At 46.9% G+C, this 57,671-nt stretch carries 39 protein-coding genes (2 of these 39 only partly in view); 26 read left to right on the plus strand and 13 right to left on the minus strand.

Annotation, left to right across the window (positions count from 1 at the left end; translation table 11 throughout):
- Positions 1-2, minus strand: a 2-nt sliver of a protein-coding gene (locus AC2D6U_RS08075) for an IPExxxVDY family protein (protein WP_484720445.1). The gene continues 427 nt to the left of window position 1, outside the view; just 2 of its 429 coding nucleotides fall inside the window; its start codon straddles the left edge of the window (only 2 of its three bases are visible, at positions 1-2); its stop codon lies beyond the left edge, outside the window.
- A 121-nt stretch (positions 3-123) separates the two neighbouring features.
- On the opposite strand from AC2D6U_RS08075, the gene AC2D6U_RS08080 reads away from it, so the two are divergent.
- The 13 genes from AC2D6U_RS08080 to AC2D6U_RS08140 all read left to right on the plus strand — a co-directional run bounded on the left by AC2D6U_RS08080 (position 124) and on the right by AC2D6U_RS08140 (position 15,876).
- Positions 124-360: an acyl carrier protein gene (locus tag AC2D6U_RS08080; protein WP_484720446.1), complete on the plus strand. Its 237-nt coding sequence runs from the start codon at positions 124-126 to the stop codon at positions 358-360.
- 24 nt (positions 361-384) lie between these two features.
- Positions 385-1,635 (plus strand): beta-ketoacyl-ACP synthase II, encoded by a 1,251-nt coding sequence (gene fabF / locus AC2D6U_RS08085; RefSeq protein WP_484720447.1) that lies wholly within the window; start codon positions 385-387, stop codon positions 1,633-1,635.
- A gap of 2 nt (positions 1,636-1,637) precedes the next feature.
- Positions 1,638-2,381, plus strand: coding sequence for a ribonuclease III (gene rnc, locus AC2D6U_RS08090; RefSeq protein ID WP_484720448.1), 744 nt, complete (start codon positions 1,638-1,640; stop codon positions 2,379-2,381).
- Positions 2,381-4,213, plus strand: a complete 1,833-nt coding sequence (nadE, locus tag AC2D6U_RS08095; protein WP_484720449.1) for an NAD(+) synthase — start codon at positions 2,381-2,383, stop codon at positions 4,211-4,213. Before rnc ends, nadE begins: the two co-directional genes overlap by 1 nt.
- Before the next feature lie 57 nt (positions 4,214-4,270).
- Complete coding sequence (locus tag AC2D6U_RS08100; protein ID WP_484720450.1) at positions 4,271-5,392, plus strand: prolipoprotein diacylglyceryl transferase; 1,122 nt, start codon at positions 4,271-4,273, stop codon at positions 5,390-5,392.
- A gap of 13 nt (positions 5,393-5,405) precedes the next feature.
- A complete protein-coding gene (locus tag AC2D6U_RS08105) occupies positions 5,406-6,824 on the plus strand; it encodes a BamA/TamA family outer membrane protein (RefSeq protein ID WP_484720451.1) in 1,419 nt (472 codons plus the stop codon).
- 38 nt (positions 6,825-6,862) lie between these two features.
- The gene (locus tag AC2D6U_RS08110) at positions 6,863-7,675 is read left to right on the plus strand and encodes a PorV/PorQ family protein (RefSeq protein ID WP_484720452.1); all 813 of its coding nucleotides are present in this window, start codon (positions 6,863-6,865) and stop codon (positions 7,673-7,675) included.
- Positions 7,672-9,714 carry a ComEA family DNA-binding protein gene (locus tag AC2D6U_RS08115; protein WP_484720453.1) on the plus strand — a complete coding sequence of 681 codons (2,043 nt, stop codon included), beginning with the start codon at positions 7,672-7,674 and terminating at the stop codon, positions 9,712-9,714. Before AC2D6U_RS08110 ends, AC2D6U_RS08115 begins: the two co-directional genes overlap by 4 nt.
- Before the next feature lie 76 nt (positions 9,715-9,790).
- Entirely contained in the window at positions 9,791-11,680 is a 1,890-nt protein-coding gene (locus tag AC2D6U_RS08120; RefSeq protein ID WP_484720454.1) for a M1 family metallopeptidase, read from the plus strand.
- Between the two features lie 121 nt (positions 11,681-11,801).
- Positions 11,802-12,275 carry a (2Fe-2S)-binding protein gene (locus AC2D6U_RS08125; RefSeq protein ID WP_484720455.1) on the plus strand — a complete coding sequence of 158 codons (474 nt, stop codon included), beginning with the start codon at positions 11,802-11,804 and terminating at the stop codon, positions 12,273-12,275.
- On the plus strand, positions 12,262-14,430 hold the full coding sequence (locus AC2D6U_RS08130) for a xanthine dehydrogenase family protein molybdopterin-binding subunit (protein WP_484720456.1): 2,169 nt from the start codon (positions 12,262-12,264) through the stop codon (positions 14,428-14,430). Before AC2D6U_RS08125 ends, AC2D6U_RS08130 begins: the two co-directional genes overlap by 14 nt.
- A gap of 70 nt (positions 14,431-14,500) precedes the next feature.
- A complete protein-coding gene (locus tag AC2D6U_RS08135) occupies positions 14,501-15,529 on the plus strand; it encodes a thioredoxin-like domain-containing protein (RefSeq protein ID WP_484720457.1) in 1,029 nt (342 codons plus the stop codon).
- Positions 15,529-15,876, plus strand: coding sequence for a DoxX family protein (locus tag AC2D6U_RS08140; RefSeq protein ID WP_484720458.1), 348 nt, complete (start codon positions 15,529-15,531; stop codon positions 15,874-15,876). Before AC2D6U_RS08135 ends, AC2D6U_RS08140 begins: the two co-directional genes overlap by 1 nt.
- 57 nt (positions 15,877-15,933) lie before the next feature.
- On the opposite strand, the gene AC2D6U_RS08145 is transcribed toward AC2D6U_RS08140, so the two are convergent.
- From AC2D6U_RS08145 to AC2D6U_RS08180, 8 genes are all read right to left on the minus strand, one after another.
- Positions 15,934-16,401 (minus strand): outer membrane insertion C- signal, encoded by a 468-nt coding sequence (locus AC2D6U_RS08145; RefSeq protein ID WP_484720459.1) that lies wholly within the window; start codon positions 16,399-16,401, stop codon positions 15,934-15,936.
- Between the two features lie 151 nt (positions 16,402-16,552).
- Positions 16,553-23,062 (minus strand): Calx-beta domain-containing protein, encoded by a 6,510-nt coding sequence (locus AC2D6U_RS08150; protein ID WP_484720460.1) that lies wholly within the window; start codon positions 23,060-23,062, stop codon positions 16,553-16,555.
- Between the two features lie 297 nt (positions 23,063-23,359).
- Complete coding sequence (locus AC2D6U_RS08155) at positions 23,360-26,620, minus strand: S41 family peptidase (RefSeq protein ID WP_484720461.1); 3,261 nt, start codon at positions 26,618-26,620, stop codon at positions 23,360-23,362.
- Positions 26,621-26,711: 91 nt separating this feature from the next.
- On the minus strand, positions 26,712-27,953 hold the full coding sequence (locus tag AC2D6U_RS08160) for a metallophosphoesterase (protein WP_484720462.1): 1,242 nt from the start codon (positions 27,951-27,953) through the stop codon (positions 26,712-26,714).
- Between the two features lie 151 nt (positions 27,954-28,104).
- Positions 28,105-31,581, minus strand: a complete 3,477-nt coding sequence (locus AC2D6U_RS08165; protein ID WP_484720463.1) for an efflux RND transporter permease subunit — start codon at positions 31,579-31,581, stop codon at positions 28,105-28,107.
- Between the two features lie 12 nt (positions 31,582-31,593).
- Positions 31,594-32,727, minus strand: a complete 1,134-nt coding sequence (locus tag AC2D6U_RS08170; protein WP_484720464.1) for an efflux RND transporter periplasmic adaptor subunit — start codon at positions 32,725-32,727, stop codon at positions 31,594-31,596.
- Between the two features lie 30 nt (positions 32,728-32,757).
- Positions 32,758-34,104, minus strand: coding sequence for a TolC family protein (locus AC2D6U_RS08175; RefSeq protein WP_484720465.1), 1,347 nt, complete (start codon positions 34,102-34,104; stop codon positions 32,758-32,760).
- Positions 34,088-34,717 (minus strand): TetR/AcrR family transcriptional regulator, encoded by a 630-nt coding sequence (locus AC2D6U_RS08180; protein ID WP_484720466.1) that lies wholly within the window; start codon positions 34,715-34,717, stop codon positions 34,088-34,090. The genes AC2D6U_RS08175 and AC2D6U_RS08180 overlap by 17 nt, the downstream gene beginning before the upstream one ends.
- A 304-nt stretch (positions 34,718-35,021) precedes the next feature.
- Here AC2D6U_RS08180 and AC2D6U_RS08185 point away from each other — a divergent pair, with 304 nt between their 5' ends.
- Positions 35,022-36,212 (plus strand): tetratricopeptide repeat protein, encoded by a 1,191-nt coding sequence (locus AC2D6U_RS08185; RefSeq protein ID WP_484720467.1) that lies wholly within the window; start codon positions 35,022-35,024, stop codon positions 36,210-36,212.
- On the opposite strand, the gene AC2D6U_RS08190 is transcribed toward AC2D6U_RS08185, so the two are convergent.
- Entirely contained in the window at positions 36,209-37,786 is a 1,578-nt protein-coding gene (locus AC2D6U_RS08190) for a glycerol-3-phosphate dehydrogenase/oxidase (protein ID WP_484720468.1), read from the minus strand. The two genes, AC2D6U_RS08185 and AC2D6U_RS08190, sit on opposite strands and share 4 nt — an antisense overlap.
- Positions 37,787-37,794: 8 nt before the next feature.
- A complete protein-coding gene (gene glpK, locus AC2D6U_RS08195; protein WP_484720469.1) occupies positions 37,795-39,285 on the minus strand; it encodes a glycerol kinase GlpK in 1,491 nt (496 codons plus the stop codon).
- 48 nt (positions 39,286-39,333) lie between these two features.
- Between glpK and AC2D6U_RS08200 the strand changes: the two genes are divergently transcribed.
- Positions 39,334-39,795 (plus strand): RidA family protein, encoded by a 462-nt coding sequence (locus AC2D6U_RS08200; RefSeq protein ID WP_484720470.1) that lies wholly within the window; start codon positions 39,334-39,336, stop codon positions 39,793-39,795.
- Here AC2D6U_RS08200 and AC2D6U_RS08205 read toward each other — a convergent pair whose 3' ends face one another.
- On the minus strand, positions 39,796-40,953 hold the full coding sequence (locus AC2D6U_RS08205; RefSeq protein WP_484720471.1) for an MFS transporter: 1,158 nt from the start codon (positions 40,951-40,953) through the stop codon (positions 39,796-39,798).
- 47 nt (positions 40,954-41,000) lie between these two features.
- Between AC2D6U_RS08205 and AC2D6U_RS08210 the strand changes: the two genes are divergently transcribed.
- Together AC2D6U_RS08210 and AC2D6U_RS08215 are read left to right on the plus strand one after the other, a co-directional pair.
- Positions 41,001-42,026, plus strand: coding sequence for a ligase-associated DNA damage response exonuclease (locus AC2D6U_RS08210; RefSeq protein ID WP_484720472.1), 1,026 nt, complete (start codon positions 41,001-41,003; stop codon positions 42,024-42,026).
- On the plus strand, positions 42,023-43,612 hold the full coding sequence (locus AC2D6U_RS08215; RefSeq protein ID WP_484720473.1) for an ATP-dependent DNA ligase: 1,590 nt from the start codon (positions 42,023-42,025) through the stop codon (positions 43,610-43,612). The genes AC2D6U_RS08210 and AC2D6U_RS08215 overlap by 4 nt, the downstream gene beginning before the upstream one ends.
- Here the strand turns inward: AC2D6U_RS08215 and AC2D6U_RS08220 are convergent.
- Entirely contained in the window at positions 43,609-44,475 is an 867-nt protein-coding gene (locus AC2D6U_RS08220; RefSeq protein WP_484720474.1) for a LysR family transcriptional regulator, read from the minus strand. The two genes, AC2D6U_RS08215 and AC2D6U_RS08220, sit on opposite strands and share 4 nt — an antisense overlap.
- Before the next feature lie 89 nt (positions 44,476-44,564).
- On the opposite strand from AC2D6U_RS08220, the gene hutH reads away from it, so the two are divergent.
- The 9 genes from hutH to AC2D6U_RS08265 form a co-directional block, all read left to right on the plus strand.
- On the plus strand, positions 44,565-46,118 hold the full coding sequence (gene hutH / locus AC2D6U_RS08225; protein ID WP_484720475.1) for a histidine ammonia-lyase: 1,554 nt from the start codon (positions 44,565-44,567) through the stop codon (positions 46,116-46,118).
- 2 nt (positions 46,119-46,120) lie between these two features.
- A complete protein-coding gene (locus AC2D6U_RS08230; protein WP_484720476.1) occupies positions 46,121-48,118 on the plus strand; it encodes a urocanate hydratase in 1,998 nt (665 codons plus the stop codon).
- 8 nt (positions 48,119-48,126) lie between these two features.
- The gene (gene hutI, locus AC2D6U_RS08235) at positions 48,127-49,359 is read left to right on the plus strand and encodes an imidazolonepropionase (protein WP_484720477.1); all 1,233 of its coding nucleotides are present in this window, start codon (positions 48,127-48,129) and stop codon (positions 49,357-49,359) included.
- Positions 49,360-49,419: 60 nt separating this feature from the next.
- Positions 49,420-50,526, plus strand: coding sequence for an Sb-PDE family phosphodiesterase (locus AC2D6U_RS08240; RefSeq protein ID WP_484720478.1), 1,107 nt, complete (start codon positions 49,420-49,422; stop codon positions 50,524-50,526).
- A gap of 102 nt (positions 50,527-50,628) precedes the next feature.
- On the plus strand, positions 50,629-52,221 hold the full coding sequence (locus tag AC2D6U_RS08245) for an amidohydrolase (RefSeq protein ID WP_484720479.1): 1,593 nt from the start codon (positions 50,629-50,631) through the stop codon (positions 52,219-52,221).
- Complete coding sequence (locus AC2D6U_RS08250; protein ID WP_484720480.1) at positions 52,214-52,567, plus strand: hypothetical protein; 354 nt, start codon at positions 52,214-52,216, stop codon at positions 52,565-52,567. The genes AC2D6U_RS08245 and AC2D6U_RS08250 overlap by 8 nt, the downstream gene beginning before the upstream one ends.
- Positions 52,568-52,817: 250 nt before the next feature.
- Positions 52,818-56,513 (plus strand): phosphoribosylformylglycinamidine synthase, encoded by a 3,696-nt coding sequence (purL, locus tag AC2D6U_RS08255; RefSeq protein WP_484720481.1) that lies wholly within the window; start codon positions 52,818-52,820, stop codon positions 56,511-56,513.
- Between the two features lie 141 nt (positions 56,514-56,654).
- Entirely contained in the window at positions 56,655-56,867 is a 213-nt protein-coding gene (locus AC2D6U_RS08260) for a hypothetical protein (protein ID WP_484720482.1), read from the plus strand.
- Positions 56,868-57,123: 256 nt separating this feature from the next.
- Positions 57,124-57,671, plus strand: partial view of a hypothetical protein gene (locus AC2D6U_RS08265; RefSeq protein WP_484720483.1) — the 5' portion only. It continues 94 nt past the right edge of the window; the window shows 548 of its 642 coding nt (coding positions 1-548); it begins with the start codon at positions 57,124-57,126; its stop codon lies off the right edge, out of view.

Here is a 57,671-nt window from a genome sequence, read left to right on the forward strand (position 1 = left end):
ATATATGCTCAAAATAAGGAAAAAAAAGGCATTTTAGCCCCTTGGACAAGTTTAAAGATTTTGTTTGACATTATTGTTAAATTGCATTTCTTTGCAGCGAGTTTTAACTAAAAATTATCCAAAATGTCAGAAATTGCATCTAAAGTTAAGAGCATCATTATCGATAAACTAGGTGTTGAGGAGTCTGAAGTTGCTCCTGAGGCAAGTTTTACCAACGACCTAGGAGCTGATTCTCTTGACACAGTAGAATTGATCATGGAATTCGAAAAGGAATTCAACATTTCAATTCCGGACGATCAAGCCGAGAACATTGCCACGGTAGGTGATGCAGTCTCATACCTTGAAGCGAACGTACAATAATCTATAGTATACACGACTCCTTACATGCAATTAAAAAGAGTTGTAGTAACCGGACTAGGTGCACTTACACCCATTGGTAAGGATCTCAATGGATTTTGGGATGGCTTAACCAAGGGAGTAAGTGGCGCAGGTCCAATCACACGATTTGATCCTGAGAAATTCAAGACCAAATTTGCCTGCGAAATAAAGGACTACGATCCGAATGATTATTTCGACAGGAAAGAGGCTAGAAAAATGGATCACTTCACGCAGTATGCAATGATTACTGCAGAAGAGGCCATGAAAGATTCAGGCCTCGACTTGGAAACGATCGATAGAAATCGCGCAGGCGTGATCTGGGGCTCGGGTATTGGAGGGTTAAGAACTTTCCAAGAAGAAGTAGCCTCTTTTGCCCAAGGCGATGGAACTCCTCGATTCAATCCATTCTTTATTCCAAAAATGATCGCCGACATTTCTGCCGGAATGATCTCCATAAAATACGGCTTTCACGGTCCCAATTTTGTCACGGTTTCGGCCTGTGCTTCCGCTACCAATGCCATGATCGATGCCATGACCTACATTAAGTTGGGTAAGGCAAATGTGATGATCACGGGTGGTTCTGAAGCCTCTGTCTCTGAAGCCGGCATGGGTGGTTTTAATGCCATGAAAGCGCTTTCAGAGCGTAATGACTCTCCTGAGACCGCTTCCAGACCATTTGATAAAGACCGAGATGGTTTTGTGTTGGGTGAAGGCTCTGGTGCGCTCATTTTAGAAGAGTACGAGCACGCCAAGGCACGCGGTGCTAAGATGTACGCGGAGATCGTAGGTGGTGGAATGTCTGCCGATGCCTATCACATTACAGCCCCTCACCCGGAAGGATTAGGTGCTTATAATGTGATGATCAATGCACTCGAAGATGCTCAAATGAAACCAGAAGATATTGACTACGTCAATGTCCATGGTACATCAACTCCTTTGGGGGATATCAGTGAGGTACTCGCTATAGAAAGAGTATTCGGTGAGCATGCCTACAACTTGAACATTTCTTCGACCAAGTCGATGACTGGTCACTTACTTGGAGCAGCAGGCGCGATTGAAGCGATTGCAAGTATCATGGCCATCAAGCATCAGCTCGTGCCCCCAACGATCAATCATTTTACAGACGATGATCGTTTTGACCCGAAACTGAATTTTACTTTTAACAAGGCGCAGAAGAGAGAAGTCAATGCGGCGTTGAGTAATACCTTTGGTTTTGGCGGACACAATACGTCTGTTGTTTTCAGAAAACTTGATTAAACGTGCGGTTCCGTTTTAACCGTGCATTTCCACTTTCACGTCATTTAAGCAAAGAAGACAAGCAATTAGCCAAGTCCTTACGCATGATTTTGGGATTCAAACCCAAGAACATGAAACCGTACAGAATGGCGGTTCAGCATACGTCAGTGGCCAAATCGGTCAACAAAGGATTCAAAGAATCGAATGAAAGACTGGAATACCTGGGCGATGCCGTTTTAGGCATGGTAGTGGCCGAATACCTATTCAAAAAGTATCCGTTCAAAGACGAAGGGTTTCTCACCGAATTGAGGTCACGGATCGTCAGCCGAGATTCGTTGAATAACGTGGCAAAAAAGATCGGTATTCCGGATGTGGTCAAATTCGACCGAAGACGAAAAACGCCAAACTCACATAAATCTTTGTACGGAAATGCACTCGAAGCCCTTATTGGTGCCATTTACGTCGACAAAGACTACAATGCCTCAAAGCATTTCATTATCAAAAAGTTGTTGACTCCTCATTACGACATCCAGGAGATCATTTCCACAACAAAGAACTACAAAAGCAAGTTGATCGAATGGTGTCAAAAGCAGAATAAATCAGCCATATTCAAACATGCTGAAACGATCGACAAGGGCTATTACAAAGAATTCATCATTGAACTTTGTTTAGATGAAGAACCAATAGCCCGAGGGCATGGTTTAAGCAAGAAGAAGGCAGAGCAAGATGCTTCAAGGGAAGCGTGCACCAGGTTATCAATTGAATAATGCGGAACTACAGAATAGCTTGTGGTACAGTAAATCAAACGCCCTTAGATTGGACGGGTAACTTAACGCGTCTCAAAGAAATCATCCGTGAAGCCAAAAATGAAGGAGTTGATATTTTATGCCTTCCGGAATTGAGCCTCACAGGATATGGATGTGAAGACCTTTTTCTAAGTGATTGGCTACCCAAAAAAGCTGTTCAGCTCGCGGCCGAACTAATCAAAGAAACCGACGGTCTACTTACCGCCATCACCATTCCGATCCCCTTCAAAGGTAAAACCTACAATTGTGCGGTTGTGGTTCAAAACCAACAGGTATTGGGGATTTACGCCAAACAGTACATGGCTCTTGATGGAGTACATTACGAACCCCGATGGTTCGAGCCTTGGCCAATTGGTTTGGTGGAAGAGATCGATCTTTGGGGAGATAAGCACAAAATAGGTGACCTCACCTTTGATTTTGAGGAGTGGACCATTGGTTTTGAAATTTGTGAAGATGCCTGGCGAGGTGCTGATCGACCGGCGTGTCGACTTGTCAAACGAACTGTCAACCTCATTTTAAACCCAAGTGCCAGTCACTTCGCCATGTTGAAAACGCATGACAGGATCAACCTCGTTAAAGCTTCTTCAAAAGACTTCAACTGTACATACGTTTATGCCAACCTGCTCGGAAATGAGGCAGGACGAATGATCTATGACGGAGAACTTCTTATCGCTCAGCAAGGAGAACTCGTATTGAGAAATGATTTACTCTCTTTTCAGCCCAGCCAGTTGGCTTACTTAGACATCCGGCCCGATGCAATTCTTGAAAAGAAGGTAGTAGCACCTGATAAAAAGGAGCTCGAATTTCCGAAAGCAACTGCACTTGCTTTGTATGATTACCTCAGAAAAAGCAAAACGAAGGGTTATACCCTGTCGTTAAGCGGCGGGGCGGACAGCGCTACGTGTGCGATCATGGTGGCAGAAATGGTAAAGAGAGGAATTGATACGCTAGGCAAAAAAGACTTTCTAGCCGGCATCAATCGTGAAGAGCTTCTGAAGTTAGACGAAAAACAAATTGTTGGTGCCCTATTCAATACGGCTTACCAGAGCACGCGGAATTCTACTGAGACCACGCGAACAGCCGCACAGGAGTTGGCTGATTCAATCGGCGCAACATTTTACCAATGGTCAATAGACGAAGCAGTGGCTTCATTTACCTCAGGAATAGAAAAGGCCCTTGGAAGAAGCCTTAGCTGGGAAACCGATGACCTAGCGCTACAAAACATTCAATCAAGATCAAGAAGTCCTATGATCTGGATGCTAACCAACATCACTGGGACTTTACTATTGACCACTTCTAATCGAAGTGAAGGAGATGTGGGTTACGCCACAATGGATGGAGACACAAGCGGCTCCCTAGCGCCAATTTCCAGCGTAGATAAGCAATTCATTCGTGAATGGTTAAGATTTGCCGAGAAAGAAATGGGTTACAGCGGTCTTGCCGGCATCAATAAGCTTCCTCCAACTGCAGAGCTTAGGCCTCATGATCAGCACCAAACGGACGAAGTAGACCTGATGCCATATCACATCATGGTTGAAATTGAAAAGTTAGCCATTGGTAAGCATCAATCACCCAAAGAAGTTTTCGAAGCGTTGCAGCTAAAGGACTTGGCAAATGAAGCTCTCCTGAAAGAGTACATCAAGAAATTCTACCGCTTATGGAGTAGGAACCAATGGAAGCGCGAACGATTAGCCCCCGCCTTTCATTTGGATGAGTTCAACGTCGATCCGCGAACCTGGTGCCGCTTCCCCATTCTTTCTGCCGGATATGCCGAAGAGCTCGAAGAACTTTAGACTTCTCTCTTTGCCTTTTCCCTTTTCCTCTATATTTGTTCCATAGACCTCAGAATTATGCTAGCATACATCGTTTGGGACCCCATGCGGGAAATCATCAAAGGGATTCAACCGCCTGTTTGGTATAGTGTCCTTTTTGCCGCCGGTTTCGTGATCGGCTACCAGATCATGATCCGAATTTTCAAAAAGGAAGGTCATTCACCGCAAGATGTGGATACGCTGACTGTATTTATGGTCGTTTCTACCATTATTGGTGCACGTTTCGGACACTTGGCCTTCTACGAACCTGAACGATTCTTAGCTGATCCTTTGATGTTCTTTAGAACATGGGAAGGTGGTCTCGCAAGTCATGGAGCCGCTTTCGGTATTTTGATCGCGCTTTTTCTTTACAGCAATTACTTTATAAAAATCAGTCTCTTCCCTCCCAGTTTTAAGGCTAGGAAACAAAAAAGAAAAGGGCAAAGCTATTTATGGATCGTAGACCGAGTAGTGATCACCGTGGCCCTCGCTGCGGTATTTATCCGATTTGGCAATTTTGTGAATTCCGAGATCGTCGGAAAACCCACAGAATCAAACTATGGGGTAGTCTTTGGTCGAGTTGCAGAAACACTTTTCGAGCAATCTAACTTTGGCATCGAGTCGGCAGAGGCCTCTAAGGGATCAGGGGAAGCGCTTGCCCCGGGTATCGTACCTGTTGACCTAAGGCTCGTTTTTGAGAATACGCGATTAGAAGAAGCTGACGCAAGAAGGTTGTTGGAAAACAACGTGAGGAGCAGTTTGATCAATAACAGGGCCATTTCGGAACATTATGCCCAGCCCAACGACCCACTGAGGTATGATATCAGCTTCGAAGAGCGTAAACTCGTAGCAACCATACATACTTATGGCATTAATCGGCATCCCACACAATTGTACGAATCACTCACCAGTTTAATTCTTTTCTTCATTCTCTTTGGCCTTTGGATCAAATACAAACAGGATCTTCCAGAAGGTGTTTTACTTGGCATTTTCCTCATTTGGATCTTCGGGCTTCGCTGGTTCCATGAACTGTTCAAAGAGAACCAAGTAGCTTTTGAAGACGACATGGCCTTCAACATGGGTCAATTATTGAGTATTCCGCTAGTGGCATTAGGGGTATTTATCTTGCTAAGAGTCTTCTTAAGGTCTAAAAAGGCTTAAGCCAGAAACACGCTTGCGACAATGTGCCCTACATATCATTTTACTCTATGTACTCGGTACGCATTGTCTTTATGCCCAAAAGCCACAGGACTCGGCAAACGATGCGATTTCCGTCTCTGTAGGCAGCATTTACATTGCTGGTAATGAGCGTACGCGAGAAGAGATCATTACGCGAGAACTCAGCATCAACAAGGGTGATGTTTTTAAAAAAGCTGACTTACTCGAAATCCTGGAGCTTGATCGACAGAAATTAATGAATACTCGCCTGTTCGTTACGGTCGATATCATACCCCTGATGATCTCTGAGCAAGAGGCCGACATCCTGATCAGGTTGCAAGAGCGTTGGTACATTTTTCCTGTGCCTATTTTCCGCCTAGCTGACAGAAATTTCACCGAATGGTGGGTCAATCAAAAAAGGGACTTCTCACGGGTCAACTGGGGTGCTGAGTTATTTCACATGAACCTAACGGGGAGAAATGATCGCCTTTCGGCCAGGTTACAATTTGGCTTCACCCAACAGTATGCTTTAAAATACACCCTGCCCTACATCAACAAAAGTCAAAAACTAGGCATTACCATTGGTGCCAATTATGCAACGAACAAAACCATTGGAATTACGACAGATGGCCATCGACAGGTTTTCCAACAAGACCCCGAAATTCTTCGGCGGGTATTCAATACAGGTTTGGCTTTAGTCTATAGGCCCTCTTTTTACGATGTCCACTCTTTTGACCTCGGTTACAGTCGAGTGAACGTTCAAGATACAGTTGCACAACGTAACCCCAATTACTTAGGAGAGGGCCTTACGCAACAGCAATACTTTCGGTTGAGCTATGTGTTCACGCATGACCGGAGAGATTTTGTTTCCTACCCGCTGAAAGGAACCTATTTACGATTTACTGCCAATCAGTTCGGCTTGGGTATTTTTGACGACATCAACATGCTCAACACCCGCGCCAGCTACGGAAAATATTTTGATTTGGGAAAAGACATCTTTCAAGCCAACCGAATAGAAGTATTCAAAAACTGGGGTGATCAGATTCCATACATTCGAAGAACAGGATATGGCTACAGCCCTGACTTTATTAGAGGATACGAACGCTATGTGATTGAAACGGATTTCCTCATCTCCTATCGTACCGCTTTAAAATGGGAGTTCTTGGAAGGCATCACCAAGCTAAATGAACGGAGCATTATACCTCAATTCAGGACACTACCTTATGCCTTTTATTTGAAGGTATTCATGGATCTCGGTTATGCTGGAAGCCCTTTACTCAATACGGAAAACAACTTTTGGAACAATGATGTGATCGGTAGCCTCGGTGTTGGGCTCGATGTGGTTACTTACTATGATTTCGTGATGCGCATCGAGTACTCCATCAACCGAGAAGGAGATACTGGTTTCTACTTCAACTTTAGAAGAGCGCTTTAATTTTTATAAGCCCCAATTCTGGTTAAATTCCATTTGTGATGAGACTGTTTCACTTTCTGCTATTCTTGGCTTTTCCCCTTGGATTATGCGCACAGCTTGCAGGAACACCACCAGTGGGTCCCATTTCGCTAGGCTTGGGCGGGGTCTCCTCAACCATGAGCAACAGCTGGTCTGTTTTTAACAATCCGGCTGGTTTGGCTTCACACGACAAGTTTGATGCGGTCTTTGGATATCAAACCATTTTTGACTTTGCTCCTTTCAATACCGTTGCCGCAGCGGTGAACTACCCTGCTTCTATTGGCCAAACCAGCATGGGGGTGTACCGCTTTGGTGACGAACTCTTCAATACAACGATGCTGAGCGCAGGATTTGCCAAACGCATCGGCATCATAAGTCTTGGGGCCAAGATCAATTATTTGCAATACAGCATAGATGGATTTGGCAAGCGAGCCCTGGGTTTGGCTGAAATGGGAGCCATTGGTGAATTGACCCCCTCCTTGCGTTTTGGCATGCATATTTATAACTTCACTCAGTCGGTGATCAGTGAAGCTACTGGTGAAAAAGTGCCGGTCATCATTCGATTATCCGCTCACTACACATTAGGCAATCAGGTCAACCTGTACCTGGAAGGTGAAAAAGATGTAGAAGAAGCGGCGGATGTAAAATTCGGTTTAAGCTATCGGGTAATCGATGCATTGGTACTTCGCACAGGGTTTTCTACTGAAACCAACAGAATGACTTTCGGTGCTGGGGTGAATTTCTCCAGATTGACAGTGGATTATGCCCTTAGGGCAAATGAAACGATAAGCGCAACACACAATTTCGGATTGGCTTACAGATTTATGGATTGACACATGCACGATTAGTTCTCCTCGTCATATCATCATTTAGCTTCTTTTGTTCTCATGCACAAGTCCAACGCCTGGATGTTGAAAACGCCATTGAGGCCCTTTTTGCCCTACCAGATTCCGATTTCAACTATGAAGAACACTACGAACGCTACGTGCTGCTCTATGAAAACCCTTTGGACCTGAATACCGCCGATTATTCAGATCTCAAATCCTTGCATGCCTTTTCCGAAGATGAGATCCAATCCATTTTGCACTACCGCGACAGTGTCGGAAAGCTGATGACCATCTATGAACTCGCTTACTTGGAGCCCATAGAACCTTCGAAACTCCAACAGATAAGCGTTTTCTTAACTACCCGAACCAACCAAACCCTTGGACTTGCAACACTTTTCAACTCCATTCTTTCGCAACAAGAGGCTTACCTCATTTCACGCTACGAACGAAGGTTGGAAACCGCCCGTGGTTATCTGGGCCTTAACCCATCCTTTGCAGGAGACCCCAACAAAGTCTATTTCAGGTACCGGAATGCCATGAGCAAAAGCTACAGCCTCGGTATTACAACGGAAAAAGACGCCGGCGAGTCGTTTGTGATCGACCGCTCTCGCTATGCTTATGGAATGGACTTTTGGTCGGCTCACTTGATGGTAGAGAACCGAGGGAGATTGAAGCGTGCGATTATCGGTGACTATCAATTGCAGTTTGGGCAGGGGCTCGTATTCAATTCAGGTTTGGGCATAGGAAAGGGCGCTGAAACCGTCAACGCTGTTGAGCGGGTCTTCAATGGGCTTCGCCCCTACACCTCCGTGGTCGAAGGTGGTTTTTTACGTGGCGCAGCAGCCACTTACGAATTGTCCAAGCAATTATCAACTACCGCTTTTTTTTCTTCTCTTAGACAAGATGCCTCTCTCCGTGCCATCAATGACTCCGCTCTTGTTTTTTCTTCGTTTCAACGCACAGGGCTTCACCGGACAGCGAATGAGATCGCGAGGAAAAGACGAGTCAATGAGGCCTTAGTCGGATTCAACGTGACATACCGCATGAACAACCTGAACCTGGTCGGCTTCACTTTTCAGACCAGTCAATTTTCGGCTGATATAAATAGAGGTACCCACCCCATCAATCGATTTGAATTCACGGGAGATCGAAACACAAACGTCTCATTTTATGGTAATCAACAACTGAAGCAATTTCGGTTTTTTGGTGAGGTTTCCCTGTCTGCCAACCGCTCCCTAGGTGCACTGATGGGCGTATCCGGTAAACTCGACCCGCGCTTGGAAGTTGTTCTATTACTTCGCGATTACGCCAAATCATTTCATAGCCTCCGGGGTGGTGCTTTTGGAGAAAGCAGTCGCAACATCAACGAGTCGGGCATCTATTTTGGACTTCATTACACACTGAATCGTCAGTTCTTTCTTAGCGCCTATTATGACCGTTTTCGTCGGGATTGGCTTTCCTTCCGGACCCAGAGCCCTTCAGCTGGCTATGACTACCTGATTCGGTTGAATTACCGACCTAATCCCATGACCCAATTTTATTTTCAATACCGGCTAAAAGAAAAAGATCGTAACGTTAGCCATCTGAATGAATTGAAAGTACTTCCCGGTCGATCAAAACGTTACATTTTACACCTTGACTTTCAACCCCTCAACAAGTTAAGTCTGCGTTCAAAAGTACAATGGAGTAATTATCGCATCGACGGTATTAAAACAAAGGGCTTGGCTTTTTTTCAAGACCTTAACCTTACTTCAGGTCCTTTCGGTTTCTCTGCACGCTTTTCCGTCTTCCACACTGAAGGTGGCGACAACCGCCAGTTTGCTTACGAGCGAGATGTACTGTACGGCTTTTCCATTCCCGGGTTGAGTGGCCAAGGAATACGGAATTACCTGCTACTGCAATACCGTCCTTTTCCTCGCCTGACGTGCTGGTTAAAGCTGAGCAGGACCACCTACTTTGATCGAGACCGCATCGGCACGGGGGTTGACACCATCGACGGAAATACCTTAACTGACTTAAAATTCCAGACCATGATCAAGTTTTGATCGACCATTTGAAGTGAATGTCTTGTTAGGCTTGTGAGAGTTTAATAATTTCCGCTCTATTAGAAAACCGAAAAACATGAGGAAAGTATTTTTAAGCTTAATGATCATCTCCTGTACCGGCCTTGTCTGGGCACAGGAAAAGGCAAATCGCTCGGATGACGAGAGATGGCAGCAATATGCCAACTACACAATGGAGATTGACATGAACGTGGAAACGAACCAGTTCAGTGGTAAACAAACCCTTGAATATACCAACAACTCTCCCGATGCGCTCGATCAAGTTTTTTACCACTTATACTTCAATGCTTTCCAGCCCGGTAGTATGATGGATGTTCGGTCGAGAACCATTGCCGATCCTGACCGTCGAGTGGGCGATCGGATTTCAAAATTATCAGAGTCAGAAATTGGCTATCAAAAGATCAACAGCCTCACCATGAATGGTCAAGCGGTGGATTATCAAGTAGAAGGCACCGTATTGGAGGTGCGTCTCCCTCAGGCAATTCCTCCTGGCGGAACCGTAACCTTTGAAATGGATTTCGACGGACAAGTACCCGTTCAAATTAGAAGAAGTGGTAGAGACAATGCGGAAGGTGTCCGTTACTCTATGGCCCAATGGTTTCCAAAAATGGCCGAATACGATTACCAAGGATGGCATGCCGATGAATACATCGGCCGTGAGTTCTATGGTGTTTGGGCTGATTTTGACGTAAAGATCTCGATCGATGAGAATTATGTCATTGGCGGAACAGGTTACCTCCAAAACCCTTTAGAAATTGGTCATGGTTACGAAAACGAAGGACAAACCGTCAGGAAAAAAGTACGCAATGGTAAGCTAACCTGGCATTTCATTGCTCCCAATGTGCACGATTTCATGTGGGCAGCCGACCCTGAATACCAACACGACAAACTGACCATGGAAAATGGTACTGTCTTACACTTCTTTCATAAAAAGGGGCAAAATGACGAGAACTGGAAACAATTAATGCCTTTGACCGAGAGAGCTTTCGAGTTTGCGAATGCCACCTTTGGAGAGTACCCATACGAGCAGTTTTCTGTTATACAAGGGGGCGACGGAGGAATGGAATACCCGATGTCTACCTTGATCACCGGCCAACGTAGCAGTTTACGCAGCCTGATCGGAGTAACCGTTCATGAGTTTATGCACGATTGGTACCATGGAGTGCTCGGAAGCAATGAAGCACTACATCCATGGATGGACGAAGGTTTTACCTCCTATGCTTCAGGAAGGATCATGACACACTTATTCAATCCGGAAGCACCGGTCAATTCTGGATTGAACAATTTAGGCACACGAGCGGGTCAAGGAAGCTACTTAAGAATTGCCGAAAGTGGTCGAGAAGAACCCATGAGCACACATTCCGATCATTATGACCTCAATGGAGCCTACAGTTCGGCTGCTTATGGCAAAGGAGCCGTTTGGATGAGTCAACTGGGCTATGTCATCGGCGAAGAGGCTAGGGACCAAGGCCTGCTAGAGTATTTTGAGACCTGGAAATTCAAACACCCAAATCCGAATGACGTACTACGTGTGTTTGAGAAGGTATCAGGACTGGAACTTGACTGGTACAACGAATACTTCGTTTACACCACCAAACAAACCGACTACGGCGTAAAAAAAGTACGAGGTGAAGGAAACGAAACAAAGGTTACCCTCGAAAAAGTAAAGCAAATGCCGATGCCTGTTGACGTTGTGGTGACCTACAAGGATGGTACTAAGGAAGTCCACTACATGGCGCTTCGTATGATGCGAGGCGAAAAACCTGCAGAAACGGATGACCCACGAGTGGTACACCCTGACTGGCCATGGACGCATCCAACTTATGAATTCAACATCGATCGTCCAATTGCAGATGTTGCCTCTATCGAGATCGACCCCTCCGGTAGAATAGCCGATATCAACAGAGAAAATAACAAATGGGAAGCGGAAGCTATTGAGAAAAAATAAAGGATTACACTCCAAGCATAAAAGCCTGTCCTCACATAAGGACGGGCTTTTTTTATTCAAACAATTCGCAAATTCAAAAGGTCTTTAATTTATCTTATCTTGATGTGTTAAATGAAAAACGATGGCATCTTTTCAACTGAAAATCAATAACAAAAAGTACGAGGTTGACGCCGACCCACAAACCCCACTACTCTGGGTTATTAGAGATCAGGTTGGCCTTACCGGAACTAAATATGGATGCGGCATCGCTCAATGTGGTGCTTGTACCGTTCACCTCAACGGAAATGCGGTAAGATCATGCAGCTTACCCATTTCTGCAGTTAGTGATCAAGATATTACAACCATTGAAGGCTTGTCTGAGGACAACTCTCATCCGGTGCAAAAGGCATGGCTAGAGGTGCAGGCACCTCAATGTGGTTATTGCCAGAGCGGACAGATCATGTCGGCAGCGGCCCTATTGAAGCGCAACCCAAAGCCCTCAGAAGATGCCATCGATGGCGCCATGTCGGGCAATATCTGCCGATGTGGCACTTACACCCGAATTCGACAAGCGATTCACTTAGCCTCAAACGAAATGACCAATGGAAACAAATAAACTCAATCGAAGAAATTTCATCCGTGTAACGGGGCTGACTGGTGCATTTCTAGCAGTTGGATTTGACAGCTTCTCTTTAGGGGATACGCCATCCAAACTCAAGCGGCTGATGCCGGAAGATTTTATTGAAGGAACTCCACTGAATCCATTTGTGACCATAGCAGAAGACGGAACCATCACCATGATGGCCCATATTCCTGAATTGGGTCAAGGCATCTTTCAAGGTCTTCCCGCAGTAATTGCGGAAGAGCTGGAAGTAAGCATGAACCAGGTCAAGATCGTGAAATCCAGTGCCTCCCGTAAATATGGTAGACAATCGATCGGAGGAAGTCGCAGCATGCGTACACAGTTTATGCCCATGAGGCAACTAGGTGCCGCTACCAAAGACCTGTTGATAAGAGCTGCCGCAGCACAGTGGCAAGTAGCGCCAGAAGAATGCTATGCCCATGAAGCTCAAGTGATCAATCGAAACACCAAAGAGGCTATCGGATATGGTAATTTAGTAAAGGCTGCTGCACAACTTGAGCTGCGCGACAATGTCCCTTTAAAAAAGAAAGCCGACTTTACCATCATTGGAAAAGCAACCGAACGTCCTGACTTGGGGAATAAAGTGAATGGAAAAGCCGACTACGGAATTGACGCACAAGTGGAGGGATTACTCTATGCGACCGTAGCCCATTGCCCTACCCTACAAGGATCGCTGGTATCTTATGATGCTGAAGCCGCTAAAAAGGTTAATGGTGTAGTTGAGGTCATGGAGATCAAACGAACGGTCTATGGCAAAGAAAATACGGGCATTGCCGTGATTGCGGACTCCTATTTCGCTGCACTAGAAGGAAGAAGTCGACTCAATCCGCAATGGAACAACACTGAATTTAGCAAGGTGTCGACCAAAGTCCTTTTTGATGATATGAAAGCCTTAGCTCAAGAAGAGGGGCTCAAACACTTTGAAAAAGGCGATTTCAATAATTCGGTCTATAACAGTGAAACTGTACTTGAGGCAACCTATGAGTTGCCCTACCTGGCCCACTCGTGTATGGAACCCATGAATTGTACGGTACATGTGAGAGAAGACAACAGTGTTGAAGTTTGGGCCTCTAGTCAAAGTCCACAGTTGCATCGCCAAATTGCCAGAGATTTGGGTATCCCTGACGAGGAAGCAGAAGAGAAGATCAAGATCCATATGCCCTTTATGGGGGGTGGGTTTGGCAGAAGGTCGATGAATGATGCCTTTGAGGAGTGTTATCAGGTCTCTAAAGCCTTGAGAAAACCGGTAAAACTGCTTTGGACCCGTGAAGACGACACCACGCAAGGACCTTTTCGGCAGGGAACGGTGCATAAATTTACAGCCGGCATCGACGGCAATACGCCCAAAGCCATGCAGACCAAAATGGTGAGTCAGGCAATTACTACCCAAGGAAGAGATTCTGGAGGGCGTATCCCTTTTGAAGTGATGGAATCGATCAACACCCATTACGACTTTGAGCACCTTTCGGTGCGATTCAATGAATACAGATCTCAAATACCCATCCACTGGTGGCGCTCCGTATTTGCCTCAACGAATGGTGTGGCATATGAGGCCTTTATCGACGAAATGGCAATTGCTTCAAAAGAAGATCCACTCGCCTTCAGGAAAAAATACCTGGCCAAGGAACCCCGCTTTGTTCAAGTGCTTGATCGGCTTGAACGGGAGGCGAATTGGAATAAACCGCTTGCCTCGAACGAAGGCAAAGGCGTTGCCATAGTTGAAAGCTTTGGCAGCATTGTCGCTCATGCCTTATTCTTGAAGAAAGAGAATGGGAAAGTCAGCATACCTCGGGTGGTCTCGGTGGTCGACTGTGGGATTTATGTGAACCCTGATCAGGTAAAGGCACAGACCGAGGGCAATGTAGTCTTTGGACTAACGGCTGCGCTAAAAGACCCGATCACCTTTAAAGACGGAGTCGCTGAACAAGCCAATTTCGATACCTATCGAATGCTAAGGATGAATGAAGCGCCTCATTCCATAGAGGTACATCTGATCGAGAGTGACGAAGCCCCAGGAGGTGTTGGAGAACCCGGTCTACCTCCCATTGGCGCTGCTTTGTTGAATGCTGTTGCAGACCTCAATGGCCAACGTATTCGCAAATTACCATTCAACTTACAAGAGATTTAATCATATTTTAAAGTCCAATCCTTATATTCAGGTTCAGAAAACCAGCTGAACCTGAATAATTAAATAAATCATGCAAAAACAACACATACTAACGCTTCTGGTTCTGTTCTTCTTTGCCTCTTGTGAAAAAGGACCTTCCTATGAGATCTATGGCACCATTGAAAACTATGATCAATATGTCTTTTTGAGATATGGTGATTTTGTAGACAGCACAAAAGTAAACGAAGGACGTTTCTATTTTGAGGGCAATACGGATCGAGTGGTGCAGGCCACCATAACGAATCAGGCCAATGGCCCCTACACAGCTCCTTTCTATTTGGACAACGACAGCATCAATGTACAGGTGACCTTTCAGGAACCCTTTATCACTTTAGAAAGAGTCTATAGCGCTGCCAATGAACTACCTGATCAGGTCATGGAAGGATTGGGTGCCATTATGGAAGACGAAGAGCAATTGAGAAGTAATGCCATGTTTTTATACATGGACTCCATTACAGCCATTCATCCTCGCAATGATTTTATCCTAGAGTTGATCTCAGAGGTGATCACAAGTGACTTTATCACGATACAGCAAGCCGAGGAGCTTCTGGGTCAGATCGATACCACGTTAATGCATCCCTCTGATTTTCAATCACTCAAAGTAGCCTTAGATAGACAAGAAAGAATCAATCCCGGAGATTCTTTTCCCGATTTCACTTTCATCGGGCTCAATGGGGAGGTCTACACTAAAGAAAGCTTTCCTAACCAGTATCTATTGATAGACGTATGGGCCACATGGTGTACGCCATGTCTTCAAGCATTTGATAAGTTAAAGCCTATATACGAAGAACTAGACGGTCAATTAGAGATTCTCGGGCTCTCCATCGATAAAACCAAAGAGCGACCGATCAATTACTTAGCGCAAAATGAGTTGCCATGGAAACAAGCCTGGACCGAAGATGAATTCGACAATCCTTTTCTTCAAGAACTAGGTGTTGTCTTTCTTCCTTTCTATTATCTCCTGACCCCGGAAGGTGAGATCATTGCCATCAACCCCGCGGTAGAGGACATTCCCGAACTGATCAAAAGAAGAGGTAGCTTGCAGGAGGTGCTGAAGTAATGGAAATAGAACAATACATCATGGGTGGCATGTACGTGTTTGCTGGCGTCATGCACTTTATCAAACCGAAGGTTTACCTTAAGATCATGCCGCCTTTTCTTCCCTACCCGTTGACCTTGGTCTATTTGAGTGGGGTCTTTGAATTGCTTTTTGGTCTGTTGGTGATGTTCCCCGCGACACAGAGCATTGGTGCCTGGGGCCTAATTGCAACGCTTATCGGTGTTTTTCCGGCCAACATCTACATGCTTACCTCTTACAAAGGCCGTAGGAAATGGTACAAGTTCGCCCTTTGGTGTCGCCTACCTGTGCAGTTTTTCTTGATCTACTGGGCCTACCAATTTGTGTAAGGACACAAAAAAACCTCAGCAAGCTGAGGTTTTTTATTCATTTATAAGGTTGGGTGGCTAGTTTCCTCCACCAAACACATAACGAAGGTTTAGCCCGAAGCCTCCTGCGTTGAAATCTGTATCTTCCACTAGTCTAAAGCCCGGACGCCAGTCCAACGAAAGGGATAGCGGAAAGCTGAAATTGTACTGCAAGCCTATTTCACCTGCCACTCCGAGTTGGAAATCATCGCCAAAACCTAAGAAAGGTCCTGCCCCTGCATACCAATTGAAGGCCTCGCCACCAAGGGGACGATAAATGAAGTCCCATAAGGCATCGATACCGAAATCTGTATCGTCGTTTCCTCCAAAGGACACGTTGGCGTGGATACGGCTGAACTCGCCCAATCCCACGATACCATCAACTGAAATGTCGCCACCCGTCGCGGGTCCAAAGCGCACACCCAGTTCACCAACGGATTGTGCATTTGAGGTCATTAGCCCTGCAGTAAAAAAGAAGGCTACGATTACTATTACTCTTTTGATCATAACATTAAGGTTTATTACAAGAATGAAGATAGAAAAATTCGAGGATTAAAAAGCAGTCGATTCATCAAACTCTGCTCGTGCACTTTAGCCCAGAAGCTACTCGTTCCAATTCATGTACCTACCAGACGAATCGAGTTGCGCAAAAGGAGGACTATCGCTTCACCAGGACTCTTCGTTCGATAACTCCGAGTTCATGATGAATGCGAAGAAGGTACCATCCTTTTTTATAGGTCGATAGGTCGATTTGTAAGCTACTCCTGTCTCTGCTAGATTGGGTCAAGAGAAGTTGGCCTGTTAGGTCGTACAATTCAAGTTTAACAGGAAGTGAAATAAGTCGGCTAAGATCAATTATTAAGGAGGCATTGACAGGGTTTGGGTAAACCAAGACCTCACCATCACCAAGTGACTCAGCAATCTCAGTGACTAATACTCCGGTTCCTCGAACGACTTCTGATGCCACTCCTCCTTCATAGCTAAGATTTATTAGTCCATTGTACTCTCCCGCACGGTCCGGCCTAAACGCAGCAGTCACCTGAATACTTTGGCCTATGGGTATCTTTAGCGTATTGGGGGAAATTGAGAATGATGGCGTGGACCGAGCAAACCTGACTTCGACGGGGAGCTCTCCGTTGTTCGTTACTGTCCAAATATTTGTCGAAATAGCGCCTAAAACAACCTCACCAAAATCTCCCTCGCCAGAAATAAAAATAGAAGCCTCTGCCTGATTCAACACATTGATCTTAAAGACCTTTTCTTTGATGCCTCCTTTTCCGTCTTCTACTCTGATTCGCAGGCTATGACTTCTATTGGTTTCGAAATCAAAAGATTCTTGGGCCAGCAGCCTCTGACCTTGGATGCTAAAGCGTTGATTATCTTGTCCTCCTGCCCCATCGACCAAAGAATAAGTATGCTCATCACCTTCGTCAAAGTCAACGGTCGACAGCAGCCCTATTAGCTCCCCTTTTTGGTTGTTTTCCTTTATCTCTGAATTAGACAATTCAATGGCCATCGGTATCCAATTCATGACATATCTCTCTCCGGTTACATCAGCTATCAATCGGTTGGATGCCATATCGGTAATATTTTGGCTCCTCGATAAAGCAATACCAATTATCCCTTGTCCTGAAATTCTATGCAAGTCAACCTGATATGTCGTTTCATCGATTTGAATCACTTCATTCAATTGCCCTGTAGCGGTACCTGTTGTATTCAAACGAAAGTCTAGCAAGTCAACTCCTGTTATTTCCTCAGAAAAGATGATCACAAAGCTTGCTTCTCTGTCAGTAGTGTGCAAAGGATTTGTCTTTAGTCTCTCAATAGCAAGTACTCTCGGGGGCGTTAGATCGATTCGAGTTTGAATTGAATCGACTGAGGCCAGACTACTATTTTCAGCTAAATCATAGACAGCGCCCTCAGGAAGAGAGACCGTGCAATAGCCATCAGCTAAGGGTAGAATGGTGGCAAGCCATTCAAAAGATTCGGTGCGCTTCTCTAATTTTTTGACAACTCCATTTTTAACATCTAGGTCTTCCACGCTTAATCCATGTACAACTTCATCAAAAGCCACTTTTATAGTGAAAGCCGAATTAATGAGTGTATCTACTTCAGATGAAAGTGTGGGTTTCGGTCGTTTGCCATCAATTTTCAACCTGATCGTTTTTGGCTGGCTAGGTAAGGTCAAATTCGCGTCAATCCCGTGTTGGCCTTTGATATGGCCATCATTCAGGGAAATTTGATGGGCTATTTCCCAACCGTCTTCATCATAATCACCTTCTTGAACAACTAGACCGAATTCAGCATGCGGCTGGTTTTTAACCTCCGAAATGAGTCCGGCTGCTCTTTCAGTATCACCGATCTTCACGTTGAAGGTGGGTGACCCTTGGATTGATACTTCCCGATCGAATTCAAGACGAAATTTGAGAATAGCGTCAATCCCAACGATAGAATCCATGGGATGGCTAACGCTTGATACAATTGGTGGAGAAATAATTGTGAAAGCCCACTCTTCTTTCTTCTGAACACCCAAATATTCATTTCCAGCCATGTCCTCAAAAACACCCGACTCAATAAGGGCATAATATGACTCGCCCAGAACGAAAGTATCTTCCGAAGGTGTGATTATCACAACGGAATCTTGAATAGCTACATTCGTACTAGACACGTCCATGACCTCAATAATTTCGTCATTAGATGATTTTTTTAGAAGAATATTCCCTTTGCCTTTGATCACTTTTTCCGGGAACACCATTTGGAGACTTATGCCGGGAAGTAGGCGCGCAGCATGTGGTTGAGGATACAAGACAGGTGTTGAAAGAGCGGTATCTAGCCATACGCTGTATTCAGTAGGCAAACTTGTGTTTCCTGCTTGATCCATGGCGTAAGCCGAAAAGACATTGATCCCGATTTCAAGAGGAGCAGACACTTCATGCCTCCATTGCCCATCCATTGTGAGGTGGATTGAATCAATCAAACGTTCATTAATGCGTAGTCCAACAATACTGTAAGGCTCTGCTGCTCCTGAAACAGTCGGTTTTTTATTGCTAGTCAACCTGTCCGTACTTGATTGCCCCCAATCACTGGCCTCTTCCAATACAATTGTTGGCGGCAAAGGTTGAGAAACATCGATGGTTAGGTTAAAGGCTGGACTTTTTGTGCTGGTGTTACCTGCCTGATCAGTTGCCGCGGCCGTAAAGGAATAAAAACCTTCTTCAAGTGAAGTTTCTGTATAATCAAACGACCATTCCCCCATTGCATTTGACTGCGTACTTCCTAGGGTTCTTTCTTCAAGGAAGACATGAATTTGACAATTAGCTTCTGATGTACCTGTGATCCTCAACGTTTGATCGTTCGTGACTGATCCTGTCTGAAGATTTCCAGAATCAGTAGTCACTGAACTTAACAGAGGGTATGCCGGTTCTTGCGTATCAATTATAATGCGTACACCTCTACTCATTTCGCCTGAATTTCCTGCAGAATCCGTTGCTTTCGCACGCACAACGTATGACCCGTCTGATAACTCACGCTCAGTGTAATCGAATCTGAACTCACCACTGGAGTCTGCAGGCGTGATTCCTATGGAGACATCATCCAAAAACACCTCCACAAGTACCTCTTTTTCCGCTTTTCCCAAAATGACCAATGAAGTGTCGTTGGTCACTTTATCTGTTCCACTCAGTCCGGTATCCGCTGAAACACTAGTGATTGCCGGTGTCGCTGGAGCCATTGTATCTTTTACCGCATTTCTTTCAATCGGTATCCCAACGTTGCCAAGCGAATCCTTGAGCATTACCGATAGAGTGATTTGTCCATCAGGAAGCAATGACAGCCCAGGCAGGGGAACGGTGTCCGTAGCCGTTATGATCTTTCCCGAATAAGAAATCGTCGTTGAGCCACCGGACGAACTAATTGCATACTGATAGGTACTGCCTTCTTCGGCATTTTGAAAGGAAAAAGATGCCTCAATTAGCTCTTCTTTTCCAATCAAAGTATCACTCAATATTACCAAATATCCCGATGGAGGTGTGTTGTCATCATCATCGCGTATCGTGATACTGGCTTCAGCTGACGTTTCAATAGCAAGCGTCGTCTCACTCAGATCGGCGATAAAAAGATTAAATGATTCATGAGGCTCCTCTGACAGATCATCGATGAGCTTAATCGGAAAGGATTGTACTTCACCAGCCACTCCTGTAAAGATTAACGGATACTCCACAATCGGAACAAAATCATCGGTCGCTTTCGCCGTAGAATCTTTACTTGAAACCTTAACCTTGAAGCCACCTTCAACGGCATTGTTCAGAAACACATCAACGATTACTTCTCCCTGATTCTCTTTCGCGTTTTTATTTGAAATCGTTAGTTCGGCTTTATCATCATTTAAAATTGTTACTAGGGCTTGGTCTGTGATATCGAAAGCCTCTTGCTCAGCAAGATTCGGAGCCACTTCAATAATCTCTACAATGAGTGTTTCATCGGTCTCCAGTTTATTGTCAGCCAAAGGAGAAAGACGAAGCGTTTGAATCTCACCAGGAATTCCCTCAAAGCGTATCGGTTGTTTTTCTATGGGTATGTAGTCGGGTTCTTTTAAACTACTTGCTGTACCATTAGCAGTCTTTAGAAAGACGGTAAAACCTCCGTCTACTTTTTTGTCTAGCCTTAACTCTACTTCGATCAACCCTGCATCTTCAACACCACTGCTGTTTTCAATGCTGATCTTAGCTGTATCATTGTTGAGTATCGTGTAGGTAAAGACTGAGTCCTTGTCCAACAGACCATTGGTTGGACCGTACAGCATGACGATGACCGTTTCATTAGCCTCGATCATATTATCATCAATGATTCCATTGACTGAGAAACTCTTCCTTGTTTCACCCGGATAAAATCGCAAAGTACCAGTTCCCTTATCATAATCTGACCCATCAGCAGTTCCAGTCAAGAAGTATTTAACTGATATCTCCTTTTGCGATGCGCTGTTAAGGGTAACAGGAATGCTTACCGAGTTGAGGTCTTCCAAACCACTACTTGCCTTTTGGTCAAAAGAAATTCTAGGAAAAGGGTCATTGTCTTGAATGATAAAAGTGTAAGCAGTTTGCTCCCCGAGAACCGCATGGATCGGGTTTGATAAGGTTACGATAATTGTTTCGTCCTCTTCATCCACCTGGTCATCAATAATGCCAGAAAGGGTGAGCGTCGCTGTCTGCTCACCTGCAGGGATACGGAGCGTACCATTCGTCATGCCATGATCTATACCTTCACCACTCGCTGTTCCGGTAATGATATAATCGACTTGTACTTCTTGATCGGTCGATTGACTCAGTTCTAGTATCAGTTCAATTGTTGGCTCGTTTTCGGACCCACTTCCGGCCGTCTCCCTGAAGAAAAGACTAGGCAGCACCTCGTCATTGTCGGTAATAGAATAAGTGAAGACATTTTGCTGTCCTAGAACGGCATGGATCGGGTTTGTTAAGGTCACGATAATTGTTTCGTCCTCTTCATCCACCTGATCATCAACAATACCGGAAAGAGTGAGTGTCGCTGTCTGCTCACCTGCAGGAATACGAAGTGTGCCGTTCGTCAGGCTATGATCTATACCTTCACCACTCGCTCTTCCGGTAATGATATAATCGACTTGTACTTCTTGATCGGTTGATTGACTCAGTTCTAGTATCAGTTCAATTGCTGACTCCTTTTCAGACCCACTTCCGGCCGTCTTCCTGAAGGACAGACTAGGCAGCACCTCGTCGTTGTCGTTAATGGTATAAGTGAAGACATTTTGCTGTCCTAGAACGGCATGGATCGGATTTGAAAAGGTCACGATAATTGTTTCGTCCTCTTCATACACCTGATCATCAATAATGCCTGAAAGAGTAAGCGTCGCTGTCTGCTCACCTGCAGGAATACGAAATGTGCCATTCGTCAGGCTATGATCTATACCTTCACCATTGGCTGTTCCTGTGATGATATAGTCTACCTTGACTTCTTCTTTAGCTTCTTCAGACAATACTAGTTGAACGGATGCAGAGGCAACACTTTCATCACCAAATCCGCTCGACTTGCCAACTACTAATTCGGGCAGTCCTTGAGTCTGAAAAGTAAGCTTTGTCGGCACCTGTTGAAGATTACTGGCATTATCTTCAGCTACGGCATAAACGTCATAGGTGGTAGACGGATTGAGTCCCTCGATCAACAAATCGTGAGAATAGTCGCCAGAGGCTAATTCTTTGCTGCCAACTTTTATGGGTACCGTATTATTGTTCCTTTTGCCTTCTTTGATCTGAATTGGTGAAGGTTTTGCTTCTTCCGTGTCAGTTACAATAAAATAGACTGTTCCGGCCTCATCCAAGTCTACATGTAAGGTAATCTTTGATTGCCCAACAGTTGAAAGTACAGGGCTCCCATTTTCAAAAGCCGGTTCCTTCAGATCCGGGTTCACTTGAGACAAAGTAGCCGGGCCTTTTACAAAATCTTCGAGGTCATTACCGGAATCACTTCCATTAGGGCTTCTAAAAACGGCTTCATTCGAAGCGTTTGATGCATTACCATCTGGGGCCTCGCCTTCCTTCCCACCCAATTTGACCTCATCAACCACTACACCATTGGCATCCTTCAAAATAATATGAACGTCATTATTCATGGCATTAGCGCCATCTGGGTTAGCCAAGAGCAGAAAGTCTCCAACCGCTGTATTGTTGAATGTACCTCCTTTTACAGAGTTGTAAATGGATCTGTCAAATGCCCCTGAGGAGGTCAGATCTCCAGAAAAATCCGTTCCATCCTTTAGCTCGATCGACCAATTGGATAGATCTAAACCTGCCGATTGGATATATAATTCGACATATTCATCAACATTGGATACCCTGCCTGTACCTGGTATACCATTAAAATCATTCGAGCTCCAATCCTGCTGCGGGTCAGTAACCACCTCATTAATGACGACTTTTTTTTCCTCGATATCACTCGAAGTTGTAAAAGCCTTGTTGGACTTAATCGAGGTGGAATCCTTCTTGTGAGAGATTGTTGATTCTTTGATCCAGGAAGCTTTACGTCTCGTGGTCCTTTCTTCGCTCAATAAGTGCATTGGGGAAGAGAAGGTAAGCGGAACAACCCCTTCCAACAGGGTTATTATAAGCGCATAGCCAAATGGATTGAAAAGAAGGGACATTGCATGTGTGTTTATTGTTGTGCTAAATCCGTTGCTCTATCAATGCATAGATACACTAGCCCAAAGCCATTCTTCTAAAACGAGAAAAGACCAGCCTCAGAGCTGGTCTTTTCTAAAAGTACTGTGTGTGCTTTGAGACTATACTGTAATAATATTCATTATTGCATTTATCTGAAATATTTTTTTCATTTTTTTGATAATAATACCTACTAATAAGTATTTAACAATAAAATAAGTCAAATATCATACAACAATTATTTTGTTGTTTACCCCTAATTAATTGATTTTGACAACCAATTAATCGTTGTTCTCAAGATCATTCAACATTTCTTCTATGGCCCGCTCAAGTTGCTGATCTCTTCCAGAATCGATCAGGCCTGGCATGTTTTTCACTTGAATCGTCGGCTCTGTTTGTAGGTTTTCCATCCAACGGCCGGCCTTGTCTTTCGCACTCACCGGCACCACTCCCCAACGGGCGCCATTGGGTAGGCCTTCCCAGCCGGCAAATGAACAGGTGCCCGGAACCGGCATGCCTACCGTTTTACCAATCGCCAGATCGGTATAGCCTTGAGCAAAGCAATGGCCGTCGCTGTAGTTCGATTCATTGAACATCGCGAGTGTTGGCTTGGTCCAACGTGATGTTGGCTCCCCTCCCACCACTTTTGCCGCCGTGGCATAAGTAATGAAAGGTTCTCCGGTAAAGAACATGGCCAGGTCAGCGACCAGGTCACCGCCACCATTGAAGCGGGTATCCACGATAACGGCCTCCTTTTCAAAGTACTTGCCCATCATCTCTTCATAGATCGAACGGTAAGGCCCATCCGACATGCCTGGAATGTGCACATAACCCAATCTTCCTCCAGACTTCTCTTCTACCTCTTTGGCGTTCATCTTCACAAAGCGGTCGTACAAGAGTCCGCGCAAGGCTCCCAAAGAGATGGGCTGCATGGTGATCATTTGTGCGTTTTGCCCATTGGCATCTGTGATTTCCAACAAGGTGAAATCACCGACCTTTCGGTTGAGGTAAGCAGCCACATCGCGGTCTGGCGTGATCGCTTCTCCGTCGATCGACTGGATGATCATGCCTGCCTCAACACTGAACTTCGCTTTGTCCAATGGTCCGCCTTTGATCACTTCTGTGATCTTAATGCCATTGCCTTCGTGTGCATAGTCGAAGAAGATGCCCAATGAAGCCGTCGCATCCCCATTTTCGATACTGCCGCCGTAACGACCTCCTGCATGGGAAACATTGAGCTCACCCAGCATTTCCGAGATCATTTCAGCAAACTCATAGCCATTGGAGACATGAGGAACATACTTTTGGTATTCAGTACGCATCAAGTCCCAATCAATGCCATGGAAGGTCGGCTCATAAAATATATTCTTGGTTCTGATCCAGACGTGGTCGAACATGTATTGACGTTCTGCCGCTGCGTCGTAATCCATTTCCCCGCGAATGGCGATCGGTTTTCTGTTTCCTGCCTCCGGGTCGATCTTCGCGATCCGCCCCCCACTGAGCAGGTAAAGGTTCTTCATGTCCTTGTCCCACATCAGTGAGCCAAAGCTATTGATCCGAATGGCCAGCTTGGTCTCTTTGGTTCTGAGGTCTGTGGTCCACAGGTTCTGGCCTCCTTCAAAGCTGGCCATGTAATAGAGCTTGCTGCCGTCTTTGCTGAGCACAGCATCGCCTAAGCTCGACGAGTGAATGGTCAACCTCGCCTTGCGCTCTTTCATGCCTTCCCAATCAAAGGTCAGGTCATTGCTTTCTTTTTGCTCTTTTGCCTCTTCGTCGTCCTTTTTCTTCTTTTTGCCTTTGGCTTTTTCTTCTGTGGCCTCTTCGGTATCCTCTTCACCAATTTCGTCCTCGATGGCCTGCATCAACTCGTATTCTTCTTTGTCGAGCTGGTATTCGTCCCAGCCTTCTTGAGTGAAGAACATGGTGTAGACGTCACGTTGTGAACTGCCACTGGTGGCATAGCTCTTGAGGCCATTGCGGTTGCTGAACCAGATCATTTGCTTACCCCCATTCACCCATTTTGGGGATGAATCGTAGTAACCACTTTCCGTAAGATTGATGCGCTGAGAGCCATCGGCTGCCATCATTAACACCTCGGAATTGTTCAGGCTCTTGCTCCAATCAACCAATAACCACTTGGAATCAGGGCTCCACTTGAAATACTTATCCCCGTCTCGCATGTGGAATAGGTCCTCATCGGTCAATAAGTCGATCTCGTTACCGGAATCCAGGTCTCGCACTTTTATGAACCTTCGATTGGCCACGTAGGCAACCTTTTTGCCATCAGGTGAAAACTCTGGCAGGTAATTATCCACTGCATTGCTGATCATCGGCTCTTCCTTGATCAAGGTCGAAGCAAAAAAGAATGGCTCTTGTGCTTCGCGTTCACGTGTCGCTTTAAAAATGCTCCATTTGCCATCACGCTCTGAAGCGTAAACTACTGCTTTACCATCGGCTGTAAACGTCACAAAACGTTCCTGCTCGGCTGTTTCTGTAATTCTTTTGGTCATGGCCCCATCAACAGAGGTCACGAATACTTCGCCTCTGGCAATGAAAGCGATCTCTTTTCCATTAGGTGAAATCGCCATTTCTCTTACTCCCCCATTAATGGTGATGAAGCTGTCGTTATTGTCAATGTCTTGTCGGGTGATGTTGACTGCCACCTTTCGTGGTTGCTGTCCTTCTCTCATCGTGTAGAGTTCCCCATCGTAACCAAAGCACAAGGTGCCATTCCCCATGCTTAAGAATCGGACGGGATGAAGCTCGAAGGAAGTCAACTGCTGGCTTTGAGCAGGGTTCGCAAAGCTAGTTTTGTGCACATTGAAGGTGCCGCTTTCTTCACTCAAGTAATAGAATCCTGATTCATCTGCAGTGAAAATCGGCTGACGATCTTCTCCTGCTCGGGTGATCACCATGGTGTGCTCATCACAAGATGCGTCGTACATCCAAATGTCTCTGGTAATGGCCGATGTGTGATGCTTTCTCCACTCATTCTCACCACCCTTTTTGTCGTGGTAGAGCATTTTGCTGCCGTCTTGACTAACCTGCACATACTCTGCCGGAATGGTAAAGAGCTGGTCTACGCGACCACCACCAACGGGTACACTGTAGAGTTCCGGCTGCGAACCTGTTGGATACTGGCGATGTTCTTTGGTGTCCATGCGCTGCGCTCCGAAGATCACGGCGCTGTCGTCATGAGAAAAACTAAACGGTGACTCGTCGTTCGAATGGAAAGTGAGGCGTGTCGCTGGACCACCCGCTGCCTTCATGACAAAGACATCAAAGTTGCCGTATCGATCAGAGGCGAAGGCCAGGTGCTGACCATCCTTACTCCATACGGGCATGTAATCATGGGCCTTATGGAAAGTGATCTGCTTGGCATCACCTCCTGCACTCGGCACCGTATAGAGGTCGCCTTTGTAAGTGAAGGCAATGGTGCTGCCATCGGGCGAGATGGATTGATAGCGAATCCATTGTGGGGTTTCCTGAGCAAAAAGAGCTGTTGCAATAAAGCTTAAAATGAAAATGAGCTGACGTTTCATAGTGGATTTGATTTTGGCCGAGGAAGTTACGAAAGGAACTTGTAAAAAGAAGCCAAAAGCCACTAGAAAAGAGGGCAAAAACGTCCCTTGATCAGGCCTTTTTCAATTCAAGTATGGTGATTTCCGGAAGGATGCCGATTCGACCGGGAAATCCCAAAAAGCCAAACCCTCTGTTCACATACAAATGCTGCTTGTCTTCTGTGTAGAGGTCTGCCCACTGCTTGTAAATGTATTTTGAAGGGCTCCAGCGCCAATCCCCAATCTCGACACCCAGCTGCATGCCATGCGTATGTCCGGCAAACATCAGGTCAATATCAGGGTACTGCGGTCTCACCTGCGCATCCCAATGACTTGGATCATGAGAAAGCAATAGTTTGACATCACCCTCCGCATTATTGGCGGCTTTGGCCAAATCGCCATATTTCGCAAAACGCCCTGCTCCCCAGTTCTCAATGCCGATGACCGAAACTTGATCGGTTCCAATACGCAGCGACTGATTTTCATTCATCATCAGCCGCCAGCCCATACGCTCGTGCACCTTGACCATGTCTTCCAGGTTTTGGCGTTTCGCCGCCATGGAACTCCAGGCCATGTAGTCGCCGTAATCGTGGTTGCCCAAGGTAGAATACACCCCAAGATCGGCTTTTAGCTTTGAAAAGAGGTCTATGTAATCGTTCACCTCTTTGGTCTGGTTGTTCACCAGATCGCCCGTGAAGAAGATCACATCCGGCTGCTCAGCCATCAACATATCTATTCCTCCTTGCACGGCGGTTTTATCGAAAAAGCTTCCACTGTGGATATCGGATAGCTGCCCGATCTTCATGCCATCAAATGCAGACGGTAGGTTCGGTAGGTAGACTTTTCTTCGTCTCAACCGGTAGTCATAAGCTCCTTTCACTATACCGAAACTCATCGTGACCACGGGTAACATGGAAACGGCTACAGCCGATTTGGCCAAAAATTTTGATCGCGAGATTTTTTGTCCCTGCGCAATTCGTCGTTCATGCCGTCGCTTTCTACCTTCAAAAAAGTACTTGACCACCCTTCTGAGGTCGTCGATGAAGACAAACAATACAGCCAATAACTTGCCTAGGTAGGCCATGAATACGATCACCAGCAAAAACATGAACAAGGTGGTGCCTCGTTGAGCAGTCCCTAGGTAAACCGTGGTTCCCATAAGCGCCAAGGCCTGAATCCAAAAAGCAGCCCTAACCCCTCGATAGTATCGGACATTATAGTTCTTGAGGAGCACCTTTGTGGCTTGAAAGCTGTAAATATCCAGCCAGGCCATAACGGTCAATAAAATCAAAAAGGCAAGGAATGGGAATTGCATTATCTAGCTAACTCTAATCTGGACTATTGGTTCCATTTCGTTAAAAAAAGAGCTCCCGGGTACCACCCCGGGAGCCACCAAATCAACCTTAACTATGGGTGGCTCTCAAGGATGAGAACCACTAATCACCACAGGTAATAGTGTACAAGCATCATGCCAAAACTTCTTTAGTCTCACCTGAATGATCGGTCATGTCGATCACAGTAATTCGACCTCTAAATTTATCAATACGGTACATGATCTTATCCGCGATCAAGTACATGGTCGGTACGATCACTAGGGTAAAGAAAGTTGCGAATGTCAATCCGAAAATAATCGTCCAAGACATAGGACCCCAGAAGACCACGTTATCACCTCCTACATAAAAATCTGTACTGTATGACGTAAAAGTGCCGATAAAGTCAATATTCAGGCCTACCGCCAAAGGCACCAAACCCAAGATGGTTGTGATGGCCGTTAACAAGACGGGACGTAACCTGGTCTTCCCTGCGGTCACGATCGATTCGATCACATCACTCATCGGCAATCGGTCGTCTTCACCAAGTCCTAATTCGTTCCTTCTTCTTTTTCTTGTCAATTCAATGAAGTCGATCAGTACAATGGCGTTATTCACCACCACCCCTGCCAGAGCAATAATGCCTACCATGGTCATGATCACCACGAATTTCATATCGAAGATGACCAATCCGAGGAATACACCGATGGTACTGAGCAAGACGGATACCATGATGATGAAAGGTGCCGTGATCTTATTGAACTGCGACACGATGATCAAGAAGATGGTAAACACGGCGATCAACAAGGCTTTGGCTAAAAAGGCCATGTTTTCGGCTTGTTCTTCCTGCTCTCCAGTAAAGGCATAGGAATAACCTGCCGGCATATCGAAATCTGCCATCAAGACCTTCAATTGGTCGTTGATCTCTGTTGGGTTATAACCGCCCAGCACATTGGAGCTTAACGTTACTACTCTGTCCAAGTCTTTTCGCTTAATGGAACCATAGGTCGAACTGTAGCGGACATTGGCGACTGACGAAATGGGTACTTGCACCAATTTACCGGAGCTCTGATCTCTAAAGGTGATGTTCTTATTCATCAGAGCATCCACATCATAGCGATAGTCCTGATTCAGTCGAACATTGATCTCGTAAGAGTCTTCCCCTTCCTTATACTTGGAGACTTCCTTTCCAAAAAGCGCTGTTCTGATCTCGTTTGCGACAGAATAAGTAGAAAGTCCGAACCTCCTCGCATTATCACGATCGATGTCAACCACAAGCTCCGGTTTACCCAGCTCTAGAGAACTCTTCAATTGCTCAATCCCTTTAATGCCAGAAGCCTGTATTTCTTGCTGCACTCGTTCAGTGATTCGGATCAATGTTTCAAGATCTTCACCGGCAATTTCCAGGTTGATCGGTTTACCGGTCGGTGGTCCTGCGGCATCCTTATCCACGAACATGGTAACACCGGGCTCGAGCTTAACTTGCGCACGAATGTCTTCCATCACATCCATGGTATTCAATTCGCCTCTCAGTTTACTTTCGATGAAGTTCACCGTGATCCTCGCTTTATGTGGCTCTTCCGATTGCCCTACTGCTGATGGATCATTAGGATCCGAAGCACCTTGAGACACATTGGTGGTGACCGATTCCACAATGCGATCGTAGGGTTTGACAATTTCAATCACCTGACGCTCGATCTCCATGGCAAAGTCATTGGTCGCTTCGATATCGGTTCCAACAGGAAACTCCACAAAAACATTGACATATTTCGGTTCATTTTCAGGGAAGAAAATGACCTGTGGTGTTTTTGCAGCAAAGATCCCCAAGGAGATGATCAAGAGACCGAAGGCTCCTGCTAACCACGTACCGGGTCTTCTCACCGCACTTCTTAGCACGCGCTCATAAACCCCTTCCAATCGAGGTAAAAAGCCGGCCTGAAACCTACTTGACAAGGGACCGAGAACGTACACATTAAGTAGGGTGACCACACCAATAAGCATCAAAAGATTGCCTAGCGGTGTCACATTCAATACAAAGGCAAACACAAGCCCCGCTACAATGGCGATGGACGAGCGAATGATGATCTTCTTATGATTGTAGTCTCTTTTGCCATCCAAACGCATAAAGCTCGAGATGAAAACCGGGTTGATGACCAAGGCCACGAATAAAGACGAACCTAGTGTAATGATCAAAGTGAGCGGTAAATACAACATGAATTCACCGATGATACCCGGCCAAAAGGCTAGCGGAATAAAGGCCGCCAAAGTAGTTGCAGTTGAGGAGATGATAGGAAGTGCCACTTCACCAACACCTCTACGGGTGGCCAGCATGGGGCTCAGTCCTTCTTCCATCAAACGGTAAACGTTCTCCACTACCACGATCCCATTATCAACCAACATACCGAGGGCCATGATCAACCCAAAAAGGGTCATGGTATTGATGGTAATTCCAGCCAAGCCTAAGATCATCAATGCCATGAACATGGAAAGCGGAATCGCCATACCCACGAACAAGGAGTTTCTTGTTCCTAAGAAGAAGAGCAGTACGGTAACCACTAGGATCACACCAAAAATGATGTTATTCCCCAAAGAGCTTACTTGCTCCCGCGTATCTTTTGACTGATCATTCGTAATGGTCACCTTGGTGCTTTCGGGTATTTGTCCTTCTGCCTGAGCGGTAGCGATCAGTCCCATGATCTTATCAGTTGCGATCAACAGGTTTTCTCCACTTCGCTTCATCACGTCCACCTTCACCACAGGATCAAGGTCTAGTCGTGCGTAGTTCTGTTTGTCTTTGTAGCCGAATTCAACCGTGGCGACATCCCTCAGGTACACGATGTTGTTGTTTTCGTTGCTGATGATGATGTCGAGTAATTGTCTTGGATCGTCGAACTCACCGATGACACGGACATTTCGGCGTAAGCCATCAGCGATCACATTACCACCGGAGAGCGTGACATTTTCGGCAGAAATGGCATTTTCGATATCGGTAAAGGTCACCTTTCGGGCTTCCAATTTGAAGGGATCTACTTTGATCTCTACCTCTTTTTCGTCGACACCTACAATGTTGACTTTCGAGATCTCTGAAAACTTTTCGATCTCGTCTTCCAAGTATTCCGCGATGTCATTCAACTCATCCAAGGACTTTGTTGGGTCCGTTAGGTTAATGTTGAGGATGGGAAAGTTCTCCGAAAAACTAAATTTGATCACTTCAGGATCACTTTTCAGGTCGCTAGGAAGTTCTGACTTTGCTCGATCGACTGCATCTTTCACGTCGATCACAGCCTCGTCAACGTCAACCCCTACTTGAAACTCGATCACAATGGCCGAGAAATCTTGCACGGAGGTCGATTGAATATTGTCCACCCCTTCGATGGTGTTGATCTCTTTTTCCAGTTCCCTGGTGATCAGACTCTCCATGTCTTCAGGAGAGTTACCCGGGTGAACGGTACTGACGTAGACCGTGGGTTGCTCTACCTCCGGAAAATTCTCTTTTGGAAGTGTGATGTACGAGTAGACTCCGGCAGCAACAATAATAAAGGTCAGTACATAGACCGTGATCTTATTGCGCAGGGAGAAGGAGGTTAATCCAAACTCTTTATCTACTTGCTGTTGTTGGTTATTTTCTGACATAGTCTAATTCGCTTATTGTTGAAGATCGATCACCGTCCCATCGGCAACAGACCTGTTGCCTTTGTCGATCACCGGTTCGCCGCCATTCAAGCCAGCCACTACTTCGGTGTGGTTGTCGTAAGAGAGACCAAGCTCTACATGCACCTTTCGGGCTTTATCCTTGTCCATTAGGTACACGAAATTGCCTTGAAAATCTTCTTGGATGATGCGTGACGGGATCACTACTGCTTCGGCAGAATGATAGTCTGTCATTTTAAGCACCGCGATCAGGTTCGTTTTCAAATAGTCCTTTCCACCTGGTATCTCCACCTCTACAGTGAACGTTCTACTGGCTGGATTGATCACATTCCCTACCGCACTGATCGTTGATTGAAACGTTTCGTTCACAGCAGGCAAACTCACTTCTACCTTATCGCCCACTTTGAAACTACCAATGTAACGCTCAGAGACAGCCGCAGCAATGTACATGTTGTTATTGCTCACCAGGAAAGCGACCGGTTGACCCGGTTGAATGATCTCTCCGTTCTTAACGGGTACACTTTCAATGATGCCTGAAAAAGGAGCTTCTATGGTTGTTTTATCCAATTGAGTCAGCAGCGTTTGCAACTGATTCTCTAAAGATTCTTTGTTATTCTTGGCCTGCAGGTATTCGATCTCTGTGCCAATGTTCTTCTCCCAAAGACGCGCTCTCTTTTCAAAGATCGTGGTGGCGAACTCTAATTGCGACTCCACTTCATCAATGGTCTTCACAAGATTCTCAGAGTCGATCGCTGCGATCAATTGTCCGGCGTTCACCTTTTGACCTTCTTTCACCTTGAGCTCAACCAATTGGCCCATCATTTCAGCGCTAATGTTGACATTTGTTCTTGACTCAACATTTCCTCTTACTTCGATCTTGTGTTGAAAATCACGCTTTTGTGCGGGAACTACAGTGACCAAGGTTTTCTTCACCGAGGCTTTCCCAAAATCTGGATCTTCGGCTTTGATCTCCGATTCAAGTGTCGAGATCTTCGTTTCAATGGCTTTTAACTCTGCCTTGGCTTCAGTCAAAGCAGCCTTCTTTGCTTCCAAGCCTTCTGTTGCTTCACCGCAGGCCATCGTCAAGACCGCGAGCAGTAGTAGGGTGATGATGCTATTCGTTTTCATTTTTATGCGTTAAGTTCTTTTCGTTCTGATTTAGTTGAGATTACCAAGTGCTTTGTCTAGATCGATCTTAGCAACTATGGCGTCATAGAGGGCGATGAGAAAATTCACCTCTGCCTGCTTAAAATCTTGATCGGCCACGATCAACTCTAGGTTAGAGCCTATTCCCTCTCTGTATTTGGCAGTAGTTGTATTCAATACTTCTTCGGCCAATTGCACCGTTTGTTCTTGTACCTTCAATCGCTCCAGGCTGACATCCAGTGCCACTTTGGAATTGATGAGGCGCTGCTTTAAGTCATTTTTAAGCAAAGAAGATTGGTTTTCTAGCGTCTCAAGCTGGAATTGTCTTCGTTGGATCGAGTACTTTTTTCTCAATCCGTCGAAAATCGGAATGTTGACGCTCAGACCGACATTTGAATTGGTAAACCAAATGCGTTCATCATTCCACAACTGATTAAAATTATCACGTCCTGTGTTTCTGCCCCATCCGGCGAGTAAACTCACCGTAGGAATGTATTGCGATTTGACGTTTTTGATATCCAGAACAGCCAACTGTTTCAGGTAATCGAGCTGTTGGTATTCCGTACGCTCGATCACATTGAAGTTTTCAATTTGCTGAGGGTCGTAGGCAAAATCAAATGCCCTCAAACGATCGGTCAATTCAATCGGAACATTCACGTCATAACCCATCGATAACTTCAATAAGTTCTTGGCGGAGGTTATGGCTTGACGTACCGCACTTTGCTCTGCTACCAAATTATTCATCTGTACCTGCAGTCGACTCACATCTATGCTTTCGGCAAAGCCATTTTCGAAGAGTGCTTTTGTATCGCTCAGCGTGCTATCGAGTGTAGCGATATTCGATTCGACCAGATCCGTTCTTACTTGATTGACCAACACCAAGTAGTAGGCCTTCATCACCTGCTCTTTCACATCTTCTATCGCCTTGGCTTCATCGACCACTACTTTTTCCCTGAGCATCTTCGCAGCCTGTAGACCAATGAAAAAAGCGCCATCCCAAAGCATTTGAGATGCCGTGACCCCAAATTGCGTTTGATGCTGCACGCCAAAGCGCACTGCCGTGATCTCTCCTTCCGGCGCAGTCGGGTCGAAGGAATTTGCCGGAATGATACTCACCGGGATATCCAAGTTATTGGTGTAGCCAAAAGCAGCATTGACCTGTGGTAAGCCATCCGCTCTGGTTTCATAAACCTGTGCTTCTGCATCACTGATGTTGACCTTGGCATTTTTTAAGTTTTCGTTATTCAACAGGGCATATTGAATGGCCTGTTCTAACGAAAAGCTAGATTGTGCAATGAGCGGTGCAGAAAACACTGCCAAAAGCAAAATCACCGTTGTTCTCTTAAACGAGCGTCTCATTTTGGTTTTCTTTTATGTTGTTGTACTGGTTAAAAAGTTGATGACCCTTAATGGTAAATAGGCCGTGTATGAAATGATCGAAAAGATGCATCTGCACCTCAGCGATCGAGTATTTTTCGCGCGGAACTAAATTCTTCAGCATAAAGGTTTGTACTTGCTCCATGCGCATGGTAGCAACCAATTCCGGATCAATAGAAACCCTGAAATAGCCCTCTTTTTGTCCTCGAATGATCGTATGCATGATGGTTTGCTTCATCACCTTGTTCTTGAAATGCTCGTATTGCTTCCAAGCTTCCGGGTAAAACTTTTGCAATTCATTCAGGACATTCATTTTCATGTCCTTCATGGTTTCTCTTAAGCACTGCGAAACCAGGATCAATTCATGAATGCTGTCCTTGCTGTCCTTCACTGATGACAAGAATCGTTCTTCCTCTACTTGCAAGTGTTGCTGCGTAACCGTATTGACCAGCTCCTTTTTGTCTTTGAAGTATTGATAGATGGTCTTTTTTGAGATGCCCAGGTTTTTCGCTATGTCGTCCATAGTCACTGCCCGGATACCAAACTGCATCACCAGATCACTTGCCTCCTCTATTATTTTTGCTTTTATCTCCATGAATGAGTTTATACCAAGGAAACTTTTACGTTACTCTAAGTTTCCAATTGCACAATAGACGCATTCTGAGCACAAATAGTTTCCGAATGCTTTACTTTTTTTCGGCACGTCCAAATGCAATCGATCGCATAAACAGTAGATAATACCTTCTATTTCTTCCAGAATCGTGGTTCATTCCAATTTCGTGTCGATTTCGCCTCATTTTATTCTGTTCCACAGCGCATAAAAAAATTTTCTGCTTTTTTTTCAACTCCCTTTTGATCAAGGACTTTTCTCGCTTGTGTTAATCGTTCAACTTGAGCGAATGTCAAAGAGGGTTTTCTTTTTCTTGAGTTTGATTGCTGTGATGCTTTGCCTTATTCAGGTTCCGTCAATGAGCCAGTCAGACGAATCGGTCAAAGCAAGGAAATTACAAGCCGCCAATGAATTTGAAGAAGCCTTAACACTCTTGAACTCCATCCTCGCAGATGACCCAAAGGATGGCGGCGCCTGGTTCACTTATGCACAAGTAAACTATGCACTCTTTGAAAAGGGAAACGACTTGAATCAACGCAGCGAAGCATTAAAAGAGGTTATTCGCGGCTTTAACCAAAGCCTCCTTTACCAAGACAGTGAGAGCAGGCCCTACGCGGTCGCAAAATCTACATTGATCGCACTTCAGCCTAAATTTCTTGACAACGGCATCAGACAGTACAACAATCGCTCTTACGAAGCAGCGGTTGTGCAGTTTACCTTCGCCCACATAGCTGAGCCCAGCGATACCGTGGCCTTGATCTATGGAGTGAATGCGGCCAATCAGGGCCAATATTTTGACGCGGCCTATGGCTTCTATCAACAACTCAATACCATAAAGCCCAAAGCCCAGTATTATCAACACATGTTCAGCCTTCAGAAAGACCGGCTAAAAAACCAAGACAAGGCCTTGGCCACCCTAAAAGAAGCACAAGCTGCTTTTCCTGAGAACTATACTTTCCAGAAGTACGAGGTTGACCTGTTACTTGAAATGAACCGGAAGGATGAAGCCCTTTCCCTTTTAACTCAATTGGCAAAAGAGCAACCGAACAATTTATCGCTCTTGGTGAACAAGGCCCTTTTGTTGGATGAGTCGTACAAGAAGAATAAGAGTCAGTTGGATTCCACCGGCTTGGCACAAGCCTTGGAGGAACTCATCACCTCTTACGAAAGTATCTTATCTCTGTCGCCGAGAAACCCATTGGCCAACTTCAATTTAGCGGTGTTGTATAGCGAGAAAGCCAACACCTACGTCAAGGCGCTCAATGGCATGAATTCTTCAGGATTTGCCCTGTACAGTGACTCCTACCAAGCAAAATCGAAGGAGGCCTTGGAAAAAGCCGTTAGCTACCTGGAAGCAGCCAAAAGCAGCCAACCCAAGAACCTCAATATTCTCAAGGCTCTTCAATTGTTCTATGATAAACTCGGCAGGGATGCAGAGCGAGCGGCGATTGAGCAAGAGATTCAATCCTTAAAAAACTAATCCTCGCCCTGGATCAAATAGACTTTTTTCAGTTCATTAAAGTCCTTTAGCTGACCTGAGATCCAATCCTTTCCTTGCCCCATTTCCTTCGCCATCAACTCAGCTACCTCAGGCGCAATGCGAAAGGCTTCTCGCGCATCTAAGAACAATGCCCTCACTCGTCTGGCGAGCATGTCTTCCACTGTTCTGGCCATCTCATGACGGACGGCCCATACGACCTGCGATTTTCTTAAGGGTAAAGACTCACTCAATAGTGCCGCCAACTCGGGCTGCTCTTCTTCCATTTCCAATAATTGATACTTCTCTGTACCGTAAACTGCCAATGGATCTGAAGTGATGTCGAGGTTCTTATCAAAACCATAGATAGGCAAATTCCGAGTCATGCACTTTCGTTCAGGCAAGGCTCCGATCAGAATCGCATTGTCAACGGTGTCTTCCGCCATTTTTCGGTAGGTCGTCCATTTACCACCAATGATGGTGATCAGGCCACTTTGAGAGATCATGACTTTGTGGTGACGGCTGATCTCTTTCGTAGATTTCTCGTCTCCCTCGGGTTTAGCCAAAGGCCTTAGCCCTGAAAATACCGCCAGCACATCTTTTCGCGTGGGTTGCTTTCTCAGGTATTGTCCTGCGGTTTCTAAGATAAAATCGATCTCCTTGTCTTGTGGAAGTGGTTCCAGTTCAGGTATTTCCTTCAAGGTGTCTGTGGTGCCTAACACCACTTTGTTGTGCCATGGCACGGCAAACATCACCCGACCGTCCTTGGTTTGCGGCACCATAATGGCATACTTATCGGGTAAAAACTCTTTACTAACCACCAGGTGGATTCCTTGACTGGGTTGGATCATGGGTTTGACCCCGGGCTCATCCATTTGTTTCACAGCATCAGCGAAAACCCCTGTGGCATTGATCACTGTTTTTGCCTCGACTTCGTGGGATTCGTTCGATTCGAGGTCAGTAAAACGTACACCTGAAATGATGCTTTCGTCGTTCTTGATCAACCCATCGACGCGGCAGTAATTCAGCACCACGCCATTGAATTGTTTGGCCGTCTTGGCCAAACTTAAGGCCATCCGTGCATCGTCAAACTGACCATCGTAATAAACAACCCCTCCTTTCAGCCCCTTTTGACCTATTGTCGGGATGTATTCTACCGTTTCTTCTTTCGAAAGCTTTTTTGACGAACCGATACCCAATTTGCCAGACATCAGGTCATAGACCTTGAGACCGACTTGATAAAATGGACCATCCCACCATTCGTAATTGGGTATGACAAAGGCCTGATTCTTCACCAAGTGTGGCGCATTCTTGATCATGAGCCCTCTTTCTTTCAAGGCTTCCAATACCAAGGAGATATCGCCTTGTTGCAGGTAACGCACTCCTCCATGCACCAGTTTGGTGCTCCGACTCGAGGTTCCTTTGGCAAAATCGTGCTGCTCGAGAAGCAGTGTGCTGTATCCGCGCGATGCTGCATCAACAGCGATCCCGAGACCGGTTGCTCCACCACCAATTACCACAATATCCCAAGGTTCTTTGTGCTTTTTCAAGCGCTTCAACATCTTCTCTCTTTTCATCGTATGGATTATTCAGTTTCAACCCAAGCCTTTGCTCGTTCAACGGCTCTCGCCCAATTTCGTTTAACACCCTCCATGTCTTTTCCCGAAGGTTTAAAGGTTTTCTCGGCTTGCCAAAGTGCTTGGATCTCATCGGTATTCTGCCAATAACCAACCGCCAAGCCGGCCAAAAAGGCGGCGCCTTGCGCCGTAGTTTCTAAGATGCTGGGGCGCACAATGGCCAAGTCGGTAACATCCGCCTGGATCTGCATGAGCAGGTCATTCGCCGATGCCCCTCCATCCACTCGCAATTCTTTTAAGTCGATGCCCGAATCTTTCGCCATGGTCGTAATGACCTCCATGCTTTGCAAGGCCAAGGCTTCCAAAGCGGCTCTGGCAATGTGTCCCTTTTGCGTGCCACGTGTCAATCCGATCATCAATCCGGTACTGTATTGGTCCCAATGCGGAGCCCCCAAACCAACAAAGCCGGGTACAAAGTAAACACCCCCATTATCCTCAACTGTTTTGGCGAGCGCTTCTACTTCAGGAGAAGCATCGATAAAGTGCACATTGTCTCTTAACCATTGGACAATGGCTCCGCCAATGAATATGCTTCCCTCTAAGGCATAATTGACCTTGCCTTCCAATTGCCAAGCAATGGTCGAGAGCAGTTTGTATTGCGACTTGATGGCTTTCTCTCCCGTATTCATCACAATAAAACAGCCTGTGCCATAGGTGTTCTTGACCATACCCGGTTCGGTGCACATCTGACCGAAAAGTGCCGATTGCTGGTCACCGGCAATACCACCAATGGGTATCGGACCACCGAATAAATCGGGCGCTGTTTCTCCAAAATTGTCGCTGCTTTGTTTCACTTCAGGAAGCATGGCCTTTGGAATATTGAATAAGGCCAACAGGTCATCGTCCCACGCGAGGTCATGGATGTTGTACAGCATGGTTCGGCTGGCATTCGTAACATCGGTCGCATGGACTTTGCCATGCGTCATTTGCCAAAGCAACCAACTATCGACCGTACCGAAGGCCAGCTCACCCCGTTCTGCTCGTTCTTGTGCGCCCTCCACAGCATCGAGGATCCAACGGATCTTGGAGGCAGAAAAGTAAGCATCGATCAACAAGCCTGTTCGTTCTTGAATGAGGTCGGCATGGCCTTTAGCCTTTAAGCCTTCACAGAAATCCGCCGTCCGACGATCCTGCCAAACGATGGCCTTATGTATGGCTCTTCCTGTTTTCTTATCCCAGACCAAGGTGGTCTCTCGTTGATTGGTTATGCCTATTGCTGCAATGTCACTGGCCGAAATCCCTTGCCTATCCATCACATCATTGATGGTGAACTTTTGCGTTTCCCAGATCTCCAACGGACTGTGTTCTACCCAGCCGGGTTTGGGATAAAATTGTTCGAACTCTCGTTGTGATACATTGACGATCTCTCCTTTCTTATTGAAGAGGATCGCGCGCTCACTGGTGGTTCCAGCATCAATGGTCAAGATGTATTTTGCCATAGGAAATCGACGTTTTTTATATCTTTCAATATATCAACAGATCATGCCATGAAAAAACTTTTGACGGTATTCTTCCTTTTTGGCTTCAGCATCACCTTTTGGTCTTGTCAAAGTAGCAGTGAACAAGCACCGGAGTATTTGCAGAGTGAAGCTACCCGTGACCTCGGCTTGCCCTTTTCCGATGCGGTAAAAGTAGGCAATATGCTGTACCTCTCAGGTCAGATCGGTACTGTCCCGGGAAAGCTTGAATTGGTACCTGGTGGGCTTGAAGCGGAAGCCCGTCAGACCATGGAGAACATCAAGCAAGTGTTGGAAGCCAATGGTTCTTCGCTTGATAATGCCATCAAATTCACCATTTTTATCGATGACATTGCCAAATGGGGAGACTTCAATACAGTATACGTGGAGTATTTCGGAGAAAACTTACCGGCCAGGTCGGCTTTTGGTGCCGAAGGGCTTGCGCTTGGCGCTCAGGTGGAAGTGGAATGCATTGCCTACATTCCGAACTGATCAATCAATTCGAAAAGAGGTGAAAATGGCGATCAAGCAGAGCGCGGTGATGAAGCCAAAACTGACACTGAGGCCTTGCCATTCGCTGATGTAGCCGATACTGACAGGGCCAACGAGCCAACCGATATAGCCGGCTGAAGCCACGGAAGCCAAGCCTTTGGCCGAGCTGATGCCCTTGGTTTTGGCTGCTTTCCCAAAAATAATGGGCACGACCAGGGAAAGCCCCAAACCGGCCACACTAAAGCCTAGAATGGCAAATACAACATGAGGCAATTGGATCAACAGCAACCCGATCACGCCTAGGCTGATCCCAAAGCGGATCAACTTCATCCCCGAATGCTTCAAGATGAACGCATCGCCAAAAAAGCGCCCCATGGCCATCATGAAAGAAAAGCCTGCGAAACCCATACCGGCTAAATACCCTTTGATCTCGAATGCCCTTTCGATGTAGATCGTGCTCCAATCTGTAATCCCTCCTTCGGCCATCAGCGTACAAATGCCAATTATGGCCAAGCCAATGATTGCCTTTGGAGGCCAGCTGAAAGCCTTGGATTCCTTTTCTTCCAAGGAATTCAAAAGGTGCGCACGCTGCAAAAAGAGCAGCAAACCAAATAGGGTCATGACTATCGCCAACTCAGTAAAAAGGGCCAGCGAAAACCTGATCGACAGCATGCTCAATAATGCCCCGATCACACCACCGATGCTGAAAAAACCATGGCAAGCAGACATGATCTGCACAGCTCTTTGTCGCTCTATGGCTGCGGCCACGGCATTCATCGAGACATCCGTTAGGCCAATGCCCAGGCCAGTGATGTACAAGGCTGCCATGAAAAAAGGAAAGGTCGGTGCAAGCGTGGTGAGCAACAAGCCACTAAAAAGCAGCAGAAGGCCCAACTGCGTCACCCTTCTTTCGGTCAGGCCTTGAATCAACCGCGCGTAAAACGGCAAAAGCGTCACCGCTCCTATGGGTAGACAAAAAAGTGCTGTCCCTAGCTGTCCGTCGCTCAATGCTAATCGCTGCTGAAGCTCAGGCAGGCGGGTGATCCACGCACCAAAACTGACAGCAAGGGCCAAAAAGGCCGTAGCTACCGCACGTTGCTCTTTCAGATGCCAAAAAGTTAAAACAGCAGTACCCATAAAACGTACGAAATTAAGCAATCCGCATCAGATTAAATCCTTTTGATGATTTCTCGGTTAGAGAATATATGGCGCTACTTATTTTTAATAGCAACGGGATCTACTGCCCAAAAGCGGATGTCTACATCGATCCTTGGCGTCCGGTGAAAAAAGCCATCATTACCCATGCCCATGCCGATCATTCACGATGGGGCATGCAACACTACCTCGCTCATCCCTTGAGCATCCCAGTCATGCGGCTGCGCCTGGGCTCCGACATTGCTGTTCAGGGGCTCAACTATGGAGAAGCGCTCACCATCAACGGTGTCCAATTCAGTTTGCATCCGGCAGGACACATCCCTGGTTCTGCACAGGTCCGCGTTGCCTACAAAGGTGAGGTATGGGTTGTATCAGGAGATTACAAAACGGAAGACGATGGTTTATCAACTCCTTTTGAAGCTGTACGATGTCATCAATTCATCACAGAGTGCACCTTTGGCTTACCGGTGTATCGCTGGAAAGCTCAACATGAGGTCTTCGGGCAGGTGAATGATTGGTGGAGCCGAAACGCACAAGAAGGTCTGACCACTTTTATCACTGCCTATAGCTTAGGAAAAGCGCAACGGATCATCAAAAACATCGATCATTCGATTGGCAAGGTCTTTACCCATGGCGCCATTGAAAACACCAACGAGGTATTGCGGGAGGCAGGCCTCAACCTTCCTAGCACCACGCGAGTCACCAAAGAACTCAAGAAAAATGACCTTAAGGGAGGCTTGGTCATTGCACCTCCCTCAGCCATTAACACCCCCTGGATGCGGAAATTCAAACCTCTTTCCTTGGGCATTGCCTCCGGATGGATGCAGCTACGCGGTGCACGAAGGCGTCGAGCCGCTGACCGAGGTTTTGTCCTTTCCGATCATGCCGACTGGGACGGTCTGTTGAGCGCAATAAAAGCCACGGGAGCCGAACGGGTGATCACCACACACGGTTACACCAATGTATTCTCTCGTTACCTCAATGCCATCGGTATTGCCGCTGTTGAAGAAAAAACACTCTTTACGGGAGAAAGCATCGACGCGAGTGAAGAAGATAAACTGGAGGCAGAAGGATGAAAGCGTTCGCACAACTTTTCACCTCCTTGGACCAGACGAACTCGACGCTCAAAAAAGTCGCTGCACTCAAGGAGTATTTCGACACAGCCGATGCCAAAGACAAACTTTGGACCATCGCACTGCTGAGTCATAAACGACCGCGAAGAACCGTGAAAACGACTCTGCTTCGGCAATGGGCCGCAGAATTAGGCAATATTCCGGATTGGTTATTTGAAGAAGCCTATCACACCGTCGGCGATCTGGCCGAATCCATCGCCTTGATCGTCCCTGAGGGAAATGATCAGGCTCAAAAAACGCTGAGTGAGTGGATCGACACCATTCAAGCCTTACGCGATCGCTCAGACGAAGAAAAGAAAACAATCATTTGCCAAGCCTGGCAAGGCATGGGTGCCACAGAGCGCTTGGTGTTCAATAAACTCATTACCGGCGGCTTTCGCATGGGGGTGTCACAAAAACTGATGACCAGGGCATTGGCGCAGCACACGCAACTGGATGAAGCTGAACTTGCCCATCGGTTGATGGGGAATTGGAGCCCAAGCGATACCTCTTTTGATGAACTGCTCTTTGCCAGCAACCGTGCAGCCGACCTCTCGAAGCCTTATCCTTTTTACCTCGCCTACCCGCTTGACCAAGCACCGGCTGCATTGGGCAAAGAAGAAGATTGGGTCGTGGAAAGGAAATGGGATGGTATCCGAGGGCAAGTGATCGTGCGCGGAGGAGAGGTTTTTGTTTGGTCGCGAGGAGAAGAGCTGGTGACCGATCGCTTTCCTGAATTGGACTTTTTCAAAACACTCTTACCGGATGGAACCGCATTGGATGGAGAGATCATTCCCATAAAAAACGACATCCCACTTCCCTTTGGTGAATTGCAACGAAGAATTGGCCGTAAGACCATCGGCAAAAAGTTATTGGCCGAGGTCCCCATTCATTTGATCGCCTATGACCTCCTCGAGTACAAGGGGAAAGACCTTCGCTCCGCACCCTTAAAAGAAAGAAGAACGCAACTGGAAGCCTTGCATAGGGCTTGCACCCATAAACGCTTTCGTTTATCAGAAGCCATCGTTTTTCAAGACTGGAGCGAGCTGGATGCGATCAGAGAAAATTCACGCGCCACTCATTGCGAAGGGCTTATGTTGAAAAGGAAAGATTCTCCCTATCGTGTAGGTCGTAAAAAAGGCGATTGGTGGAAATGGAAAGTGGACCCGCTGGTGATCGATGCAGTCATGATCTATGCCCAAAAAGGACATGGACGAAGAGCCAACTTATACACCGATTTCACCTTCGCCGTTTGGGATGGCGAACAGCTGGTCCCTTTCACGAAGGCTTACTCCGGACTTACCGATGCAGAAATGAATGCGGTCGATGCTTTTGTGAAAAAAAATACCCTTGAGCGCTTTGGTCCGGTGCGCAGCGTGATACCCGAGTTGGTCTTTGAAATTGCCTTTGAAGGCATCAATCGATCGACACGGCATAAATCTGGTATTGCCCTTCGCTTTCCGCGCATCAACCGTTGGCGAAAGGACAAACCCACCTCGGAAGCCAACACCCTGAGCGATCTGCATGACCTGCTGAATCAGTACGGCTAAGCCATCAGCTCCAGAAACTTATTGAGCGAATCATTCCTGTTCTTCTCTGACCAAATGGCCAAGAGCTTAGTGCGTTGAGTTAAATGGGCCAAGGAAATAAAGTCAATGGCCAAATCAACTCCACTAGCCAAGGCAGAAGGCACGATGGCTACTCCCAATCGCTGTTCAACCAAACGGAAAATACTATTCGCTTGCACCGATCGATAGGCTACGGTGGGCTCAAACCCGTGGTCCTTGAAAATGCTCATGATGTTATCGAAATACTCCTGACTGTAGTCGTTGGAGAACAAGATGAAACGTTCTTCCTTGAAATCAGCCAAGGAATGAAAGGGCTGACATAAGGGATGCCCTTTGGCGACCACCAGCGAAAAAGAATCCTCAAAAACTGTCTGTTGCTGAAACCCTTTGTGCACATTTTCCAGGCGCACAAAACCAATGTCGATGGTATCATTGGCCAGTGCATCGAGCTGGTCCTTATTATTCAGTTCGTCCAATGAGGCATAAATGGACGGATGCTTGGCACTCAGTTTCTTCAATAAACGGGGGATGATGTTCTGCATGGCCGAACCCACAAAACCAATTTTGATCTCTCCCTCCTCTCCTTTTGCTTTTCTTCTTGTCGCCTCCACGACATTATCTACGTGATTAAGGATGAATTCCGCCTCCTCCATCAGGTATTCCCCCGCAGGCGTCAACGATACACTGCGCTTTGTTCGATTGAACAATTGAACCGCTAAATCAGCCTCTAGTTGCTGTATTTGCTTGGTAAGTGCGGGTTGTGTAATGAATAACTTTTCCGCTGCCTTGGCAAAGTGCAAGGCCTTGCCCAACATTAAGAACGATCGCAATGCTCGTAGTTCCATTTAATAACTTTTAGTAATTATTAGATAAATATATATCATTTATACGAATCAATAAGTCGGGTTATTTTTGATTATCCAACTCGATAACCATGGAAGTTTTTCATTACGGAATTGATCGTCTGACCAGCTCAACGGCTTTACGGATCGCTAAAGGCGAGCTAAAAGCCGCCTTAAGCCAAGAGAGTATTGACAGGGTGAATCAAAGCCAATCCTACGTCGATACCATCGTTGCTGCCGACACCACGGTGTATGGCATCAATACCGGTTTTGGCCCTTTGTGCAACACCAAGATCTCTGCTGCTGATACCAAGGAATTGCAATACAATATCCTCAAAAGCCATAGTGTCGGTGTTGGGAACCCCATCGATCAAGAGATCGCCAAGCTGATGCTGATCTTAAAGGTGCATTCCCTAGCTCGTGGCTTTTCGGGAATTCAACTGAGTACGCTAGAACGCATCATTTGGCACATCGATCATGACATCATTCCACTTGTTCCTGAAAAAGGCTCTGTAGGGGCTTCTGGTGACTTGGCTCCCTTAGCCCATTTATTCCTCCCGTTGATCGGCATGGGGGAAGTACTGGTCAAGGGTGAAAAATGGACAACAGAGGACTATTTCAACCAACATCACATCGCCCCGATCGAACTTGCGGCCAAAGAAGGGCTTGCTCTCATCAACGGAACCCAATTCATTGCGGCTCATGCCATTGAGGTGGTCGACAAATTGCATAATTGCTTAGATCATGCGGACATCATCGGCTCCATGATGATCGAAGCCTTAATGGGTTCGGTCAAACCTTTTCATCCTGAGCTGCACCGCATCCGTCCCTTTGAAGGCAATCAATGGGTGGCCCAGCGGGTCCGAAAGTTGCTCGAAGGCTCAGAGATCCTCAATGCCCATTTAGATTGTGATCGTGTGCAAGACCCGTATTCCTTACGCTGCATTCCTCAGGTCCATGGCAGCTCGAGAAATGCCTGGGCCCATCTGAAGGACCTTGTCGAAATTGAGATCAATGCCGTGACGGACAACCCGATCATCTTGAGTGCTGAAGAAACCATCAGTGGTGGTAACTTCCATGGACAACCCTTGGCCATGCCCTTAGACTACGCCACCTTGGCGGCATCAGAATTAGGGAATATATCCGATCGAAGAATATACCTATCGCTTGAAGGAAAAGTAGAGGGCTTGCCAGTCCTCTTGATGAAGAATACGGGCATAAACTCTGGGTTCATGCTACCACAATACACCTCTGCTGCCTTGGTCAGTGAGAACAAAAGCTTGTGCTTTCCGGCAAGTGCCGACAGTGTCCCGACCTCTTTGGGACAAGAAGACCACGTCAGCATGGGTTCGATCAGTGGCCGGAAGGCCTTGCAGGTGATCGGAAACCTCGAGCACATCCTGGCCATCGAGCTACTGTGCGCTGCACAGGCCTTTGACTTTAGAAGACCCTTGAAGTCTTCCGAAACACTGGAAGCTTGTCATTTACACATTCGACAAGTGATCGACCATGCCCATGCCGACCGCATCTTCGCCGATGACATCGAAAAAGCACATCAGATCATTTCAGCCCGGAAGCTCCCCAAACTGGTCAACATGAAGGAAGACTTCGACGCCAACTTGAGTGAAAAATTTAACGATTACTAAGCATGACATTCCAAGAAGAGATCTTACAGGGCATCCCATCTGTGCTACCCAAGTACCCTGAATTGGCAAGTGATGTCAACCGAGCACCCAAACGGAAAGACATCCTCAGTGCCGATGAAAAAAAATTGGCCATCGCCAACGCCTTAAGGTATCTCCCCAAGGAATGGCATACCACGCTCGCTCCTGAATTTCTGAACGAGCTGAACGAATTGGGCCGCATTTACATGTATCGCTTTATGCCGAGGTATGAGATCAAAGCACGACCGATCGACGACTATCCGGGTCAATCGATGCAAGCCAAGGCCATCATGCTCATGATTCAGAATAACCTGGATCATGCCATCGCGCAGCATCCATACGAATTGATCACTTATGGAGGCAACGGGGCCGTTTTTCAACATTGGGCTCAGTACCGCCTGACCATGCAGTACTTAGCCCAAATGACCGATCAACAAACCCTGGTGATGTATTCTGGTCATCCTTTGGGACTTTTCCCATCGCATGAACGTGCACCACGAGTGGTCATCACCAATGGCCTAATGATCCCGAACTATTCCCAGCCCGATGACTGGGAGAAATTCAATGCACTTGGCGTCACGCAATACGGTCAAATGACTGCGGGTTCTTACATGTACATTGGCCCCCAAGGCATCGTGCATGGCACCACCATTACGGTGTTGAATGCGGCCCGGATGAAACGCCCCGACGGTAATTTTAACGGGCTGCTATTCGTCACATCGGGTTTAGGCGGCATGAGCGGGGCGCAACCGAAAGCCGCAAAAATTGCAGGTGTGGTTTCCGTTACGGCTGAGGTAAATGCAAAAGCTGCTTACAAAAGACAAGCACAAGGCTGGGTCGATGTGGTGATCGAAGACCTGGCCGACCTCATCATTGCCGTAAAAGAAGCCAAGGCAGCCGGCTTGAATACCTCCTTTGCCTACCTAGGCAATATTGTAGAGATCTGGGAAGGGTTTCATGTGGCTGGTGTGCAAATCGATTTTGGCTCTGACCAAACGTCCTTGCACAATCCCTATGCCGGTGGTTATTACCCGGTCGGGATGACCTATGAGGAAGCCAATGAAATGATGGCAAATGATCCGAACACCTTCAAAACCACGGTACAGGAAAGCCTACGACGGCATGCGCATGCCATCAACCAACACACGGCATCCGGCACCTATTTCTTCGATTATGGCAATGCCTTTCTCTTAGAAGCCAGTCGTGCTGGCGCTGAGGTGATGGCAGAAAACAAGATCGACTTCAGGTATCCGAGCTATGTGCAAGACATCATGGGACCTCTTTGCTTTGATTACGGTTTTGGGCCTTTCCGATGGGTTTGTTCTTCAGGGCAACAAACCGATCTCGACTTCACCGATCAATTGGCGGCAAGCGTGATCGAAGAAATGCTCAAGGAAGCTCCCGATGAGATCAAGCCTCAACTCCAGGATAATTTACACTGGGTAAAAGAAGCCAAACAAAACGAACTGGTCGTGGGGTCAAAAGCACGCATCCTCTATGCCGATGCCGAAGGACGTATGCGCATTGCCAGCGCCTTCAATCAAGCCATTCGGGAAGGTAAGATCGGCCCTGTGGTCTTGGGCCGAGACCATCACGATGTTTCCGGAACAGATTCCCCCTACCGTGAGACCTCCAATATTTATGATGGCTCTCAATTCACTGCCGACATGGCGGTGCAGAACTTTGCCGGTGATGCCTTTCGAGGAGCCACTTGGGTATCACTCCATAATGGTGGAGGTGTCGGATGGGGAGAAGTGATCAATGGAGGCTTTGGTATGCTGTTGGATGGTTCCGATGTCGCGGACGAGAAATTGCATCAGATGCTTTTTTGGGATGTCAATAACGGCATTGCCAGAAGAAATTGGGCTCGAAACCCCAATGCCATGAGCACCATCCAACGTGCCATGAAATCACAAAATCAGCTGCAAGTCACTGTCCCGAATTTGGTTGATCAGCAACTATTAAACGATCTAAATCTTTAACTTGAATCATGGCCAAGGTATTCATTAACATTTCCGAGCTCTACCAACCCCGAGACAAAAGTACTCCTCTGCTGAAAGGTGCAGCCATGGCTGAATTACCCAGTGTAACGAAGGCGTACCTAAAAGTCTCCAACGGATTGATCGAGTCCTTCGGCCCCATGGAAGAGCTGACCGCAACACCTACTGACGAGGTCATCGACCTAAAAAATCGCATGGTGACCCCTGCCTTTGTGGACAGTCATACCCACATGGTCTTTGCAGCCGATCGAGACGAAGAGTTTGTCATGAAAACCAAGGGCATGAACTACCAGGACATTGCCCAAGCCGGAGGCGGCATTCTGAATTCGGCCAGAAGGCTACAAGAGACCCCACTGGAAGACTTGTTAGAAAGTGCCCAGCAACGAGTGCAGGAGGCGATCTTGGCGGGCACAGGGGCTCTTGAGATCAAAAGCGGGTATGGACTTTCCTTTGAGGCTGAGCTGAAAATGCTGCAGGTGATCGCGCAGCTAAAAGAACGCATGGATATTCCCATCAAAGCCACCTTTTTGGGTGCGCATGCCTATCCCAATGCAGACAAAGGGGCCTATATGGACCTTCTCATCAATGACTTACTCCCGGAGATCAGCAAGCAAGGACTTGCCGACTTTATCGATTGCTTTTGTGAGGAAGGCTATTTCTCTGTTGAAGACATGCACCGCTTGCTCGAAGCAGGTCAACAGCACGGACTGCGGCCGAAGGTGCACGTCAATCAGTTCAATGCCATTGGAGGCATTGAAAAAGCCATTGCGTTTGGCGCGCTATCGGTGGATCATCTGGAGGTACTCCCGGACGAAGAGATTCGATTATTGAAGAAGGGGAACACCATTCCGGTCGCCTTGCCAGGTTGTTCCTATTTCTTGAACATTGACTTTGCTCCCGGAAGAAAGATCATCGACCAAGGGCTACCCTTAGTGATCGCCTCAGATTTCAACCCCGGTTCGGCCCCCTCCTTCAACATGAGCATGATCAACAGTTTGGCCTGCTCAAAAATGAAGTTATTACCAAATGAGGCCTTCAATGCCTCTACCCTCAATGCCGCATTTGCCTTGGAGCTAGATGAGGAAGTCGGTTCCATTACGGTTGGCAAAAGAGCCAACTTCTTGGTTGGGAAAGCAGGCAAGCGGCTCAATTCCATCAGCTACAATTTTGGCGTGCACTGGATCGATCAGGTCTACGTCAACGGCAAGGAATTCACAATTTGATCAACTGAATTAATGATGAGGTAATCTAGGTTGCTTATCTTCATCCAAACCCATTGCACCATGAAGAAATTCATCCTCCCTTTTCTGTTTTTTGCTCTGACACTTCAGGCCCAGCAGCACAACCATTCCTTCGGAAGAAAAATAGTGTTTCCTGACGTCTCGGGCTTCCTCACGCTAAAGTCAGACCTCCACATCCATACCGTCTTTTCCGATGGCAGTGTCTGGCCCGACATCCGAGTGCAAGAAGCCATCCGTGATGGTCTGGACGTGATCTCTTTGACGGAGCACCTCGAATACCAACCCCATGAAGAGGACATCCCACATCCGAATAGAAACCGATCCTATGAGCTGGCCCTACGCTTGGCTGAGAATAGCGACCTCATGATCGTGCGCGGCTCGGAGATCACCAGAAGCATGCCGCCCGGACACTCGAATGCCATTTTCATAGAGGATGCCAATAAAATGGTCAAGGACGATGCTATGGATGCCTTTGGAGAAGCACAAGAGCAAAAAGCCTTTGTCTTTTGGAATCACCCGACCTGGACCGGACAAGAAACGGATGGCATTGCCAAATTATACGACCTGCACGAAGAGTTGATCGAAAAAGGATTATTGCACGGCATTGAGGTCGTCAATATGGACACCTATTCAGAAGAAGCGCTGCAGATCGCATTGGATCATAACCTCACCATCATGGGGACCTCGGATGTCCACGGGCTGATCGATTGGGATTATGAAACCCAGCACGGCGGTCACCGCCCCATCACCTTGATCTTCGCCGAAAAAAGAACCGAAGCCGCCATGCAGGCCGCCTTGGAAGCAGGCAGAACGGTGGTTTGGTACAATGACTTATTGATCGGTCGCGTAGAACACATGAACTTATTGCTCGATGCCTCGGTAGCTGTTGAATCGGTCAACTATCCCGGTGACACCCAAGTAGCACATGTACAGGTGAAGAACAACTCCGACGCCAAGTTGATGCTGCAGAACCTTAGTGACTTCACCTTTTACGATACGGCCGACATCATAGAATTGGCTCCACAAGCAACCACGACATTGAAAGTCAAGACGGGAAAACGGCTCAAAGGATTCGACATGCAGTTCAAGGTGCTCAACGCCATTGTGGCGCCCAAAGAGCAGGCAACCTTTATCCTCAAGGTGAATTAAGTCTCTTTCTGCCTTTCTTTTTCCCGGGAAAAATCGAATCACTAGTTTTTATTACGCAGATTAATTTTTGAATGTGTATTTTGACTCTTCAACCTTAACATCATGAAGAGAATTTTACCCCTCATTGCCGCGATCCTAGTGATCTCAAATTCCTTAACGGCGCAACAAAAAATTTCCAAAAAGAAGATCGAGAAGCTCAAAGAAGAAGTAGCCGAGATCGTTCAAAATAACCACAAGCAAACACAGGTGATGGTCGATAAGATCTTCAGCTTCGCGGAGCTGGGCTTTCAAGAAGTGGAGTCCTCCGCTTACCTATCTGGTATTTTGGAGGCCAACGGATTTGAGATCACCCAGTCTGTTTCCGGTATTCCCACTGCTTGGTTTGCCCGATGGAGCAATGGCGAAGGACCGACCATCGCCTTAGGTAGTGATGTGGACTGCATTCCCAAAGCCAGTCAATACCCCGGCGTAGCCTACCACAAGCCTATGGTAGAAGGCGCTCCCGGACATGGAGAAGGACACAATGCGGGCATACCGCTCAACATAACCGCAGCCTTGGCAGTGAAAGAGATCATGGAGCGTGAAAACATCGGAGGCACCTTGGTGCTCTGGCCAGGCATTGCCGAAGAATTGGTAGCAGCGAAGGCCTGGTACACCCGCGATGGCCTCTTCGACGACATCGACATCTGCTTTTTCACCCATGTCAGCAGCAACATGGCCGTTTCCTACGGTCAGGCCAGCGGCACAGGACTTATCTCCGTAGAATACACCTTCGATGGTGAGGCAGCGCATGGAGCCGGTGCCCCCTGGCGCGGACGCTCGGCCTTAGATGCCGTGGAGCTCATGAACGTGGGCTGGAACTACAAGCGCGAACACCTGCATCCGTTAAAACGCTCGCATTCTATCATCACTGATGGCGGCGACCAGCCGAATGTGGTGCCATCCAAAGCCTCGATCTGGTATTATTTCCGCGATGTAACCTATGAAGGCATCATGGACATGTACGAAGACGCCAATAACATTGCACAAGGGGCTGCACTGATGACGGACACCAAAATGAGCTCGCGCATCTTAGGCACCGCCTGGCCTAGACACTTCAACAAGGTCATGGCCGAGACCATGTTCGAGAACATCCAGCAAATCGGTCTTCCGGAATGGTCGGCAGCAGATCATGCCTTGGCCAAAGCCGTGCAAGAAGAGGTCGGCTCAAACCCACGCGGCCTGAGCACGGAATTAGCAAATCTTGGCCTACCGGTGAAACAACCCGTTAGCGGGGGGTCAGATGATATTGGCGATGTAAGCTGGGTCGTACCTACCGTGACCTTACGGTTCCCTTCGAACATCCCCGGATTGCAAGGCCACCACTGGAGCAATGCCATCGCCATGGCGACACCCATCGCGCACAAAGGGGTCACCGCAGGGGCTAAAGTAGAGGCCATGACCATTCTCGACTTCTTGTTGAAGCCGGAATTGGTGGAGCAATCGTGGGATTACTTCAACAACGTTCAGCGCAAAGAAACCCAATACCAACCCATGATCGGCGCAGACAACATGCCACCGACTTATTTGAATAAGGGCATTCAAGACCAGTTTCGTCCGCAATTAGAAAAGTTCTACTACGACGAAACGAAATTTGATTCCTACCTCGAGCAGTTGGGTGTGAGCTATCCGACCCTCAAGAAAAAGGATGATTGAGTTAAGCCATACCTGGATCAAATTCGATGAGCGTATTCAGCCACAAGCAGAAGACATCTTGCGTTGCTCGCTTGACGATGAGGTCATTCATTATGAGGTGGTGGGTCCATCTAGTTTGGCAGGTTTCCTAGAGCTCAGAAAAATCATTGGCTGGAATGAGGAAGCGTTGACACTGGACGAACATAAGAGGAATTTGTCCTTCAGGAAACTATTGGATGATGCCTACGAGCTCCTGGTTCCGGTAGAAACCTCAACAGGATGGCCTGAAAATAAACAAGAAGCCATTGCGCTCGTGCAGGGACTTGTCAAGGAAAACTCGAGGCGGAGAATTTCGAAGATTTTATAACAAATAACCTCTACCTGGGGCAATTCATCCGCAATAACTTCGGCATGTGGCTCAATTATGAAGCACTGTACGAAGCGTATGGGCTTAAGCCCGGTGATGCAGACCAACTTTCTGACTTGGTACTGAGGTCATTTTACGAAGCAAGCACGGCGAATGAATAGATTCATCATCCCTCTGGCGAGGGTATGAATTTGTCCCAAATCTTTTGCTAATTTTGCGACTTGATTAACATCCTAAGAAGGACGCTCTAATGATTCAATTTTTCGATGCCGGTCAAGGCAAAATCTATGCGGTAGGTACCTCAACCGCTATTTCAGCAAATGACCTCCCCAAACTCCAGTGGCTCTTTGGTAACGCGACCCTAAAAGACGAACAAGCATTAAGTGGTTTTTTCGTGGGTCCACGCAAAGAAATGATCACGCCATGGAGTACAAATGCGGTGGAGATCACCCAAAACATGGGCATTTCCGGTATAGAGCGGATCGAAGAATTTGAAGAGGTCGCCAGCGAGCAAGTGGCTTTTGACCCGATGCTCCAAGTGCTTTACAAAGTGCTTGATCAACACCTCTACACCATCGACAGCACCCCTGCACCTGTCCAGTTCATCGACGACATTGCGGCCTACAATGCGCAAGAGGGACTCGCGCTGAACGAAGAAGAAATTACTTACCTGAATGAGGTAGCCGATAAACTGGGTAGAAAACTGACCGATGGTGAGGTATTCGGCTTTTCACAAGTCAATTCCGAGCATTGCCGTCACAAGATTTTCAATGGCATTTTCATCATCGATGGGCAAGAAATGCCTTCCTCTCTGTTCAAATTGATCAGAAAGACGTCAAACGAACACCCAAACAAGCTGGTCTCTGCCTACAAAGACAATGTGGCCTTTATCGAAGGACCTACCGTTGAGCAGTTCGCACAAGCTTCACAAGACAAAGCCGATTGGTTCGAAACCCGGGACTTTGAGTCCGTCATCTCGCTCAAGGCAGAGACGCATAACTTCCCCACCACAGTAGAACCCTTCAATGGTGCCGCTACTGGTTCTGGAGGAGAGATCAGGGACCGCATGGCCGGTGGAAAAGGTTCCATGCCATTAGCAGGAACCGCTGTGTACATGACCTCCTACTCGCGTCTTGAAAAAGACAGAAACTGGGAGCAGAACATGCCGGAACGCAAATGGCTCTACCAAACCCCAATGGACATCCTGATCAAAGCCTCGAATGGTGCTTCTGATTTTGGCAATAAATTCGGGCAGCCCCTCATCTCCGGTTCTGTACTCACTTTTGAGCACGAGGAAGACGGAAAGAAATACGGTTTCGACAAAGTGATCATGTTAGCCGGTGGTATCGGTTATGGAAAAAAAGCAGATGCCTTAAAAGACACCCCGGAAACCGGTGATAAAGTCGTGGTGATGGGTGGTGACAACTACCGCATCGGCATGGGCGGTGGCGCGGTTTCTTCTGTCGACACGGGAGAGTTCGCTAGCGGCATCGAGCTGAACGCCATTCAGCGATCGAATCCGGAAATGCAAAAAAGGGTCTACAATGCCGTGCGTGCCATGGCGGAAAGAGCCGAAAACCCAATCGTTTCCATCCATGATCATGGGGCAGGTGGTCATTTGAACTGCTTGTCCGAATTGGTGGAAGAAACAGGCGGTACCATCGACGTGAAAAAATTACCGGTTGGTGACCCTACTCTATCAGACAAGGAGATCATCGGCAACGAATCACAAGAACGCATGGGCCTTGTGATGAAAGAAAAAGACATTGAATACATGCAGCGTGTCGCAGAACGTGAGCGCGCCCCAATGTATGTGGTGGGTGACATTACGGGCGACCATCACTTCAAATTTGAAAACAAGGTCAGCGGACAAAATCCCATGGACTGGGAATTGGCCCACATGTTCGGCTCATCGCCGACCACCATCCTGGAAGACAGTTCTACCGACACCAATTTTGCAGAGGTCAGCTACGACATCAAGCAATTGCAAGATTACCTGAATGCGGTATTGCAATTGGAAGCGGTGGCCTGTAAAGACTGGTTGACCAACAAGGTCGACCGTTGTGTGACGGGTCGCGTGGCCAAACAACAATGTGCGGGTCCTATTCAGCTCCCTTTGAATAATGTGGGCGTAATGGCCCTCGACTACCGAGGCATCAAAGGCATTGCCACCTCCATTGGCCATGCCCCTATTTCTGCCTTGATCGATCCGGTTGCCGGTTCTCAACTCTCCGTTGCCGAATCCCTCACCAACATCATCTTCGCTCCCATCACCGATGGCCTCAAAGGCATCTCCCTGTCGGCTAACTGGATGTGGCCAGCCAAGAATGCGGGCGAAAATGCACGCCTCTATGAAGGCGTTAAAGGACTTTCTGACTTCGTTTGTGAGTTGGGCATCAATGTACCGACCGGAAAGGATTCCATGTCGATGACGCAGAAATACAAAGACGAGGTGGTTTATGCCCCGGGCACGGTCATCGTGTCGGCTGTTGGCGAAGTCAGCGACCTGAAAAAGGTGGTGGAACCCGTGATCCAAAAAGAATTTGAGTCTACCCTGCTCTACGTTGACCTTTCGGGCGACGAATTCAAACTCGGTGGAAGTTCATTCGCACAAGTGGTCGGCAAGATCGGCACCAATGCTCCGACGATCAAATCGGCGGCTACTTTTGCCGGTACCTTCGATTACATCCAAGACCTGATCAAAGCCGATAAGATCATGGCAGGACATGACGTCTCTGCTGGTGGTTTGATCACTGCCTTACTCGAAATGACCTTTGCGCAGGTAGATGCAGGTATTGCCATCGACCTCAAAGCCATTACTGAAGCCGATGACATCTCGGTCTTCTTCTCAGAAAAACCTGCCCTAGTGCTCCAAGTCGCCAATGCACATGTGGCCGAGATCGTGGGACAGCTGAGCGCATTGGGCACAACAGTCTATGAATTGGGCGCACCGATCGGAGAACCGATCCTTTCCATTCAAACGAATACACAAAGCTATTTGCTCGACATACCGAGCTTAAGAGACACCTGGTACAAAACTTCTTACCTGCTTGATCAAAAACAGTCGGGTGAAGCCATGGCGAAAAAACGCTTTGAGAACTACAAGTTACAACCGCTAACCTTTGAATTTCCTGAAGCCTTCGAAGGACAATATGCGGCACTTGGCCTGAACCCGGACCGCAAGGAACGCACGGGCATCAAAGCAGCGATCATCAGAGAAAAAGGCGTGAATGGCGACCGTGAAATGGCCTATGCCATGCACTTGGCAGGCTTCGATGTCAAGGATGTGCACATGACCGACCTGATCGTAGGTAGAGAAGACCTCAGCGATGTCAATTTTATCGCCTTTGTGGGAGGATTTTCCAACTCCGACGTCTTGGGTTCTGCCAAAGGCTGGGCCGGTGCCTTCTTGTACAACGAAAAAGCAAAAGCCGCACTCGATAACTTCTACGCCAGAGAAGACACCATCTCACTAGGGATCTGTAACGGGTGTCAGCTGATGGGCGAATTAGGCCTGCTCTACCCTGAGCATCAACAGCATCCACACCTCGACCACAACGTGGCGCATAAATTTGAATCCGGTTTTGTCAATGTGACCATTCCAGAAAACAATTCCGTGATGCTGGGCTCCTTATCGGGCAGCCGACTGGGCATCTGGGTAGCGCACGGCGAAGGCCGTTTCAATCTTCCGGAAGCAGAAAGCGCCTACCATGTGATCGCCAAATACAGCTATGAGGCCTATCCGGCTTCACCCAATGGCTCTGACTATGACGTGGCCGGTTTGGCCAGCAAAGACGGGCGACACTTGGCCATTATGCCGCACTTTGAGCGCTCGATCTTCCCATGGAACTGGGCACATTATCCGGCTGAGCAAAAAGCGGATGTCTTAAGCCCGTGGATCAAGGCCTTTATGAACGCCAGAGACTGGGTAGCCGAACGGGTGTAACATGCGAAGATTTTGGGATCATTGTACCCTGTGCTGGGGATTTTACCAATAAACCCAAAACCTCTTCCCCAACTCCCGGTTATGCTATCGGTACTATTGGAATGAATAAGCTTTTGCGCATCCTACAGGACCATTGAAGCGATGGAGAATAGTTTTAGAAATGTATTTAGGGCCGCTTTGGCCTTGTTTCTTTTCCTCTTTGGAGTGGGCATCGTCTACCTCTTCAGCAAAGAGCGCCTGAACCTTTCTCAGGAAGATTTCATCATCTCTGCCCTACTGGCCGGCATTTCAGGATTGGTCTCCTTGATCTTGATGCTTATCCTTAGGTTCATGAAAAAGTCGTCAAGAAACTAGCAGCAAGCTGACAATATAGACCCGTTAACCTCATTCACAAGATTGAGCAGCAGTCAATAAAATGTTCGCCAGTGTATCGTTTAAGTAAATAGTGCGAACCCCGCTCTCCATATACATGATAAACCAACCGTTAGCATTCAGCTCACCTGGTGAAATAAGTCCACTTATTTAGCTACAGGGCATCGAATTAAAATGTAGCTTAGCACACAATTGAATGCCCTCCGTTGAAAAAAGGACAACAAGACAAAATAAAAGCATGCACAGATCCAAAAACATTAATTATTTCGCGAAAAGCGCACTATTGGTCCTCATGATCTGTAGTCTACTCATGTCCTGCAATGACGAGGAAACCACCGATGCACCTGACGTTGACTATGCTGAAGTGCCTCCTTATTTCCCAATTGATTTTGAGCCCAAAGGCTTTGGTACATCATGGACCTGGAGCGTTTTTGAAAATGATGACAATCCAGCTGTAGAATTTGTCCGTAACCCTGATGCCAGCGGCATCAATCGCTCCTCGACCGTTGCTAAAATAATAGCGCGAGAAAATGGTGCAGCTTATGTTGGCTGTGAGACCATGCATGGCGCAGACATCGGTGCATTTCGTTTTGATGAAAGCAATAAAATAGTCAAGGTCATGGTCTATAAATCTGTCATTAGTGATGTGGCCTTAAAATTTGCGGAATTTGCTCCTCCGGGAGTTGGAGCAGAAGCCCAACCTGAAATAAAAGTAGCCAACACCAAGATTAACGAATGGGAAGAATTGACCTTCGACCTATCGGGAAGCATTGGCAAAGGCGTAAC

This window comes from Roseivirga sp. YIW32 (genome assembly GCF_057219245.1).

Coding starts and splice junctions, on each gene's coding strand:
- AC2D6U_RS08080 (WP_484720446.1), top strand. CDS start 124: ATGTCAGAAATTGCATCTAAAGTTAAGAGCATCATTATCGATAAACTA.
- fabF (WP_484720447.1), top strand. CDS start 385: ATGCAATTAAAAAGAGTTGTAGTAACCGGACTAGGTGCACTTACACCC.
- nadE (WP_484720449.1), top strand. CDS start 2,381: ATGCGGAACTACAGAATAGCTTGTGGTACAGTAAATCAAACGCCCTTA.
- AC2D6U_RS08100 (WP_484720450.1), top strand. CDS start 4,271: ATGCTAGCATACATCGTTTGGGACCCCATGCGGGAAATCATCAAAGGG.
- AC2D6U_RS08110 (WP_484720452.1), top strand. CDS start 6,863: ATGAGACTGTTTCACTTTCTGCTATTCTTGGCTTTTCCCCTTGGATTA.
- AC2D6U_RS08120 (WP_484720454.1), top strand. CDS start 9,791: ATGAGGAAAGTATTTTTAAGCTTAATGATCATCTCCTGTACCGGCCTT.
- AC2D6U_RS08125 (WP_484720455.1), top strand. CDS start 11,802: ATGGCATCTTTTCAACTGAAAATCAATAACAAAAAGTACGAGGTTGAC.
- AC2D6U_RS08130 (WP_484720456.1), top strand. CDS start 12,262: ATGGAAACAAATAAACTCAATCGAAGAAATTTCATCCGTGTAACGGGG.
- AC2D6U_RS08135 (WP_484720457.1), top strand. CDS start 14,501: ATGCAAAAACAACACATACTAACGCTTCTGGTTCTGTTCTTCTTTGCC.
- AC2D6U_RS08140 (WP_484720458.1), top strand. CDS start 15,529: ATGGAAATAGAACAATACATCATGGGTGGCATGTACGTGTTTGCTGGC.
- AC2D6U_RS08145 (WP_484720459.1), bottom strand. CDS start 16,401: ATGATCAAAAGAGTAATAGTAATCGTAGCCTTCTTTTTTACTGCAGGG.
- AC2D6U_RS08150 (WP_484720460.1), bottom strand. CDS start 23,062: ATGTCCCTTCTTTTCAATCCATTTGGCTATGCGCTTATAATAACCCTG.
- AC2D6U_RS08155 (WP_484720461.1), bottom strand. CDS start 26,620: ATGAAACGTCAGCTCATTTTCATTTTAAGCTTTATTGCAACAGCTCTT.
- AC2D6U_RS08160 (WP_484720462.1), bottom strand. CDS start 27,953: ATGCAATTCCCATTCCTTGCCTTTTTGATTTTATTGACCGTTATGGCC.
- AC2D6U_RS08165 (WP_484720463.1), bottom strand. CDS start 31,581: ATGTCAGAAAATAACCAACAACAGCAAGTAGATAAAGAGTTTGGATTA.
- AC2D6U_RS08170 (WP_484720464.1), bottom strand. CDS start 32,727: ATGAAAACGAATAGCATCATCACCCTACTACTGCTCGCGGTCTTGACG.
- AC2D6U_RS08175 (WP_484720465.1), bottom strand. CDS start 34,104: ATGAGACGCTCGTTTAAGAGAACAACGGTGATTTTGCTTTTGGCAGTG.
- AC2D6U_RS08180 (WP_484720466.1), bottom strand. CDS start 34,717: ATGGAGATAAAAGCAAAAATAATAGAGGAGGCAAGTGATCTGGTGATG.
- AC2D6U_RS08185 (WP_484720467.1), top strand. CDS start 35,022: ATGTCAAAGAGGGTTTTCTTTTTCTTGAGTTTGATTGCTGTGATGCTT.
- AC2D6U_RS08190 (WP_484720468.1), bottom strand. CDS start 37,786: ATGAAAAGAGAGAAGATGTTGAAGCGCTTGAAAAAGCACAAAGAACCT.
- glpK (WP_484720469.1), bottom strand. CDS start 39,285: ATGGCAAAATACATCTTGACCATTGATGCTGGAACCACCAGTGAGCGC.
- AC2D6U_RS08200 (WP_484720470.1), top strand. CDS start 39,334: ATGAAAAAACTTTTGACGGTATTCTTCCTTTTTGGCTTCAGCATCACC.
- AC2D6U_RS08210 (WP_484720472.1), top strand. CDS start 41,001: ATGGCGCTACTTATTTTTAATAGCAACGGGATCTACTGCCCAAAAGCG.
- AC2D6U_RS08215 (WP_484720473.1), top strand. CDS start 42,023: ATGAAAGCGTTCGCACAACTTTTCACCTCCTTGGACCAGACGAACTCG.
- AC2D6U_RS08220 (WP_484720474.1), bottom strand. CDS start 44,475: ATGGAACTACGAGCATTGCGATCGTTCTTAATGTTGGGCAAGGCCTTG.
- hutH (WP_484720475.1), top strand. CDS start 44,565: ATGGAAGTTTTTCATTACGGAATTGATCGTCTGACCAGCTCAACGGCT.
- AC2D6U_RS08230 (WP_484720476.1), top strand. CDS start 46,121: ATGACATTCCAAGAAGAGATCTTACAGGGCATCCCATCTGTGCTACCC.
- hutI (WP_484720477.1), top strand. CDS start 48,127: ATGGCCAAGGTATTCATTAACATTTCCGAGCTCTACCAACCCCGAGAC.
- AC2D6U_RS08240 (WP_484720478.1), top strand. CDS start 49,420: ATGAAGAAATTCATCCTCCCTTTTCTGTTTTTTGCTCTGACACTTCAG.
- AC2D6U_RS08245 (WP_484720479.1), top strand. CDS start 50,629: ATGAAGAGAATTTTACCCCTCATTGCCGCGATCCTAGTGATCTCAAAT.
- AC2D6U_RS08250 (WP_484720480.1), top strand. CDS start 52,214: ATGATTGAGTTAAGCCATACCTGGATCAAATTCGATGAGCGTATTCAG.
- purL (WP_484720481.1), top strand. CDS start 52,818: ATGATTCAATTTTTCGATGCCGGTCAAGGCAAAATCTATGCGGTAGGT.
- AC2D6U_RS08260 (WP_484720482.1), top strand. CDS start 56,655: ATGGAGAATAGTTTTAGAAATGTATTTAGGGCCGCTTTGGCCTTGTTT.